At 60.7% G+C, this 56745-nt stretch carries 55 protein-coding genes and 2 tRNA genes (2 of these 57 only partly in view); 40 read left to right on the forward strand and 17 right to left on the reverse strand.

Features of this window, described 5'->3' with window-relative positions; genetic code table 11:
• The 7 genes from secY to rplQ form a co-directional block, all read left to right on the forward strand.
• On the forward strand, positions 1-31 hold the 3' portion of the coding sequence (gene secY, locus H2Z84_RS16525) for a preprotein translocase subunit SecY (protein WP_181836915.1). The gene continues 1289 nt to the left of window position 1, outside the view; the window shows 31 of its 1320 coding nt (coding positions 1290-1320); its start codon lies off the left edge, out of view; its stop codon occupies positions 29-31.
• A gap of 273 nt (positions 32-304) precedes the next feature.
• Entirely contained in the window at positions 305-418 is a 114-nt protein-coding gene (rpmJ, locus tag H2Z84_RS16530) for a 50S ribosomal protein L36 (RefSeq protein ID WP_011137711.1), read from the forward strand.
• Between the two features lie 70 nt (positions 419-488).
• Entirely contained in the window at positions 489-851 is a 363-nt protein-coding gene (gene rpsM / locus H2Z84_RS16535) for a 30S ribosomal protein S13 (protein WP_103522827.1), read from the forward strand.
• Positions 852-867: 16 nt separating this feature from the next.
• Positions 868-1263, forward strand: a complete 396-nt coding sequence (rpsK, locus tag H2Z84_RS16540) for a 30S ribosomal protein S11 (protein ID WP_008955659.1) — start codon at positions 868-870, stop codon at positions 1261-1263.
• An 18-nt stretch (positions 1264-1281) separates the two neighbouring features.
• Complete coding sequence (gene rpsD, locus H2Z84_RS16545) at positions 1282-1902, forward strand: 30S ribosomal protein S4 (protein WP_059284783.1); 621 nt, start codon at positions 1282-1284, stop codon at positions 1900-1902.
• A gap of 23 nt (positions 1903-1925) precedes the next feature.
• Positions 1926-2909: a DNA-directed RNA polymerase subunit alpha gene (locus H2Z84_RS16550; protein WP_059284782.1), complete on the forward strand. Its 984-nt coding sequence runs from the start codon at positions 1926-1928 to the stop codon at positions 2907-2909.
• Between the two features lie 24 nt (positions 2910-2933).
• The gene (gene rplQ, locus H2Z84_RS16555; RefSeq protein ID WP_103522826.1) at positions 2934-3329 is read left to right on the forward strand and encodes a 50S ribosomal protein L17; all 396 of its coding nucleotides are present in this window, start codon (positions 2934-2936) and stop codon (positions 3327-3329) included.
• A gap of 180 nt (positions 3330-3509) precedes the next feature.
• On the opposite strand, the gene H2Z84_RS16560 is transcribed toward rplQ, so the two are convergent.
• Entirely contained in the window at positions 3510-4307 is a 798-nt protein-coding gene (locus H2Z84_RS16560; protein WP_181836916.1) for an MOSC domain-containing protein, read from the reverse strand.
• Positions 4308-4343: 36 nt separating this feature from the next.
• Positions 4344-5762 carry an aminotransferase-like domain-containing protein gene (locus H2Z84_RS16565; RefSeq protein ID WP_181836917.1) on the reverse strand — a complete coding sequence of 473 codons (1419 nt, stop codon included), beginning with the start codon at positions 5760-5762 and terminating at the stop codon, positions 4344-4346.
• A 178-nt stretch (positions 5763-5940) separates the two neighbouring features.
• On the opposite strand from H2Z84_RS16565, the gene aptA reads away from it, so the two are divergent.
• From aptA to H2Z84_RS16580, 3 genes are all read left to right on the forward strand, one after another.
• Positions 5941-7257, forward strand: a complete 1317-nt coding sequence (gene aptA, locus H2Z84_RS16570; RefSeq protein ID WP_103522823.1) for an omega-aminotransferase AptA — start codon at positions 5941-5943, stop codon at positions 7255-7257.
• Positions 7258-7292: 35 nt separating this feature from the next.
• Complete coding sequence (locus tag H2Z84_RS16575) at positions 7293-8780, forward strand: CoA-acylating methylmalonate-semialdehyde dehydrogenase (RefSeq protein ID WP_103522822.1); 1488 nt, start codon at positions 7293-7295, stop codon at positions 8778-8780.
• Between the two features lie 273 nt (positions 8781-9053).
• Positions 9054-10694 carry a methyl-accepting chemotaxis protein gene (locus tag H2Z84_RS16580; RefSeq protein WP_181836918.1) on the forward strand — a complete coding sequence of 547 codons (1641 nt, stop codon included), beginning with the start codon at positions 9054-9056 and terminating at the stop codon, positions 10692-10694.
• Between the two features lie 46 nt (positions 10695-10740).
• Here the strand turns inward: H2Z84_RS16580 and lnt are convergent, their stop codons facing one another.
• From lnt to H2Z84_RS16620, 8 genes are read right to left on the reverse strand one after another with little or no spacing between them, the layout of a single operon-like run.
• Positions 10741-12255 (reverse strand): apolipoprotein N-acyltransferase, encoded by a 1515-nt coding sequence (gene lnt / locus H2Z84_RS16585; RefSeq protein WP_181836919.1) that lies wholly within the window; start codon positions 12253-12255, stop codon positions 10741-10743.
• A 1-nt stretch (position 12256) separates the two neighbouring features.
• A complete protein-coding gene (locus tag H2Z84_RS16590) occupies positions 12257-13111 on the reverse strand; it encodes a CorC family transporter (RefSeq protein ID WP_181836920.1) in 855 nt (284 codons plus the stop codon).
• Positions 13112-13115: 4 nt separating this feature from the next.
• Positions 13116-13622 (reverse strand): rRNA maturation RNase YbeY, encoded by a 507-nt coding sequence (gene ybeY, locus H2Z84_RS16595; protein ID WP_181836921.1) that lies wholly within the window; start codon positions 13620-13622, stop codon positions 13116-13118.
• On the reverse strand, positions 13600-14559 hold the full coding sequence (locus H2Z84_RS16600) for a PhoH family protein (protein WP_124644172.1): 960 nt from the start codon (positions 14557-14559) through the stop codon (positions 13600-13602). The genes ybeY and H2Z84_RS16600 overlap by 23 nt, the downstream gene beginning before the upstream one ends.
• A 19-nt stretch (positions 14560-14578) precedes the next feature.
• On the reverse strand, positions 14579-14929 hold the full coding sequence (locus tag H2Z84_RS16605) for a hypothetical protein (protein WP_181836922.1): 351 nt from the start codon (positions 14927-14929) through the stop codon (positions 14579-14581).
• Positions 14926-15231 (reverse strand): YciI family protein, encoded by a 306-nt coding sequence (locus tag H2Z84_RS16610; protein ID WP_181836923.1) that lies wholly within the window; start codon positions 15229-15231, stop codon positions 14926-14928. The genes H2Z84_RS16605 and H2Z84_RS16610 overlap by 4 nt, the downstream gene beginning before the upstream one ends.
• Positions 15232-15253: 22 nt before the next feature.
• Positions 15254-16588, reverse strand: coding sequence for a tRNA (N6-isopentenyl adenosine(37)-C2)-methylthiotransferase MiaB (gene miaB / locus H2Z84_RS16615; protein WP_181836924.1), 1335 nt, complete (start codon positions 16586-16588; stop codon positions 15254-15256).
• Between the two features lie 36 nt (positions 16589-16624).
• A complete protein-coding gene (locus H2Z84_RS16620; RefSeq protein ID WP_181836925.1) occupies positions 16625-16996 on the reverse strand; it encodes a hypothetical protein in 372 nt (123 codons plus the stop codon).
• Between the two features lie 447 nt (positions 16997-17443).
• Between H2Z84_RS16620 and rbsK the strand changes: the two genes are divergently transcribed.
• The 8 genes from rbsK (at position 17444) to H2Z84_RS16660 (ending at position 27186) form a co-directional block, all read left to right on the forward strand.
• Entirely contained in the window at positions 17444-18331 is an 888-nt protein-coding gene (gene rbsK, locus H2Z84_RS16625) for a ribokinase (RefSeq protein ID WP_181836976.1), read from the forward strand.
• The gene (gene rbsD / locus H2Z84_RS16630; protein WP_181836926.1) at positions 18328-18726 is read left to right on the forward strand and encodes a D-ribose pyranase; all 399 of its coding nucleotides are present in this window, start codon (positions 18328-18330) and stop codon (positions 18724-18726) included. The genes rbsK and rbsD overlap by 4 nt, the downstream gene beginning before the upstream one ends.
• A 10-nt stretch (positions 18727-18736) precedes the next feature.
• Positions 18737-20227 carry a sugar ABC transporter ATP-binding protein gene (locus tag H2Z84_RS16635; RefSeq protein WP_181836927.1) on the forward strand — a complete coding sequence of 497 codons (1491 nt, stop codon included), beginning with the start codon at positions 18737-18739 and terminating at the stop codon, positions 20225-20227.
• A gap of 21 nt (positions 20228-20248) precedes the next feature.
• On the forward strand, positions 20249-21187 hold the full coding sequence (locus H2Z84_RS16640) for an ABC transporter permease (protein ID WP_181836928.1): 939 nt from the start codon (positions 20249-20251) through the stop codon (positions 21185-21187).
• 79 nt (positions 21188-21266) lie between these two features.
• Positions 21267-22208 carry a ribose ABC transporter substrate-binding protein RbsB gene (gene rbsB / locus H2Z84_RS16645; protein ID WP_181836929.1) on the forward strand — a complete coding sequence of 314 codons (942 nt, stop codon included), beginning with the start codon at positions 21267-21269 and terminating at the stop codon, positions 22206-22208.
• A 137-nt stretch (positions 22209-22345) separates the two neighbouring features.
• Positions 22346-23350 carry a substrate-binding domain-containing protein gene (locus H2Z84_RS16650; protein ID WP_181836930.1) on the forward strand — a complete coding sequence of 335 codons (1005 nt, stop codon included), beginning with the start codon at positions 22346-22348 and terminating at the stop codon, positions 23348-23350.
• A gap of 134 nt (positions 23351-23484) precedes the next feature.
• On the forward strand, positions 23485-26421 hold the full coding sequence (locus H2Z84_RS16655; protein WP_181836931.1) for a bifunctional diguanylate cyclase/phosphodiesterase: 2937 nt from the start codon (positions 23485-23487) through the stop codon (positions 26419-26421).
• Positions 26422-26529: 108 nt separating this feature from the next.
• Complete coding sequence (locus H2Z84_RS16660) at positions 26530-27186, forward strand: HugZ family pyridoxamine 5'-phosphate oxidase (protein ID WP_220272870.1); 657 nt, start codon at positions 26530-26532, stop codon at positions 27184-27186.
• Between the two features lie 28 nt (positions 27187-27214).
• Here H2Z84_RS16660 and H2Z84_RS16665 read toward each other — a convergent pair whose 3' ends face one another.
• The 6 genes from H2Z84_RS16665 to H2Z84_RS16690 all read right to left on the reverse strand — a co-directional run bounded on the left by H2Z84_RS16665 (position 27215) and on the right by H2Z84_RS16690 (position 33113).
• Positions 27215-27916: a S4 domain-containing protein gene (locus H2Z84_RS16665; RefSeq protein WP_181836932.1), complete on the reverse strand. Its 702-nt coding sequence runs from the start codon at positions 27914-27916 to the stop codon at positions 27215-27217.
• Between the two features lie 228 nt (positions 27917-28144).
• The gene (locus H2Z84_RS16670) at positions 28145-29422 is read right to left on the reverse strand and encodes an HD-GYP domain-containing protein (RefSeq protein WP_181836933.1); all 1278 of its coding nucleotides are present in this window, start codon (positions 29420-29422) and stop codon (positions 28145-28147) included.
• A 239-nt stretch (positions 29423-29661) separates the two neighbouring features.
• Positions 29662-31272: a methyl-accepting chemotaxis protein gene (locus H2Z84_RS16675; protein WP_181836934.1), complete on the reverse strand. Its 1611-nt coding sequence runs from the start codon at positions 31270-31272 to the stop codon at positions 29662-29664.
• A gap of 406 nt (positions 31273-31678) precedes the next feature.
• Positions 31679-31755 (reverse strand) — tRNA-Met (locus H2Z84_RS16680).
• A gap of 32 nt (positions 31756-31787) precedes the next feature.
• A tRNA-Met gene (locus H2Z84_RS16685) sits at positions 31788-31864 on the reverse strand.
• Positions 31865-31961: 97 nt separating this feature from the next.
• Positions 31962-33113: a class I SAM-dependent methyltransferase gene (locus tag H2Z84_RS16690; protein ID WP_181836935.1), complete on the reverse strand. Its 1152-nt coding sequence runs from the start codon at positions 33111-33113 to the stop codon at positions 31962-31964.
• 140 nt (positions 33114-33253) lie between these two features.
• Here H2Z84_RS16690 and H2Z84_RS16695 point away from each other — a divergent pair, with 140 nt between their 5' ends.
• From H2Z84_RS16695 to H2Z84_RS16790, 20 genes are all read left to right on the forward strand, one after another.
• A complete protein-coding gene (locus H2Z84_RS16695; protein ID WP_181836936.1) occupies positions 33254-34027 on the forward strand; it encodes a pteridine reductase in 774 nt (257 codons plus the stop codon).
• Between the two features lie 100 nt (positions 34028-34127).
• A complete protein-coding gene (ttcA, locus tag H2Z84_RS16700; RefSeq protein ID WP_181836937.1) occupies positions 34128-35108 on the forward strand; it encodes a tRNA 2-thiocytidine(32) synthetase TtcA in 981 nt (326 codons plus the stop codon).
• A complete protein-coding gene (locus H2Z84_RS16705) occupies positions 35098-35898 on the forward strand; it encodes a polyamine aminopropyltransferase (RefSeq protein WP_309545491.1) in 801 nt (266 codons plus the stop codon). Before ttcA ends, H2Z84_RS16705 begins: the two co-directional genes overlap by 11 nt.
• A gap of 223 nt (positions 35899-36121) precedes the next feature.
• Entirely contained in the window at positions 36122-37426 is a 1305-nt protein-coding gene (locus tag H2Z84_RS16710) for a nucleotide sugar dehydrogenase (protein WP_181836978.1), read from the forward strand.
• A gap of 72 nt (positions 37427-37498) precedes the next feature.
• Entirely contained in the window at positions 37499-38563 is a 1065-nt protein-coding gene (locus H2Z84_RS16715) for a Gfo/Idh/MocA family protein (protein WP_181836939.1), read from the forward strand.
• A gap of 38 nt (positions 38564-38601) precedes the next feature.
• Complete coding sequence (locus H2Z84_RS16720; protein ID WP_181836940.1) at positions 38602-39270, forward strand: hypothetical protein; 669 nt, start codon at positions 38602-38604, stop codon at positions 39268-39270.
• Positions 39271-39367: 97 nt separating this feature from the next.
• Entirely contained in the window at positions 39368-39904 is a 537-nt protein-coding gene (locus tag H2Z84_RS16725) for a DUF4337 domain-containing protein (protein ID WP_181836941.1), read from the forward strand.
• A 21-nt stretch (positions 39905-39925) separates the two neighbouring features.
• Positions 39926-40495: an acyltransferase gene (locus tag H2Z84_RS16730; RefSeq protein WP_181836942.1), complete on the forward strand. Its 570-nt coding sequence runs from the start codon at positions 39926-39928 to the stop codon at positions 40493-40495.
• 84 nt (positions 40496-40579) lie between these two features.
• Positions 40580-41677, forward strand: a complete 1098-nt coding sequence (locus H2Z84_RS16735) for a DegT/DnrJ/EryC1/StrS family aminotransferase (RefSeq protein WP_220272871.1) — start codon at positions 40580-40582, stop codon at positions 41675-41677.
• Positions 41678-41679: 2 nt separating this feature from the next.
• Complete coding sequence (locus H2Z84_RS16740) at positions 41680-42975, forward strand: lipopolysaccharide biosynthesis protein (RefSeq protein WP_309545492.1); 1296 nt, start codon at positions 41680-41682, stop codon at positions 42973-42975.
• A complete protein-coding gene (locus H2Z84_RS16745; RefSeq protein ID WP_181836943.1) occupies positions 42962-44188 on the forward strand; it encodes a DegT/DnrJ/EryC1/StrS family aminotransferase in 1227 nt (408 codons plus the stop codon). Before H2Z84_RS16740 ends, H2Z84_RS16745 begins: the two co-directional genes overlap by 14 nt.
• Positions 44185-45273: a glycosyltransferase family 4 protein gene (locus H2Z84_RS16750; RefSeq protein WP_181836944.1), complete on the forward strand. Its 1089-nt coding sequence runs from the start codon at positions 44185-44187 to the stop codon at positions 45271-45273. The genes H2Z84_RS16745 and H2Z84_RS16750 overlap by 4 nt, the downstream gene beginning before the upstream one ends.
• On the forward strand, positions 45270-46367 hold the full coding sequence (locus H2Z84_RS16755; RefSeq protein ID WP_181836945.1) for a glycosyltransferase family 4 protein: 1098 nt from the start codon (positions 45270-45272) through the stop codon (positions 46365-46367). The genes H2Z84_RS16750 and H2Z84_RS16755 overlap by 4 nt, the downstream gene beginning before the upstream one ends.
• Positions 46368-46378: 11 nt before the next feature.
• Positions 46379-47071 (forward strand): DUF1345 domain-containing protein, encoded by a 693-nt coding sequence (locus H2Z84_RS16760; RefSeq protein WP_181836946.1) that lies wholly within the window; start codon positions 46379-46381, stop codon positions 47069-47071.
• 32 nt (positions 47072-47103) lie between these two features.
• Positions 47104-48339 (forward strand): glycosyltransferase family 4 protein, encoded by a 1236-nt coding sequence (locus H2Z84_RS16765; protein ID WP_181836947.1) that lies wholly within the window; start codon positions 47104-47106, stop codon positions 48337-48339.
• Positions 48340-48343: 4 nt separating this feature from the next.
• On the forward strand, positions 48344-48910 hold the full coding sequence (locus H2Z84_RS16770; protein ID WP_181836948.1) for a hypothetical protein: 567 nt from the start codon (positions 48344-48346) through the stop codon (positions 48908-48910).
• Positions 48911-48917: 7 nt separating this feature from the next.
• Positions 48918-50039: an acyltransferase family protein gene (locus H2Z84_RS16775; RefSeq protein WP_181836949.1), complete on the forward strand. Its 1122-nt coding sequence runs from the start codon at positions 48918-48920 to the stop codon at positions 50037-50039.
• Between the two features lie 164 nt (positions 50040-50203).
• Positions 50204-51367 (forward strand): DegT/DnrJ/EryC1/StrS family aminotransferase, encoded by a 1164-nt coding sequence (locus H2Z84_RS16780; protein WP_181836950.1) that lies wholly within the window; start codon positions 50204-50206, stop codon positions 51365-51367.
• Positions 51364-52041: a sugar transferase gene (locus H2Z84_RS16785; RefSeq protein ID WP_309545493.1), complete on the forward strand. Its 678-nt coding sequence runs from the start codon at positions 51364-51366 to the stop codon at positions 52039-52041. The genes H2Z84_RS16780 and H2Z84_RS16785 overlap by 4 nt, the downstream gene beginning before the upstream one ends.
• Before the next feature lie 22 nt (positions 52042-52063).
• Positions 52064-53956: a polysaccharide biosynthesis protein gene (locus H2Z84_RS16790; protein ID WP_181836951.1), complete on the forward strand. Its 1893-nt coding sequence runs from the start codon at positions 52064-52066 to the stop codon at positions 53954-53956.
• Here H2Z84_RS16790 and H2Z84_RS16795 read toward each other — a convergent pair.
• Positions 53946-55094, reverse strand: a complete 1149-nt coding sequence (locus H2Z84_RS16795) for a GGDEF domain-containing protein (RefSeq protein WP_181836952.1) — start codon at positions 55092-55094, stop codon at positions 53946-53948. The genes H2Z84_RS16790 and H2Z84_RS16795 overlap by 11 nt on opposite strands.
• Positions 55095-55248: 154 nt before the next feature.
• Here H2Z84_RS16795 and H2Z84_RS16800 point away from each other — a divergent pair, with 154 nt between their 5' ends.
• Positions 55249-56160 (forward strand): LysR family transcriptional regulator, encoded by a 912-nt coding sequence (locus H2Z84_RS16800; protein ID WP_181836953.1) that lies wholly within the window; start codon positions 55249-55251, stop codon positions 56158-56160.
• Positions 56161-56278: 118 nt separating this feature from the next.
• A protein-coding gene (locus H2Z84_RS16805; protein WP_181836954.1) for a histidine phosphatase family protein crosses the window boundary here: on the forward strand, positions 56279-56745 show its 5' portion. The gene runs 313 nt beyond the window's last position; only the first 467 of its 780 coding nucleotides appear in the window; the start codon lies at positions 56279-56281; the stop codon falls past the right edge of the window.

Here is a 56745-nt window from a genome sequence, read left to right on the forward strand (position 1 = left end):
TAACTTCAAAGGCAATGCCCTTACCCGCTGACACACGTGTTCTCGCTGGGTTATATGGCTAGGTAAGACACCATCCAGATGCAGGGTGAGATCAGGCAGTGGTACTTAGGTGCTACTGCAGGATCAAACTTGAGAATGGACACGTAGTAATTGGGCGTAAACAGTAATGACACAGATGTCCCATCTGTGTCCTGGCTGTTTACAAGGTTACGGTGGAGCTATTCCATCCGATTTGACCTCTGCCCGTATCGTGTTCCGTGCGAAATAACGCACTCGCTCTTTTAGAGTAACGAAAGGAACTGACATGCGAGTACAGCCTTCGGTAAAGAAGATTTGCCGTAACTGCAAAATCATCCGTCGCAATCGCGTAGTTCGCGTGATCTGCACGGACCCGCGTCACAAGCAAAAGCAAGGCTAACATTTGTTAGACCTGACTTTGCGTGTTACAATCGCAAACTTTTCAAGGTCTTAAGGCTTAAGGAAAGAGTATGGCCCGTATTGCAGGGGTAAATATCCCCAATCATGCGCATGCCGTTATCGGCCTGCAGGCAATTTTCGGCATCGGTCAGACTCGCGCCCAGCAGATTTGTGTTGCTGCCAGCGTGAATCCCTCCACCAAGGTGAAGGATCTGACAGAAGCTGAGATGGAAACTCTGCGTGAAGCAGTGGCGAAGTTCACCGTTGAAGGTGACCTGCGTCGCGAAATCACTATGAGCATCAAGCGTCTGATGGACATGGGCTGCTATCGCGGTCTGCGTCATCGTCGTGGCCTGCCGTGTCGCGGTCAGCGCACTCGCACTAACGCTCGTACCCGCAAGGGACCGCGTAAGGCGATCGCCGGCAAGAAGTAACTAAAGGAACACAGAAATGGCTAAAGCAAACACAGCTGTCCGTGTACGTAAAAAAGTGCGCAAGTCTGTTAGCGAAGGTATCGTGCACGTGCACGCTTCGTTCAACAACACCATCATCACTATCACCGACCGTCAAGGCAATGCACTGTCTTGGGCTACCTCTGGCGGCGCTGGTTTTAAGGGCTCGCGCAAAAGTACACCCTTTGCTGCTCAGGTAGCAGCAGAGCACGCTGGTAAAGTTGCCCAAGAATACGGTGTGAAGAACCTCGAAGTTCGTATCAAGGGCCCGGGTCCGGGTCGTGAATCCGCTGTTCGCGCACTCAACGCGCTGGGTTTCAAGATCACCAGCATCTCCGACGTGACGCCGGTACCGCACAACGGTTGCCGTCCGCCCAAAAAACGTCGTATTTAATTCGGAGAGTGTGAGAACATGGCACGTTATATCGGCCCGAAATGTAAGCTCGCTCGTCGTGAAGGCACCGACCTTTTCCTGAAGAGCGCGCGTCGTGCACTGGATTCCAAGTGCAAACTGGACACCCCTCCTGGCCAGCATGGCGCTCGTAAGAGCCGCCTGTCTGACTACGGTGTCCAGCTGCGTGAAAAGCAGAAAATCCGCCGTATCTATGGCGTACTCGAGCGTCAGTTCCGCAACTACTTTGCGGAAGCTGTGCGTCGTAAAGGCTCCACTGGTGAAAACCTGCTGAAGCTGCTCGAGGCCCGTCTGGATAACGTTGTATATCGCATGGGCTTTGGCTCCACTCGTGCAGAAGCACGTCAGCTGGTAAGCCACAAGGCTATCGTTGTGAACGGCCAGGTAGTTAACATTCCGTCTTTCCAGGTTAAAGCTGGTGACGTTGTGTCTGTCCGCGAAAAGGCCAAGAAACAGGCCCGTATCGTAGAAGGTCTGGCTCTGGCTGAGCAAGGTGGTTTCCCTACTTGGGTGTCGGTTGACTCCAAGAAGATGGAAGGCGTCTTCAAATCTGCTCCGGAACGTTCCGAACTGTCTAGCGATATCAACGAACAACTCGTTGTGGAATTCTACTCCAAGTAATCGCTAGCTCTTAGGGAATGACTATGCAAAACAGCGCTTCGGAATTTTTGAAACCTCGTCTGATTGACGTGCAGCCGGTCTCTGCGACCCATGCACGCGTATCGATGGAGCCGTTCGAGCGTGGGTACGCCCACACTCTGGGAAACTCGCTGCGCCGCATTCTGCTGTCGTCGATGCCGGGCTTTGCTCCTACCGAAGTGACTATCGCTGGCGTTTTGCATGAGTATTCCGCTCTTGATGGCGTGCGTGAGGATGTCGTAGACATCCTCCTCAACCTCAAGGGCGTAGTGCTTAAGCTGCATGGTCGTGACAGTGTTGTGCTGACCCTGAAAAAGGAAGGCGAAGGCGCTGTCTTGGCTGGCGATATCGAGTTGCCGCATGACGTGGAAGTGATCAATCCGGAACACGTGATTGCTCATCTCTCCGTTGGTGGCAAAATCGACATGGAGATCAAGGTCGAAAAAGGCCGTGGCTATCAGCCTGTGTCTGTTCGGTCCATGCATGAAGAAAACCGTTCCATCGGTACCATTCAACTGGATGCTTCCTTCTCGCCGGTTCGCCGTGTGAGTTTTGCAGTGGAAAGCGCCCGTGTTGAGCAACGTACCGACCTCGACCGCCTGGTTCTCGATATTGAGACCAACGGCGTCATCGAACCGGAACAGGCCGTGCGTAATGCGGCACGTATTCTGATGGATCAGCTGTCGATCTTTGCTGACCTCCAAGGCACAGCGGTTGAAGAAGTCGTTGAAAAGGCGCCGCCGATCGATCCGATCTTGCTGCGTCCGGTAGACGATCTTGAACTGACGGTTCGTTCGGCCAACTGCCTGAAGGCAGAGAACATTTACTACATCGGCGATCTGATCCAGCGTACTGAAACCGAGCTTCTGAAGACTCCGAACCTCGGTCGCAAGTCGCTGAACGAGATCAAAGAAGTTCTCGCTTCTAAGGGCCTGACTCTCGGCATGAAGCTCGAGAATTGGCCTCCGGCTGGTCTGGAAAAGCCGTAAGTTTGAGACTAAAGGACATTAACAATGCGTCATCGTTACAGTAATCGTAAACTGAACCGCACGACCAGCCATCGTCTGGCGATGCTGCGCAACATGGCGAATTCGCTGCTGAAGCACGAAGTTATCGTGACCACGCTGCCGAAAGCCAAGGAACTGCGTCGTGTGGCCGAGCCGCTGATTACGCTCGGCAAAAAGCCGTCTCTCGCCAACCGTCGTCTGGCGTTTGACCGCACTCGTGACCGCGATATCGTGGTTAAACTCTTCGACGAACTCGGCCCGCGCTTCTCCGCCCGCAATGGTGGTTATGTGCGTATTCTGAAGTACGGTTTCCGCAAGGGCGACAACGCCCCGATGGCTCTGGTAGAGCTGGTGGATCGTGCAGAAGATGCCGTCGCAGTCGTAGATGACTCCGCTGAGTAATATTCAGTGAAGTTGTGAAAAAAGCCAGCGTAAGCTGGCTTTTTTCATTTCTACATCTGTTTCAGCCCAGAATTGCTTCTTTGTGCTGATCAGCATGGAGTTTGACTGGTTCAATTGCGATGTTTGGCAGTTCTGGCGCAATGGCACCGCTTTAGCGGGCCATTATGCCGTGTTGTTGATTCAGAATGCGTAGCGTGATTCCACCACTTCCACTGCAGCGCCCAACTCCAGTATCCCTTCGCTGCGGGCGATCAGGTTGACCCCAAAACAGATGCCCTCGGGTAGTTGGCGGGTACGAATCAAGGTATGCATCGGCTCGTTGTTGCTGGAGAATTCGCCGGTTTGTGGATCAACCGTGGTTAGCTGGCAGCGGGTGCAGGGCTTGGCCACATCAAACAGCATGTCGCCAATGCGAATCACGCTCCAATCATCTTCCTCATAGGGCAAGGCATCCGTAATCACCAGATTCGGGCGGAAGTGACGCAGGCTGACTGGCTGTGCCAATTCCTGATTCAAGGTATCCAGCGAAGCCTGATTGACCAGCAGATAAGGGTAGCCGTCGGCAAACGACATGGGCGTGTTGCCATTTTGCAGGGTGCGGCGTGATTGCATGCCCAGCCACAGCAACTTGCACGGAATACCCATGTACTGGCTAAGCCAGTCATCCACCTTGCTATCACCGTGCAGGGCGCTGAATTCATCTTTCCAAACCGCAGTGACCACGGGCTGGGTATAAACCTGAGTCATGGCCATCACTGCCGACATACCGGGTGCTTTCAGCAGCATGCCGCCGGGAATCAGATCCATTTCAATCAATACCATGCGCGGAAATTCGCGGGCGGTCAGAAAACGACCTTCCGCTGTAACCAGCAGCCATTCACGATCGTGCAGCAAGCCCTGTTGGCTGGCATAGGCACGGCTATAGGCAATACCACGGGCAGATTTCATCGGATGCACGAACATTTGGCTCAGTTGCATAAATACTCCGCTAACAATGGTGGTTTGCTGCTCATGCTAGCACTGCTGGCCAGCTCTGGCACGGGTGTGATCCTGCAGGAAGCGCCATAAGCGCTCATCCTGGCTGTAGGCCACATTGAAGCGCAGCCAGTTGCTGGCTTCGCCGTAGGGGCGGAACAAGTGCCCTGGGGCCAGTAGGATATCCTGCTTCAAGGCCTGTTCTGCCAACTGCATGCTGTCGATGGTGTGTGGTGGCCTGGCGCACAGAAACAGCCCGTTGGCAGGACGGGTAAACAGCTCCCATCCCAGTGCGTGCAAACGCTCGGCTGCAAGAAACTGTGCTTCTGCCAGGCGAGACCTCAGCTTTTCCACCTGACGGCGGTAGCGACCTTCGTTCAGCATTTCCAGCACCACTCGCTCGTTCAGCTCCGGTGTGGTCAGGCCGGACATCATTTTGTAGCGCAGCAGCTTTTCCACACTATCGGCCGGACAGGCGATAAAACCCACGCGCAAGCCCGGCGACAGGGTCTTGGAAAAACTGTCGATGTAGATGACACGACGCAGGCCATCCAGTGCAGCCAGTGTGGGTTGGCGGCCATGGGTGAAGTCACCCGAGACATTGTCTTCTACCAGCAACAAATCGTATTGCTCGGCCAACTTGAGTACCTGATGCGCCGTTTGCACCGAATAACTGGCACCGGTGGGGTTTTGCAGCCAGGGGTTGGTGAAGAAGGCGCGTGGCCGATGCGTTTCAAGCAAGGTTTGCAAGGCAGGGATATCCGGTCCTTGCTCGGTCCACGGCACGCCCACCAGGTTGAAACCACGAAATGCCAGGCAGGACATCAGATTGCAATAGCCCGGATCGTCTACCAGGATGGTATCGCCGGGGCGCAGTAGCGCACAGGCCACCATATCGAGCGCCTTGCTGGCACCCTGCGTCAGCAGAATGTCGTCGCCCTGTACCGGTACACCTTTTTCTGCCAGCTGTTGTGCAAGTTGCCGGCGTAATACCGGATAACCTTTGGGGTCGCCATAACGCAGATTCATGTCACCATGCCGTGCCAGCGCACGCAGGGCTTTCTGCTGGGCCACGATGTCATACCAGGCGGGAGGCAGCCAGCCACAACCAGCCTGCAAGGCCTGTTCTGAATGCTCGTAGACATTGCGCAACAGCCAGTGTTCATCGATGGGCAGATCTTCCAGACGCGCCGCCTGGCGCAGGCTACTGGCACGCTGACGCGCTTCCACGTAAAAGCCCGAACCCGGCCGCGAACGCAGATAGCCCTGTGACAGCAAGCGGTCGTAGGCCTCGACTACGGTAAACGGGCTGACACCATTATCCGTAGCGAAGCGGCGTATCGAGGGTATGCGTGTGCCGGGCCGCCAGTGGCCGGCGTCGATGGCTTGGCTAATGGCACTGACAATGGCGTCGACCAAGGTCTGGCCGGCTTGTGGACTGATGCTCAGGCTGGTCATGGTTGTTTTCCACAGGAGGCAAGCAGGCAGCTAGCTGCTGTGCTTGCTGAACTGTACCGGTTAATTTACCGATACGGTCGTAGCAAATATCTGCATAACTGTACCTGTAATTGTATTGGTGTGATGACTAAATTGTCAGACATCAGGCAGAGACGACTGCCGTCAGGAGGAAGAACACATGACCGAACTCAATATGGACGCATTCTGGATGCCGTTTACGGCTAACCGCCATTTCAAGAGCGCACCGCGCATGCTGGTGAGCGCTGATGGCATGTACTACAAGGACGATGCTGGCCGCGACATCATGGATGGCTGTGCCGGCCTGTGGTGTGTGAATGCCGGTCACAATCGCAAGCCGATTGTCGAAGCCATCCAGAAGCAGATCGCCACCCTGGATTACGCGCCGCCCTTCCAGATTGGCCATCCCAAGGCTTTCGAGGCCGCGGAAAAGCTGGCAGCCATGGCGCCCAAGGGTTTGTCCAAGGTGTTCTATGTCAACTCCGGTTCCGAAGCCGCTGACACCGCACTGAAGATGGCGGTGGCCTATCACCGCGTGCGCGGTGATGCGGCCCGCGTCAAGCTGATCGGCCGTGAGCGTGGTTATCACGGTGTCAACTTCGGTGGTATTTCGGTCGGCGGCATTGCCGGCAACCGCAAGCTGTTCCCGGTGGCCCTGCCGACGGTAGATCACCTGCGCAGCACCCACGATCTGGGCCGCAATGCCTTTACCCGTGGTGAGCCGGAATTCGGTGCCGAATTCGCCGACGAGCTGGAAGCGCGCATTACCACCCTGCATGACCCGTCGACCATTGCCGCCGTGATTGTCGAGCCGATGGCCGGCTCCACCGGCGTGCTGATTCCGCCCAAGGGCTATCTCAAGCGCTTGCGTCAGATCTGCGACAAATACGGCATCTTGCTGATTTTTGATGAAGTGATCACCGGTTTTGGTCGTCTGGGTGCGGACTGGGCTGCCAACAAATTCGATGTACTGCCCGACATCATCACCTGCGCCAAGGGCCTGTCCAATGGCGTGGTGCCGATGGGCGCGCTGCTGGTCAAGCCGGAAATTCACGATGCCTTCATGGCAGCGGCGGCTGATCGTGCCATCGAATTCCCGCATGGTTATACCTATTCCGCACACCCGCTGGCCTGCGCGGCCTCCATTGCCACGCTGGACCTGTACCAGGAAGAGGGCTTGTTCCAGCGTGCCGCCGCCTTGTCCGGCCAGTTCGAAACCAAGGCGCACCAGCTCAAGAGCGTGAAAAACGTCAAGGACATCCGCAACCTGGGCCTGGTGGCCGGCATTGAACTCGACAGCCGTCCGGGTGCCCCGGGTGCGCGTGGCTTTGATGTCTTCCTCAAGTGCTGGGAAGCCGGTGTGCTGGTGCGCTTTACTGGCGACATCATCGCCGTATCGCCGCCGCTGATCATCAGCGAAGCTGAAATCGACCGCTTGTTCGCCGTAATTGGCGACGCTATCCAGGCCACGGCCTGAACGTATACCTCCAGCAAGAACGGACAGGATTCAAGATGAAAACCATTGCACATTTTATTGGCGGCGAACTGTATCAGGGCCAGAGCGGCCGCGTGGCCGATGTTTACAATCCGGCGCTGGGCGAAGTGGTGGCCCAGGTTGGTCTGGCCAGTGTGGATGAAGTGAACGCGGCGGTAGCCAATGCTCGCCGCGCTTTCCCGGCCTGGGCCGAGACCTCGCCGCTGAAGCGCTCGCGGGTGATGTTCAAGTTCAAGGAGCTGCTGGAAGCCAATCAGCGTCAGCTGGCTGAAATCATCTCCGCCGAACACGGCAAGGTGGTATCGGATGCGCTGGGCGAGGTGACCCGTGGTCTGGAAGTGGTGGAGTTCGCCTGTGGTATTCCGCAACTGCTCAAGGGTGAATTCACCGAGCAGGTGGGTACTGGCATCGACAGCCACTCCATGCGCCAGCCGCTGGGGGTGGTGGCCGGTATCACACCGTTCAACTTCCCGGCCATGGTGCCGCTGTGGATGTTGCCGGTAGCCATTGCCTGCGGTAACTGCTTCATTCTGAAACCGTCGGAGCGCGATCCGTCGGCCGCTCTGTTCCTGGCCGATCTGCTGCAGCAGGCCGGCCTGCCGGATGGCGTGTTCAATGTGGTGCATGGTGACAAGCTGGCAGTGGATACACTGTTGACCCACCCGGATGTGGCCGCCATCAGCTTTGTCGGTTCCACGCCGATTGCCCAGTACATCTATGAAACCGGGGCCCGCCACGGCAAGCGTGTACAGGCACTGGGTGGTGCGAAGAACCATATGGTGGTGATGCCGGATGCCGATCTGGATGGCACGGTGGAAGCGCTGATGGGCGCCGGTTACGGTTCGGCCGGCGAACGCTGCATGGCCATTTCGGTTGCGGTTGCCGTGGGTGATGTCGCGGACAAGCTGGTTGAGCGGCTGAAGGCCCGTGCGGCCACGCTGAAAATCGGCGTGGGTGCCGATGCCGCAGCCGAGATGGGCCCGCTGGTAACCCGTCAACATCGCGACAAGGTCAAAGGCTATGTCGACCAGGGTGTGGCCGAAGGCGCAACATTGTTGCTGGACGGGCGCGATTATCAGCACCCTGGCCATGAGAACGGTTTCTTCCTCGGCCCCTGCCTGTTTGATCACGTCACTCCGGAAATGACCATCTACAAGGAAGAGATTTTCGGGCCGGTATTGTCGGTGGTACGCGTACCGGACTTCGATAGCGCGGTGAATCTGATCAATGCCCATCCCTATGCCAATGGCACCGCCATCTTTACCCGCTCCGGTGGCGCGGCACGCGAGTTCTCGCACCGCATCCAGGTGGGCATGGTCGGCGTGAACGTGCCGATTCCGGTACCGATGGCCTTCCATAGCTTTGGTGGCTGGAAAGCCTCGCTGTTTGGCGACCATCACATGCATGGTCCGGAAGGGGTGCGTTTCTACACCCGCATGAAGACCATCACCAGCCGCTGGCCGGAAAAACTGACTGCCGAATTCGTGATGCCCACCATGAAATAAGGACGACCCAGAGGCGGAGCCTGCGGGCTACCCATCTCTTTTGACCCGGCCCAAGGCCGGGTTTTTTTATGTCTGTTGTGGTCGCGGTACCGCTAGGAATAGCCGGATTTGATGAAATTGAGGGTGTATTCTGAAAGATGCTCCTCTAATTTGAAATATATCCATGGGTAAACCCCTGTGGCTTGTTACCGGCATCGCGGTAGAATGACGATGTGCTGATATTTAGAGCAGTTGCTTGCTAGAAACACTGCCAACGGGACTAGAGAGAAAACCATGGGAAAAAATACCGGAATGAGCTTGCGCGCACGGCTGATCGCCTGGCTATTGCTGGTGGCCTTGCTGATCTGTGCCTTGAGTGGGCTGGCCTTGTTCAACCAGCGCAATGCCATGTTGCATGACCGACAGGACAAGACGCGCAATCTGACGGAAAGCGCGCTGGGTGTGATCAGCAGCTATGAAGCGCTGGAAGCCAGTGGCAAGCTGAGTGAGGCACAGGCCAAGCAGATGGCCGCCGCCGCCTTGATGGCCAGTCACTATGACAAGAAAGAATATTTCTTTGGCTACGACCAGAACTGGAACTACGTCATCCATGGGGCCAAGGCCGCCATGCTGGGTAAAAACGTACAGGGGATGAAAACCCCGACTGGTGTCGATCTGGGGCAGCTGTTCCAGGAGACGGTCAGCAAGGGAAATGGGCAGGGTTTCGCCGAATATGTGTGGGACAAGCCGGGCTTTGATCAGCCGCAGCCGAAGATTTCCTATTTGATGACCAGTGCGCGCTGGCACTGGGTGATTGGTACCGGCATTTACCTGGATGATGTCCACGCCGCTTTCATGCAGCAGCTGTGGCTCACCCTGCTGGAAGTGGCGGCCATCCTGCTGCTGCTGCTGATTGCCGGGGTGTTCCTGATGCGCAGCATTCTGGGGCAGTTGGGGGCCGACCCCGGCGATACCATGCGCGTGGTGCGCCGTATCGCCGATGGCCACCTGGATACCGTGGTGCCCTTGCAAGCCGGTGACAAGAGCAGCGTGATGGCTGCGGTGGCCGACATGCAGCAGCACCTGAAGCAGCTGGTGCGCGAGATTGCCGACGAGGCCGGCCGCTTGTCGCAGATGAGTTCCGACGTGGCGCGCCGCTCCGATGCCGTGGTTAGTGGGTCCGACCGGCAAAGTGAAGCGGCGGCTGCCATGGCGGCTTCGATCGAGCAGCTTACCGTCAGCATCAATCATATTTCCAGCCATGCCCAGGACGCACGCAACCTGTCGCAAGAATCAGGCCGCTTGTCACGGGAAGGGGGCGAGGTGATTTCCAGCGCGGTGAGCGAAATGCACCGTATTAATGAATCGGTGGATCAGGCGGCGGTGACCATTGCCGATCTGGCCAGCAAGACCCAGACCATCTCCAGCATCATGCAGGTGATCAAGGATATTGCCGACCAGACCAATCTGCTGGCACTTAACGCGGCGATCGAGGCAGCACGTGCCGGCGAGATGGGCCGTGGCTTTGCCGTGGTGGCCGACGAGGTGCGCAAGCTATCCGAGCGCACTGGGCAGGCTACCCAGGAAATTGCCGGCATGATCCAGGAAATCCAGACCAGTTCGGACCAGTCGCGTGCCTGTATGGAAGAGGCGGTAGGACGGGTGAAAACCGGTTTGCAACTGGCAGTGCAGGGCGGCGAGGCCATCTCGCATATTCGCGACAGTGCCACCGGGGTGGTGGACGTGGTGAACGAGATTTCTCATGCGCTGAAAGAGCAGGGCAGTGCCAGTAATGAAATCGCCCAGCATGTGGAACAGATTGCCCGCAGCGCCAGCAGCAATGCCGCAGAATCCGCCGGTACTTCGCAGGAAGTGCAGGCCATGCATAGCCTGGCCAGTGATTTGCGCCAGTTGGTGTCGCGCTTCCACGTTTGATCTGGCCCCGTGCCAAGGAAAAAGCCCTCGGATGAGGGCTTTTTTGTTATGCCGCAGCTTCCGGCGGGCGGCTGCTTTGCCGCCGCTGCCAGGCCCCCAGGCCGATGGCCAGCAGCAGCAGGGCGATGCAGCTGCTGATCACCGGCTGGTTGCCGTGCTGCATATAGGGAGTTAGGCCCTGATAATCCTGCACCATGCCCTCCAGCACTTGTTGGGTGAAGGGAGCGGCCACGCTGGCAATCTGGCCATCGGGGCGGATGATGGCGGTCATGCCGGTATTGGTGGCGCGCAGCATGAAGCGGCCGGTTTCCAGCGCCCGCGCCTGTGACAGCTGCAGATGCTGGCTCATGGCCACGCTTTTGCCAAACCAGGCCAGATTGCTGACATTGGCCAGTATGCCGGCCTGTGCCGCCGGGCCGATCAGCTCTTCGCCAAAGCTGTCTTCATAGCAGATATTGAAGGCGATCTTGTGGCCGGCCAGCAGCAGCGGAGCCTGGTTGGCACCGCCACGGCTGAAACCGGACAGCGGCATGTTCATGTACTGGTAAATCCAGCCGATCAGCGCCGGCAGCGGGATGAACTCGCCAAACGGTACCAGGTGATCCTTGGCGTAATAGGGCTGGGCGCTGTCGGTGAGGGTAACCACTGCGTTCAGGTAGCCACGGCCATCGTTGGTGCGGCGTGGAATGCCGGTGGCCAGGGCCATGTTCTTGCGGCGGGCATCGCCAGCAATCATGGTCAGATAGCCAGAGGGCAGATCGTCCAGGAATACCGGCAGCGCGGTTTCCGGCAGGATCATCACATCGGCCTGGGTGCTGGCCACCTGCTGGTAATAAATCTTCAGGGTTTCCTCGAAGGTAGCCGGGTCCCATTTGATGGCCTGGGCAATATCACCCTGTGCCAGCGCCACGCGGTAGGGCTTGCCTGCCGGGGTCGTCCAGTTGATGGATTGCAGCCAGAAACCACCACTCCACAGCAGGGTGATGCCGATCACCGCGGCCATGCGCTGCAGGCGGCTGCCAGTGGCGACCAAGACCAGCGCACCGGCGCTGAGAGCCACCAGCCAGCTGGCCAGATGGATGCCGCCGATGGGAATGAAACCGGACAGCGGGCTTTCCGTTACTTGCGAATAACCGATGGCGCCCCAGGGAAAGCCGGTCATCACCCAGCTGCGTAGCCATTCGCCCAGCTCCCACAGTGCGGGGAAGGCGAGCAGCCAGCGCACCCAGGGCCGCTGGTCGATGCGCGTGGTCAGCCAGCAGGCCAGCCCTGGCCAGATGGCCAGATAGGCTGGCAGCAGTAGCACCAGCGGAGCGGCCAGCAGGGCGGGCAGGCCGGCAACATCGTGCAGGCTGTGGTAGATCCAGTTGAAGTTGCTGGTGTAGGCGGCCACACCCCAGACATAGCCAGTGCGGAAGGCTAGTTGTGGGTTGCGTTGCACCAGTTGTGCCAGCGCCGCCAGCGACAGTGGCAGCAGACCATACAGCCGGTACGGCGCAAAGCCGTACAGGGTCAGGGCGCCGGCGATGGCGGCGGCAATCAGCACAAACAGGGTGCGCATGTCAGTCGTGGCTGCTCTCGAGGGTATTGGGGTGCAGACGTTCTACCAGCAGGGTTTGCAGGCGGCGGCTGTCAGCACGCAATACGGTGAAGCGTAGCGAACCGGATTCCACGGTTTCACCACGTTTGGGCAGATGGCCGATCAGCGAAATCACCAGGCCGCCCACGGTATCGACGTCGTCGTCATCGTAGCTGGTGGCGAAGTATTCGTTGAAGTCAGCCACTTCGGTGAGGGCGTTGACACGATAACGCTGGTCGCGTACCGGCACGATATTGTTGTCGTCTTCTTCGAAGTCGTATTCGTCTTCGATGTCGCCGACGATCTGTTCGATCACATCCTCGATGGTCACCAGACCGGACACGCCGCCGTATTCGTCCACCACGATGGCCATGTGGTTGCGGTTGGAGCGAAATTCGCGCAGCAGTACGTCGAGCGGCTTGGATTCCGGCACGAACACGCCAGCGCGCAGCGTGGCGCGCAGATCGAAGGTTTTGGGCGCATGGAAGTAATGCAGCAGATCCTTGGCCAGCAGAATGCCCAGCACGTCGTCCTTGTTATCGCCGATTACCGGAAAGCGCGAGTGGCCGGTGCGCAGCACATCCGGCAGCAGGCGCTCGATGGGGTCGTCGATACGGATGACGTCCATCTGGCTGCGCGGAATCATCACGTCGCGGGCGGTCAGGTCACTGACTTCCAGCACGCCTTCGATCATGGCCAGCGCTTCAGCGTCCAGCAGATTGCGTTCAAAGGCGGAGTGCAACAGGGTAATCAGCTCCTCGCGGTCTTCCGGTTCGCGCAGGAGCATGGCGGACAAGCGTTCCAACAGGCTGGGCTTGTGTTTACTGGGGTCTTCCATGGGGTTAGCGTTTTTCCTCTAGATAGGGATCGGGATATCCTAACTTCGCAAGAATGACAGTTTCAAGCGTTTCCATGATTTCCGCTTCTTCGTCATCCTCGTGATCATAACCTTGCAAGTGCAACATGCCGTGCACCAGCAGGTGGGCATAGTGGGCCATCAGGTCTATGCCTTGCTCGGCGGCTTCTTTTTCCACCACCTCGGTACACAGCACCAGATCGCCAAATAGCGGCAGATCGGCAATGTTCTCGCCTTCATTCAGCGCAAAAGACAGCACATTGGTGGCGTAGTCCTTGCCGCGGTAGGTGTGGTTGAGGCTGCGGCCTTCTTCACTGCCCACCAGCAGGATGCTGACCTGGGCCTGCTGCACATCGGCTTGCAGGGCAGCCTGACAGCAACGGCGGATCAGTTTGGCATCGGGCAGTTGCTGTGCCTGGCTGCGGTCTTCCAGCGTCAGTTGCAGACGGGCGGCTAGGCGCGTCAGCGGGTTATTTCGCTTGGCTTGTTTCATCGTTCTTCAATTGATAGTGGTCGTAGGCATCGACAATTTTCTGCACCAGTGGATGGCGCACCACGTCTTCGCTCTGGAAATGATGGAAATGGATGCCGCGTACCTGGCCCAGAATCTTTTCCACTTCCACCAGCCCGCTTTTCTGGTGGCGCTGCAAGTCGATCTGCGTCACGTCACCGGTAATGACTGCACGCGAGCCAAAGCCGATGCGGGTGAGGAACATCTTCATCTGCTCCGGCGTGGTGTTTTGCGCCTCGTCCAGAATGATGAAAGCATTGTTGAGCGTGCGGCCACGCATATAGGCCAGCGGGGCGATTTCGATCAGGTTCTTCTCGAATAGCCGGGTGACGCGGTCGAAGCCCATCAGGTCGTACAGCGCGTCGTACAGCGGGCGCAGGTAAGGGTCTACCTTCTGCGCCAGATCTCCGGGCAAAAAACCCAGCTTTTCGCCGGCTTCCACCGCCGGGCGTACCAGCACGATGCGCTTGATGGCATCGCGCTCCATGGCATCCACCGCGCAGGCCACCGCCAGGTAGGTTTTGCCGGTACCGGCCGGGCCAATGCCGAAGGTAATGTCATGCTGGCTGATGGCCTTGATATAGCCGCTCTGGCGCGGGGTGCGCCCGCGCAGGTCGCCACGGCGGGTCAGCAGCACCGGCACATCGGCATCCTGCTGCTCGTGCTGGCGTACTTCCACCAGTTCCAGCTGCACGTCGTCGATGGAGATATCACGCTTTTCCGCCAGTAGATACAGCCGGGTCAGGCTGTATACCGCCAGATCGGCGTGCTCGCCGCTGCACTTGAAGTGCTCGCCACGGCGCTGGATCTGTACATCCAGACCGGTTTCGATCTGCTTGAGGTTTTCATCCAGCGGGCCGCACAGGCGGGCCAGCCGTTCATTGTCGACCGGATTGAAACTGAGAGGAGTGGTATTCATCGTGTAGGCGAAAGGTGGTTCAGTGGCTGAACAGCAAGGCAAACCAGAAGCTGGCTTCCAGTACAAGCAGCACGCTGGCCAGCAGGGTCAGCAGCATGAACAGGCCATTGCGCAGGCCGGCCAGGCTGAGCTTGTCCAGCAGATACAGCAGCAGGGCATACAGCGCCAGCGTGCCGCCAATGGCCGCCGGGCCGATCAGCAGCAACAGCGAGCGGCTACCCCAGCCGCCATTCACGCCGGGCTGACCCAGCAACAGGCTGGGCACGAGTAACAGCGGCAGGATGATGAGGCAGGCCAAGGCTGCCCGGCGGGCGTGGCGGCTGAGCGGACGGGGCACCAGCAATAGCTGGCTAGCGGAGTTCTGGCTCACGGCGCTGGCTCCTCCGCCGGGACGGCCAGCACTTCCAGCCCGGGGGCGGTCATGCTGGGGTGAAATTCGGTGATGTCGTAACGCGCCAGCCCAGCCAGGGCGAACGGGTCCTGTGCCAGCCTTTGTTGAAGGGCATGGCGATCACCTCTGGCCAGAATAATGCCACCCGTGCGCGGTTCCTTGCGACCGGAGGCGAGAAACAGCCCGTCGGCGTAGCACTGTTTCAACCACAGCACATGCTGTGCCAGCTGGGCGTCGATCTCTTCCAGCGGGGCGATATAACTGAGTGCAACTATAAACATGACGGGCCTTTGCGCGGGGGGTTTACGCGGTTTCGTGGGTGAGGATTTCACCCATCAGCGAGTGCGGACGGGCATCGGTAATCACCACGTCTACCATCTGCTTGAGCAGGCGCGGCTGGCCAACAAAATTCACCACCCGGTTGTTGGCCGTGCGGGCTGCCAGCATGTTCGGGTCTTTCTTGGAGATATTCTCCACCAGCACGCGCTGCACGCTGCCGACCATGCTCTGGTTGATGGCATAACCGCGAGCCTCAATGACTTCGTTCAGCGCTTCTAGCCGGCGCACTTTTTCCGTGTGCGGGGTGTCGTCGACCAGATTGGCGGCCGGCGTGCCAGGGCGGGCGCTGTAGATGAAGACATAGCTGAAGTCGAATTCCAGGTCTTTGACCAGCTTCAGGGTTTGCTCGAAATCCGCTTCGGTTTCACCCGGGAAGCCGACAATGAAGTCGGATGACAGGCACAGGTCCGGGCGCAGCACGCGCAGCTTGCGGATGATGGACTTGTATTCCAGCCCGGTATAGCCGCGCTTCATGGCGGTCAGGATGCGGTCGGAACCGCTTTGTACCGGCAGGTGCAGGTGCGATACCAGCTTGGGCAGCTTGCCGTAGCAGTCGATGATGCGCTGGGTGAATTCACGCGGATGGCTGGTGGTAAAGCGCAGTCGCTCCACGCCCGGCATTTCGTGTACGTATTCCAGCAGCAAGGCGAAGTCGGCAATCTCGCCATCCGCCATCAGGCCGCGATAGGCGTTGACGTTCTGCCCCAGCAAGGTGATTTCCTTCACGCCCTGCTGGGTGAGACCGGCGATTTCGGTCAGCACATCTTCAAACGGGCGCGATACTTCCTCACCACGGGTATAAGGCACCACACAGAAGGAACAGTACTTGGAGCAGCCTTCCATGATGGAGACAAAGGCTGCAGCACCGTCGACCTTGGCCGGCGGGATGTGGTCGAATTTCTCGATCTCGGGGAAGGAAATATCCACCTGGGCCGCGCCGCTGTGCTGGCGGGCGCGGATCATCTCCGGCAGGCGGTGCAGGGTTTGCGGGCCGAATACCACATCCACATACGGCGCGCGTTTGACGATGGTATCGCCTTCCTGCGAGGCCACGCAGCCGCCGACGCCGATGATCAGGTCGGGGCGGGCTTCTTTCAGCGGGCGGATGCGGCCGAGGTCGGAGAATACTTTTTCCTGGGCTTTTTCCCGCACGCTGCAGGTGTTGAACAGGATGACGTCGGCTTCTTCGGGATTGTCTGTCTTGATCATGCCTTCGGCATCGCCCAGAACGTCGACCATTTTGTCAGAGTCGTATTCGTTCATCTGGCAGCCAAAGGTCTTGATGTATACCTTCTTCATTGCTACGCGGATTCCAGCTGGTTCATTGGGTGGGCCTTACTGCTGACGCTGCTGCAGCAGCTCGATTTCAGCATCGCTCAGCACCCAGATACGGTTGATATTGCCTTGCAGATCCAGCGTGATGCCGACCGTCTGCCCCACCAGGGTGGGCAACTGGCCGGTGAGCAGGAAGCGGTTGTCGCCGTCGTAGATGCGCAGGCCAGGTGCGGTGGCATAGCTCTGACCGGTGGGGATCAGTGTCGCCAGCAGCGCGCGCAGCAAGGAGCTTTCGCTCTTCACGAAAGTGACGGTGTTGTTGTCCACGCTGGAGATGGTGCCGGCCAGGATATTGGCGGGCAGCAGTCTGTTCACGGCTATGGCTGGCAGTGACAGCAGGCAGAGCAAGAGGGCGGTGATGAGTGTTTTCATAATCAAATGAATGTGTTGGCCGATTTTAGCACAGCCGGCCTGCTGGCGCAGGGGACTTGTCGGCAGCGCCAGCGCGGCTTTTTCCTGCTGCGGTGCGGCAAGGGCAAGTAGGAATCCTTATCGGGCAAGGGGGCGATGATTTGTGCGCTGCAACTACATATTCACCGTGATTGGCACCGTCGTGGTGCATGTCATGGGCTAAGGCCGGCACCTGGTGGATGGTCTTGCACCATGGTGTGGTTTTTTTTCGCTGCCATGTAGTTGAAAACTTACATTTATTGCGTGTTGTGCTTCCACCGACATGCCGGCTCTGCTATAAGTTCACCCAATTGCTGATTACGTTTTAGCCTTTAATGAACAGCGGCCTGCCACTGCCTGCGTCAGCCGTGTCACATGACACCGCCGCGCTTGCGCTTGTTGGTGGCGCTGCGCCTGGAAAGACAAGACATGAGCCGAGTTTTGCTGATCGGTAGCATCAACATGGACCTGGTGGTGGAGGCGGACAGCTTTCCACGCCAGGGTGAAACCCTGTTCGGCCACCGCTTTGCCACTTATCCCGGAGGCAAGGGTGCCAATCAGGCGGTGGCCGCTGCCCGGCTGGGCGCGGCAGTCAGCCTGATCGCCTGCCTGGGCAAGGATGCATTTGGCGACCAGTTGCTGGCCGGCCTTAAGGCCGAGGGCATCGATACCCGCTGGATCAGCCGCGTGGATCAAGCCACCGGCATGGCCAGCATTACGCTGGCCGGTGGTGACAATGCCATCATGGTGGTACCCGGTGCCAACCACGCGCTGCAGCCCGCCCAGCTGGATGCGGCCGAGCAGGCCTTCATCGACGCCGATGTGGTATTGGCCCAATTGGAGGTGCCACTGGCCACGGTAGAGCATGCCGCCATGCTGGCGGCGCGCCATGGCAAGCCCTTCATCCTGAATCCGGCCCCGGCCCAGTCCTTGCCGGAAAGCTTGCAGCAGCAGGTTTCCCTGCTGACTCCCAATGAATACGAACTGGCCATCGCCCTGGCCAGCCAGCAGCCCTGGCAGCAATTGCTGAGCAGCCGCCCGGCAGGCATCGTGATGACCCAGGGCAGCCAGGGTGCCAGTTATGCCGACGCGCAGGGCAGCCTGCAGCAGATTGCCGGTTTCCCGGTGCTGGCGGTGGACAGTACCGGTGCCGGCGATACCTTTAATGGTGCGCTGGCGGCATTCTGGCCGCTGGGTCTGGCCGAGGCGGTGCGTTGTGCCAATGCCGCCGCGGCGCTGTCGGTGACCAAGCAGGGCGCGCAGAGCGGCATGCCCACGCTGACCGAACTGCAATATTTTCTGGAACAACACGCATGAAAAAACTGGGACATCTGAACCGCGACATCGCCCGCGTGCTGGCGGGCATGGGCCATACCGATAGCCTGGTGATTGCCGACTGCGGCCTGCCAATTCCGCCTGGGGTGGAATGCATCGACCTGGCACTGGCGCTGGGCGAGCCGGGTTTTGCCCGTGTACTGGAAACCGTCCTCGCCGATTTCCAGTGTGAGCGCGCGGTGTTTGCCGACGAGTGTCGCGCACATAACCCGGTGGTGGTGGAAACGGCTGCGGCCTTGTCGCGGCAGGGCGTGGCGCTGGAGTGGGTGAGTCATGAAGAATTCAAGCAACGCTGTCAGGCTGCGCGGGTGGTGATCCGCACCGGCGAGTGCACTCCCTACGCCAATGTGATTCTGCATTCCGGCGTGATTTTCTGAGGACCAGACCATGAATGTCGTCATGCAGGGCATCAGCAAGGCTTTTGGCCCGGTCCGCGTGCTGGAAGAGGTCGACTTTGCCATTGCCGGCGGCGAAATCCACGCCCTGATGGGCGAAAACGGCGCCGGCAAATCCACGCTGATGAAGATTCTCAGCGGGGTATACCGTAGCGACGGTGGTTCCATCCGCATTGATGGCCAGCCGGTGGAGATTCGCTCCACCCGTCAGGCGGAAGCCTGCGGCATTGCCATCATCCACCAGGAACTGAACCTGATTCCGCAACTGTCGGTGATGGAAAACCTGTTTCTAGGCCGCGAGCCGTCGCGCTTTGGCGTGATCGACAGCGCCCGCATGCGGCGTGAAGCCGCAGCCCAGCTGGCCGCATTGGGTGCCAGTGCGATCGATCCCGAGGCGGAAGCCGGCAGCCTGTCCATCGGCCAGCAGCAGATGGTGGAAATTGCCAAGGCGCTGGCCATGGATGCCCGCCTGCTGATCATGGATGAGCCTACTGCTGCGCTGACCGAACGCGAGATCGATACCCTGTTCGGCCTGATGCAGGCGCTGAAGGCACGCGGTGTGGCCATTGTGTATGTGTCGCACCGCATGGAAGAGATATTCCGCATCTGCGACAAGATCAGCGTGTTGCGTGATGGCCGCTTTGTTGGTGAGCGGGTGATTGCCCGCACTGACTTTGATGAAGTGGTGCGCATGATGGTGGGGCGCGAGATTGGTGATCGATTCCCGCGCCGCACCGCCGCACCGGGTGCCGTACGCCTGCAGGTAACGGGGCTGGCCGATGCGCAGCATGTACGCGATATCAGTTTCGAGGTGCGCGCCGGCGAAGTGCTGGGCGTAGCCGGCCTGATGGGTGCCGGGCGCAGTGAAATCCTCAAGACCCTGTTCGGCCTGAACCGTCGCAGCGCAGGGACGGTGCTGCTGGACGGACAGCAAGTGGCGCTGGATAGCCCCGGTGCGGCGATTGCCGCCGGACTGGCGTTTGTAACGGAAGACCGCAAGAGCCAGGGCCTGGTGCTGGGCATGTCGGTACGCGAAAACGCCACCCTGGTGCATCTGCCGCAATACGCGCGGCTGGGTGTGGTGTCGGACGCGGCCGAGCAGCAGGCGGTGGCGGGGCTGATCGAGCAGTTGCGTATCCGCACCCGCGACGCCGAGCTGGAAGTGAAATCGCTGTCCGGTGGCAATCAGCAAAAAGTGGTGTTTGCCAAATGGCTGGCGCAGCCACCCAAGGTGCTGTTGCTGGACGAACCCACGCGCGGGGTGGATGTGGGCGGCAAGGCCGAGATTTATCACATCATCAACCAGCTGGCTGCTGCTGGCGTTGCCATCGTGATGGTGTCGTCGGAGCTGCCGGAAGTGATGGCCATGAGCAACCGCATCCTGGTGATTCATGAAGGTCGCCAGACCGGTCTGTTCGAGGCGGCCAGCGCCACCCAGGAAAGCATCATGGCGGCCGCCACCGGCACCGCGCATGCCGCCTGATTTCAGAGCAAGGAATACACAATGACTCCAAAACAAAAAGCCACCCTGCAGCGTCTGGGCCCCTTTATCGCCCTGGTGCTGGTGTCGGTGGGACTGGCTGTGCTCAGCCCGGATTTCCTCACCGTGGCCAATCTGCTGAACGTGATGCGCCAGGTGTCCATCAATGCGCTGATTGCCTTTGGCATGACGCTGGTGATCCTGCTGGGCGGCATTGATCTGTCGGTCGGTTCCATTCTCGCGCTGTCCTCGGTGGCCATCGCTACCCTGATCCAGGCGGGGGTCAACCCGCTGCTGGCTACCCTGCTGGGGGTACTGGGAGGCGGGCTGATGGGCCTCTTTAACGGGCTGGTGATCAGCAAGGGCAAGGTGGCACCGTTCATCGCCACCCTGGCCTCGATGACCATTCTGCGTGGCCTGGCACTGGTGGTGTCTGGCGGCAGCCCGATTACCGGTTTCAACAGCGATCTGTTCTCCATGCTGGGGGGTGGCTATGTAGCCGGGCTGGTGCCGATTCCGGTGGTGTGGATGCTGATCATGTTTGGCCTGTTTGCCTTCCTGCTGAAGAAAACCGTGTTCGGCCGCCATGTGTACGCCACCGGCGGCAACGAAGAAGCCGCCCGCCTGTCCGGCGTGAAGGTGGATCAAATCAAGCTGTGGGTCTACACCCTGTCCGGTGCCATGTCGGCCATGGCCGGCGTGGTGCTGACCTCGCGGCTGAATTCGGCACAGCCGACGGCCGGCAGCGGTTACGAGCTGGATGCCATCGCCGCCGTGGTACTGGGCGGCACCAGCCTCACCGGCGGGCGCGGCTGGATCTTCGGCACGCTGATGGGCGCGCTGCTGATCGGCGTGCTCAATAACGGCCTTAACCTGCTGGGGGTGTCGTCCTTCTATCAGCAGGTGATCAAGGGTGTAGTCATTTTGCTGGCGGTGCTGATCGACCGCAGCGGCAAGAAGTAAGTACTGGTTTTCGTATCAACAATGGCCCTGCGCCAGGGCCAGTCAACGCAAGCTAAATCATTAATCAGGGAGACTCACCATGAATCGCATTCTTCACCCGCTGCTGGCCAGTCTGCTGGTATTCGGCATTGCTGCCTGTTCCAAGCAAGGCCCGGACAGCGCTGCTCCGGCTGCAGCCAGTGCACCTGCCGCTGCTGCCGATGGTCAGGTAACCGTCGGCCTGGCGGTATCCACTCTTAACAACCCCTTCTTTGTTTCGCTGCGCAAGGGTGCCGAAGACGAAGCGCAGAAGGACGGTATCAAGCTGATTACCGTGGATGCACAGGACGACCCGGCCAAGCAGCAGGCCAGCGTGGAAGACCTGATCCAGAAGAAGGTCAGCGTTATCCTGATCAACCCGACCGACTCCGCCGCCGTAGCCAATGTGGTGAAAGAAGCCACCGGCAAGGGCATCAAGGTGGTGTCGCTGGACCGTAGCGTGAACGGTGCCGAAGTCAGCGCCCATATTGCCTCGGACAACGTGGCTGGCGGCAAGATGGCTGGCGAGTTCCTGCTGGAGAAACTGGGCGGCAAGGGCCGTATCGTCGAGCTGGAAGGCATCGCCGGCTCGTCTGCTGCACGTGAGCGCGGCGAAGGCTTCCACAAAGTGGTGGATGGCAAGGCCGATGTGAAACTGCTGGCCAAGCAGCCGGCTGATTTCGACCGTGCCAAGGGCTTGTCGGTGATGGAAAACATCATCCAGGGTAATAAGGACATCCAGGGTGTGTTTGCGCATAACGACGAAATGGCTCTGGGTGCGCTCAAGGCCATTCAGGCTGCGGGCCTGAAAAACGTGGTGGTAGTGGGCTTTGATGCCACCGCCGATGCCGTGGCCGCAGTGAAAGCCGGCACGCTGGCCGCCACCGTGCAGCAGCAGCCCGAGCTGATCGGTCAGTATGGTATCCAGACTGCCAAGAAGCTGGCTGCCGGCCAGAGCGTGGACAAGTTCATCCCGGTGCCGCTGAATCTGATCAAGCAGTAAGAAGCCATCTGCCGGAGGGGCTGCCTCACTCCGGCCGGCTTGTAATACAATTGCTACATCGCGCATAACCCCCGCTGCTGTCATGGTTGCCGGGGGTTGTTGCCATCTGTGATCAATTCCTGACAGGAAAGCCCGCCGTGACTGCCTACAAGCGTCTCACCATCGATGATATTGCCAGTCTCGCCGGCGTTTCGCGCACCACGGCCAGTATGGTGCTGAACGGCCATGCCGAACGCTACCGTATTGCACCGGCCACGGTGCTGCGGGTGGAAAAAGTGGCACGCGAGCATCACTTCAACCCGTCGCAGTCGGCACGCTCGCTGCGCAGCAAGCGCAGCAACAGCATCGGGCTGGTGATTCCCGATCTGACCAACTCGGCCCATGCCGCGCTGGCCCAGGCCATGGAAAACCTGTGCCGCGCCAGGGATTATCAACTGGTACTGGTGACCAGCGACGAGGACCCGGCACGCGAGGCCGAAGGCATGGCACATCTGGTGGCGCGGCAGGTGGATGGCATGGCGGTGGTGCCCTGCAGCAGCGATGCTACCCGCTATCAACCGTGGACTAGCCGGCTGCCGCTGGTGTTTGTCGACCGGCGCATTGACGGCAGTGGCATACCTTCCGTGGTGACCGATGCCACCGATACCGTGGCGCGGCTGATCGGCAGCAAACTGGAGGAGGGCGTGCGCGAGGTGGTGTATTTTGGTGGCCAGCCCACGCTGTCGCCCAGTCGCGACCGTCTGGCCGGCTACCGCCAGGCCTTGCAGTCACACGGGCTGGCCGAGCAGGCGCACTGGGTGCAGGAGCGCGATTTCCAGCGCGCTTCCGGTTTTGCCATGATGCAGCAGTGGCATGCGCGTGAAGGGCGCTATCCGCAGGCCTTGTTTACCGCCTCCATCACCTTGCTGGAAGGGGTGCTGTCCTTCATGAGCCAGACCCATCATTTGCGTGAAGCGCCATCCTGTCTGATGACTTTTGACGATCATCCGCTGCTGGATTGCCTGCCGATTCCGGTGGATGCCATCGTGCAGGATGGACAGTTGATGGCGGATCAATGCCTGCAACAGATCTTTTCCCTGTTGCAGGGCCAGCCACCGGCCAAGGCCGATGTGGCAATCTCTGCCAGAATCACCAGCCGTTAAGTCATGTCGGCCCGACCATTTCATGGTCTGCGGCGGATGTATGCCATTGACATCTATTTTTCAGAGTGGTGAGTGACGCTCTGCCCACAGCATGCTAATGTCGGGCGGCTGTCATTTATCTGCAAGGACGTTCCGTGTCTGCTCGATTTCCCGCCATGTTGCGGTTGGCTGTGGTCTATGCCCTGATCGGCGTTCCTTCTCTGTATAGTGCGATTCCGCCAGGCTATACCGCACCGGTGTTTCCGGCTGCCGGCATCGCCATGATGTCCTTGCTGCTGTGGGGGCGCGCGCTGTGGCCGGGCGTGCTGCTGGGTTCGCTGCTGGTGCAGTTGGTGGCCAGCTGGCAAGCCGGTGTGCAAGGCTGGGCCTATCTTGCCCTGCTGGTGGTGCCGCTGGCGGCGACCGTGCAGGCGCTCGGCTCATGCTGGCTGATCCGGCGCTGGATCGGCTGGCCTAATCCGCTGGATCGTGCAGACAGCGTGATCCGGCTGATGTTGTTCATCATTCCCCTATCCTGTCTGCTCAGTAGCGGCATCAGCGTGCCAGCGCTGGCGGCGCTGGGGGTGCTGCCGGCTAGCGATCTGCTGTTCAATGCCTGGAACTGGTGGCTGGGCGATACCTTTGGCTGCCTCATCATGCTGCCACTGATGCTGGCGTGGTTTGGCCGCCCGCGTAGTGAATGGCGCGCCCGCAGTCCTGCATTGCTGTGGCCGATGTTGCTGACTGCGCTGACCATGGTCGGGTTCAGTGCCCTCATTCATCACTGGGAAGCGCTACGGGTACAAAGCCAGTTCAACCGCGATGCCGGCCAGATTGAACTGGCGTTGAAAAAGCGGCTGGACATGCAGTTGGATGGCATGCTGGCCCTGCAACAACTGCAGACGTATTCCTCAGGTGGTTCTGCTGACCAGTGGCGCGAACTGACGGCGTCCTGGCTGGCGCGGCTGCCGGGTACGCAAAGCCTGGGCTGGTGCCCGCTGGTCAGCGATGCCGAGCGTGCCGCCTTCGAAGACAGTGCGCTGGCCGGTGCGACCATTCTGGCGCGCGATGCCGCTGGCCATGTCGCGCCATCGCCGCAGCGTCCTTCCTATTTGCCCGTCCGCTATATCGAACCATTCGCCAGCAACAAGCGTGCCTTGGGGCTGGACATCCTGTCCTCGCCCGAGCTGGCCAGCACTATCCGGCATAGCCTGCAGAGTGGCCTGCCGGTGGCCAGCCCCGCCATTCGCCTGGTGCAGGAAGCGCAACAGCAGAAGGGCGTGGCGCTGTATCAGGCGGTATATGCCCCGCTGGATGACAGCCAGCATCAGGTGCTGCGCGGGGTGGTGTCCAGCCTGTTCCGCATGGATGACATCGTGTCCAGTACCCTGCAGCATGGTGTGCGTCGCGATATCGAAGTCTGCTTGATTGATCGGGATGGCGCGCCCGGTTTCCACCGCCTGTCCGGCCCGGCCAATTGTGGCAAGGATGGCTGGTTCGGCCAGCGGCCGCATTTGCTCAGCCAGTTTTCCTTTGCCGGACGCAATTGGGCATTGCGCCTGCGTGCCAGCGAGGATTATCTGGCCGGACTGCGCAGCTGGCTGGAGTGGATCACCTTTGTGGTGGGGCTGGCCATGACCGGCCTGTTTGGTGGTTTTCTGCTGATTGTCACCGGCTATACCCGGCGCATCGAAGGTGAGGTGCAGCAGCGTACCGCCGAGCTGGCCGATACCAACCAGCAATTGCAAACCCAGCTGGATGCCACGCGCAAGGCCGAGGCCAATGTGACTTATCTGGCCTTGCACGACAGCCTGACCAGCCTGCCCAACCGGGCCTGCTGGCTGACCATGGCCCGCCATGCCATGGCCGAAAAGGACAAAACTCAGCTGGCGGTGCTGTTTCTGGACATGGATGAATTCAAGACGGTCAACGACAGCCTGGGCCATCCGGTGGGTGATCAGCTATTGGTTAGCATTTCGCGTCGCCTGCAACAGCCACTGCCGCCCGATGCCATGCTGGCCCGGCTGGGTGGCGACGAATTTGTCATCCTGCTGCCTTACCAGCAGCAGGCGCAGCTGGATGCGCTGGGCGAACAGTTACTGGCATTGTTTGACCCGGCGGTGGTGGTGGAGCAGCACGAACTGCGCTGCACGGTGAGTATCGGGGTGGCACTGTTTCCGCAAGACGGGCAAGACCCGGACACCCTGCTGCGCCATGCCGACATGGCCATGTATGCAGCCAAGGAAGCAGGGCGTGACACCTTGCGCTACTACACCCCGGACATGAATACCCAGGCCATGGAACGGCTGACGCTGGAGCGCGACCTGCGCCGGGCGCTACAGGACGACCCGACACAACTGGTGCTGTACTACCAGCCGCAGCTGGATGCCGATACTGGCCGCTGCATCGGTTGCGAGGCGCTGGTGCGCTGGCGTCATCCCCTGCGCGGGCTGATGTTGCCCGGCGAGTTCATCAGCCTGGCCGAGCGCAGCGGGCTGATTGTCGAGCTGGGGCGCTGGGTGCTGGCCGAGGCTTGTGCCGAACAGGCGCGTTGGGCCGCCGCCGGACTGCTGCTGCCGGTATCGGTCAATCTGTCGCCGGTGCAGCTGGAGCGCAGTGATCTCACGCCTTATGTGCGCGGGCTGGTACAACGCTACCAGATCGCTCCCGGCATGCTGGAGCTGGAGCTGACCGAAGGAGCGCTGATGAGCGAGGATGCGCGCCATCTGGAGGTGTTCAATGCGCTGATGCAACTGGGCTGCCGCTTTGCGCTGGATGATTTCGGCACCGGCTATTCCTCGCTGTCCCGGCTCAAACGTTTTCCCATCAGCCGCTTGAAGATAGACCAGGCTTTTGTCAGTACCTTGCCGGGTAGTGGCGATGACGAGGCCGTGGTGCGCGCCACCTTGTCGATGGCACGTGACATGGGCATGGATGTGGTGGCCGAGGGGGTGGAAACCGATGGTCAGCATCACTGCCTGCTGGCCATGGGCTGCACCCAGATGCAGGGCTACCGGTTTGCCCGGCCGATGCCGGCTGCCGAGCTCTATCACTTTGTCGCCCGGCTACCGCAGGCGCAGGGGGCGAGCTGATCTTGCTTGCGCCAGCGCAAGCCGCTGCCGGATAGCACTGACGCCAGCCTGGCGGCTGTGGCATAACAGGCCGGCTCACCATCCTGCTGTCGAAGGGAGAATCTTGCTGTGAAAATTCCATCTACTGTCGCCTTGCAGCTGATGCATGGCAGCCATTACGCTACGCTGGCCAGCCATTCCACACAGCTGCCCGGCTATCCCTATGCCACGGTATTGCCCTATGTGCTGGATCAGGCGCACCGGCCCTTGCTGCTGATCAGTGCCCTGGCCGAGCACACCCGCAACCTGCTGGGTGATGGCCGCTGCAGCTTGTCTGTTGTGGAGGACGGTGTGAGCGATGTGCAGGCTGGTGCCCGGTTGACCCTGCTGGCCGATGCGCAGCGTATCGAGCCTGAACCCGCGCTGCTGCAACGCTTTTGTCGCTATCAGACGGCAGCAGAGGACCTGCTGCAGCTTGATTTCATGTTCTTCCGCCTGCAGCCCTTGCGGCTGCGCTATATCGGCGGCGTCGGGCGTATGGGCTGGCTGGAAGCGCCGGAGCTGGATGGCCCGCCGCAACTGACCTTGGAAGAAGAAGCTGCACTGTTGCGCCAGGCGGTGGTGGCCGATGGCATTCAGCTGCTGGGACTGGACACCCTGGGGGCCGACTACCGGGTGGCCGACACGCCAGGACATCAGCGGCTGCAGTGGCCGGACGCCATGCCCTCGGGCGAGGGCTTTGCTGCTGCGGCCTTGCAGGCATTGGCCGCGCTGGCGCCGGGCTAGTGGTCACCGGCGCAGCCAGCAGGCTGGTCTAGAAGGACTCCATCGGCAGCAGATAGCGCCACTGTGCGGCAGGCAGGTCACCCATGCCCAGCTTGCCGATGCGGATGCAGCGCAGGGCCAGCGGTTGCAAACCCAGCCCCTGACAGATGGCAGCCAGTTGGCCGGGCTGTACTGCCGTCAGCACCAGTCGCAGTTGGCGGTCGCTCTGGCGGCTCACTTTCAGGCCGCGCGGGGCTTTGCCTGGCAGTTTCAATTGCTGCAGGCGCTGTTTGAGTTCTTCTGCAGCGGGTGCCGCCTCCAGCTGAATCAGGTATTCCTGCTCGGCATCGGCCAGCTTGCGTGCCAGTTTCTTGTCCAGTGTCAGTGCCACCAGGCCATGACAGCCCGGTTCCAGCGCACCGGCTTGTTGTAGCGGCTTCAGATGACGCGGATTGAAGACCACCTCGCTGCCATCCCGTGCGGCGCGGGTGTCTGGGGTAATCAGGGTTGATAGCGGCAGGGACTCGGCCGTGGCACGATGCAGCAGCAGGCTGATGCTGAGCTCACCCAGCGTCATGCGTGGCTTGTCCAGTTCGATGCGCTGTTCTGGCCGTACGCGGCTGCCCAGTTGCTGCACCAGTTGGCCATCCACCCTGACCCGTCCCTGTTCGATGAAAGCATCGGCTTCACGGCGCGAGCACAGCCCCAGTTCGACCATGCGTTTGGACAAACGCAGTTCCTGTTCACTCATTGCGGTACTCCAGTGGGATCGACGCAGGGTCGGGGTCGGCGATTATCCGCCTGCGCCCCGGTGCTGGCAATCGTGCCGCCGTGATTAAGAAGCTGTTCACGATCTAGGGAGTAAGGGGCAAGGCCAAGCGAAAGGACGTGAAAAAGCGCAATGGAGATGGTATCCATGAACGTTTTGAGTGGCTTTCAACGCAGGATCACCCGCGTATTGCCGGTCGTGAACAGCCTCTCAGGTGGGTTTCCCTGTCGGCAGCGCAGCCGACATGGCCCCATGCATGTCGCGTGCTGCCACCGCCAGAATGGCCGGATCAATGCGCTGTTGCGCCGCCAGTTGCTGCAGGGTGGCCAGCACCGCGTCGGCACTGAGTCCGGCACGATAGGGCCTGTCCTGGGCCAGTGCCTGGAAAATGTCGGCCACGCGCAGGATGCGTGCTTCGATGCACATGCTGGCTGCACTCAGATGGAAGGGATAGCCGCCGCCATCCGGCTCTTCGTGGTGATAGGCAGCCCAGCAGGCGATTTCTTCAAAGCCGCGGATATGTCGCAGGATCTGGTAGGTTTCAAAGCTATGGGCATTGATCAGGCTGCGTTCGCGGCTGGTGAGCCCGGCGGGCTTTTCCAGAATTTCATCCGGCACGCGCAGCTTGCCCAGATCATGCAGCAGGGCGGCGATTTCCAGCTGGTCGCAACGGCCAGGCGTCAGCCCTAGTCGCTCGGCCAGCCAGCGCGACAGCCCGGCCACGCCTTGCGAGTGGCGCGCGGTAAACGGGCTTTTGGCATCGACAATGCAGGAAAACAGCGTGGCCAATTGCTTGAGCTGTGCCGTGCTGGCAGTGCAGGGCAGGCTGAGCTCGCGCATATCCTGCAGCATGCCGGCAATACCGCGTGGCTCCAGCTGCAACCAAAAGGCTTCGGCCTGCGATGCTTGCAGAAAAGCCTCGACCAGCTGTGGGGCAAAGTGCTGGCCGCTGCGCTGGGCGATCTGCTCTCGAATAGCCGGCGTGTGGCTCAGCAGCTCGCCACCGCTGTAGAAGGCCGCGGCCATGGCGTCTACCCGGTCTACCAGATAGATCAGGTTGGCCTGCTCGGCTATTTCGCGACAGAGGCCAGGCATGGCCACCAGTTTTTCCCACGGGGTGTGGTGATAGCGTACCGGCTCGGCCATGGCTGCCAGCGGGGTAAAGCCGGCCAATAGCGCTGCACCGGTCAGGCAATGCTGTTGGGAGCCGGCCCAGTCGAACTCGCTGACCAGGTGGTGATGGGTGCGGGTGGAGGAGACGCCGACATCGTGCAGCAGGCCCAGATCGAACAGAAAGCTGGCCTGTGCCCGGCTCAGGCCCAGCGTCAGTGCGCAGTGATAAGCCATGATGCCGACCCGCTTGCCGTGGGCCACGTCATCGATGCCCACCAGATCAAGGGCATCAGACAGTGCGTGAATCACTTCGCGCAGGTCGACATGGATGCTGCAGTCGTCATGGACGCTGCGGCTGGCGGTGACATTGGACATGGCGGGCTTTCGCAGGCAAACAAATGACTGGCCTTGATGCCAGTCCCTCATTTCAATCTAATGCATGGCGGGGGTTGGCGAAAGCCGCAAATCCGGCTTGGAGTTTGTTTTCTATCTGCGCTACGCGGGTGATCCTGCATTGAAATCCGTTAAAAATGCGCAGAAACAGGCTATTCATTGCGTTTATTCACGCCCTTGCACCTTGGCTGTTCCTTCCTTTGCAGATGGTACCCAGGCTGTTATAGCCGATACGCCGCCACAATTTCCTGCATGCGCCGGGCCGATGCATCCAGCGCCTGCGCTGCCGTGGCGGCTGCCGAGGCATCGCTGTTGGTGCTTTGTGCCATCTGGGCGATCTGGTCTACCTGTACCGCGATATCGGTGCTGGCACTGGCCTGTTCACGGATGGATAGGGTGATGTTACCCACCAGCCCCACCAGGTCGCGGGTGGTGTCACCGATGCGGACAATGGCTTCTTGCGCCATATCGGCCCGCTGCATGCCGCTTTCCACTCTGGCCACGGTAGCGGCCATGGCCTTGCCGGTTTGCTCGTTGCTGCCGGCAATGGCGCTGATCACGCTGTTGATCTCGCTGGTCATGCTGCTGGTGCGTTCGGCCAGCTTGCGTACCTCGTCTGCCACCACGGCAAAGCCGCGTCCCTGCTCGCCGGCCCGTGCTGCTTCGATGGCGGCGTTCAGTGCCAGGAGATTGGTCTGGTCAGCCACCTCCTTGATGACCGAAACCGCCGAAACGATGGAGCGCGCCTGTTCGCCCAGCTGGCGCACGCTATGCGAGGCGGTGCCCACCGTGCCGGCAATGTCGCGAATGTCGCTGACGGTACTGCTGACCACCTGTCCGCCACTGCCTGCCAGCTCGCCGGCGTTCACCGCCTGCTCGTTGGTGGCGGCCGCCTGCATGCCGACATGATTGATGCTGACGGTCAGCTGCTGCACGGTGGCAGCCACGCTGGCCGAGATATCGCTCTGCCGGGCAGCCGTACCGGCCACTTCGTCTGATGCGCGTGCGACATCGGCAGAGGCCACGGTCAACTGACGGATATTGCCGGTCAATGCGCTCAGGCTGCCCTGCAATCTGCCAATCAGGCTGTTGAAAGCACTGGCGGTGGCACCCAGCTCGTCATCGCTGTCCTGTGGGGCGCGGCGGGTGAAGTCAAGCGAATCGGCAATGCCGCTAATGGCATTCTGCAAACCGTTGATCGCCCGGGACAGTGAACGTGCCAGCGACCAGCTCATGCTGCCTACCACCAGCAGGCAGAGCAGCACGGTGGCAAGGCTGAGCAGCTGCACGAACTGCAGCAGCCCGGTGGCTTGGCCGGCTTCCTGTTGTGTCAGCTGGTAGTTGTAATGCAGATGGCTTTCGCCGGCAGCCAGCACGGCGCGCGCCGTGGGCACCAGCTGACGCAGCGCCGATTTGGCTGCCACGATATCGCCGTTTTCGGTGGCTTCAAAATAGGGCTTGAGCACCCGGGCGTAGTCGTCCAGCCGGGCCTGGTCCTGTGCCAGCAGGCGCTGGTCTTCGCTGCTGAGGGCCAGTGCGTGATAGCTTTTCAGTGCGGCACGGGCATCCTGCTCTTCATCAGCAATGGCCTTGGGCAAGCGTTGCAATTCATTGGCATTGTCGCTGGCGCCTAGCAGCAGCGAATCGACAGTCATTTTCAGCGTATCGGTCTGAAAGCGCTGCAGGGTCTCTACGCTGGGCAGGTCGCCCTCCAGCAGGCGCTGGATGAATTGCCCCAGACTGAACTGGGTATAAGCCATGACGCTTCCCAGCATGCACAGCCCCGTCGTGGTAACGATGGCCAGCATGGTAAGCCTGGACTTGATCTGCATGGTGCACTCCCTGTTGTGCGCTTCTTCGCCAGCGGCTGCCGACAGGCAGCCGTTCCCGCTGCCTGTAGCGCAAGGCTGCAGGCATGATTTGATCTGAAACTGATCGGGTGAGGGGAGTCGTAGCAGACGAACTACTGCCGGCTTTTACCGTTTTTTATCGTTTTATCACTACTGCCAGCTATTTTTTGCCGCGTTGCCCTGCGTTGTGCTGGCCTGTTTCTTTATTGTGCTGGGCAAGCAAGGCAGTAGTTATGCAGAAATTTGATCAAACATGCAAGATATTTTGCCGGGTGTCGATGCGATTGGCCATGCAGGCTGCGGCGCGGGCGCAACGAATTGCTGCGCGGAGTTGGGTGGAGGAAAAGCAAAAAGGCCAACTCGTGGGAGCTGGCCTTTTTGGTAATGCTGGTGGCGAATCAGGGACTCGAACCCCGGACCTGCGGATTATGATTCCGTCGCTCTAACCGACTGAGCTAATTCGCCGTGAAGCCTGACAAGTCAAACTTCGCAAACTGTGGTGGCGAATCAGGGACTCGAACCCCGGACCTGCGGATTATGATTCCGTCGCTCTAACCGACTGAGCTAATTCGCCACGTTTCTCGATGCGCTTGCACCGAGACGCGAACTATACGCAGCGTTTTTTCGGCTGTCAACCAAAAATGCGTGCGGCCTGCGGCGGGCTTGTCGCCTTACAAGGTGTGGCAGCGGTCGCCCTGGCTAAAGCCCTGCCAGTCGATGCTGACGCCACGGCCAAAGCCGATCACCTTGAACAGCTCGCCCATCTCCTGCATCGACAGCAGTTTTTGCACCATGGCCACCACCGGCAGATAGCTGGCGCTGTCGTCGGCATCCAGTTCACCCAGTAGCTGGGTGATGCCGGCATTGATCAGGAATTGCGCCTGGGTGGTGTAGCCGATCAGGTCCAGCCCGGCGTCGATGCCGGACTGGGCAATGGCGGTGAAATCCACGTGGCAGGTCAGGTCCATCAGGCCGGGCAGGAAGAAGGGGTCATCCACCGTGTGGTGGCGGTAATGGCCAATCAGCGTGCCCATATGACGTTGCGGATGGTAGAACTCGCTCGCCGGGTAGCCGTAATCCACCAGCAAGATGGCCCCGCGCACCAGATGGCGCGCCAGGGTGTGGATAAAGGCGGTGTTGCTCAGGCTCAGTTCGCTGATATAGCCCTCTTGCCGGATATTCAGCGCTGCGGCCGGTTGTTGCAGGGCCGGGTCCTGGATGGGGCGGTCTTGCCAGATGAATTGCTCGCCCTCCAGCGCCACCCCGCGTTGCTGCGGTTCGGGTGTCCAGTGCAACAGCTCGCAGGGCATGGCATCCAGTACTTCGTTGCCGATTACCACGCCGTCCAGTTCCGCCGGCAGCACGCTCAGCCATTGCAGGCGGTCGGCCAGATGGGGCAGGGTGGCGCGGATGGCCGTTTGCTGGCGCTCGATCAGGTCGGCCGACAGGTCGATGATGATGTACTGTTCCGGCAGGCAGCCCAGCTTTTCCAGTTCGGTCAGGATGTCGATGGCCAGCTTGCCGGTGCCGGCACCGAATTCATATAGCTTGCCGGCGGTTTGCGGCAGCAGCTCGGCAATCTGCCGGGCCAGGGTGCGACCAAAATAGGCCGACATTTCCGGTGCGGTGGTAAAGTCACCGGCGCTGCCCAGCTTGTGGCTACCGGCCGAGTAATAGCCCAGGCCCGGCGCGTACAGCGCCAGCTCCATATAGCGGGAAAAGGGAATCCAGCCGCCAGCGTCGCTGATGGCCTGGCGGATATGGGTGCACAGTGCCTGGCTGGTGGCCAGTGCCGCCGTGCTGGGGGCGGGTAAGGTGGTCATGGAATGCATCCTGCTACAATGTGCGGCGATTGTGGGCGAAAGCAGGGCGCGGGAGAAGAGGCAGCGCGCATTTTGTTGCCGTCTACCGTTGGCTGGCGCGGGTCGCCGGCAGCGGGCAACCATTCGGAGATGAACAGCAGATGGTGCTACAGCAAGAAGCAGCCGAGCAGGTGCTCGAACAGCGCGTGGTGTTGATTACCGGTGCGGCGCGCCGGGTAGGCGCGGGCATTGCCCGCCTGTTGCATGCGCGTGGTGTGCGGCTGGTGTTGCATTATCGCGGCTCGCGCGGTGAGGCCGAGGTGCTGGCGGCCGAGCTCAATGGCCAGCGTCCGGGTTCGGTGCGGCTGGTGCAGGCCGATCTGCTGGATACGCAGGGCTTGCAGCAGCTGGCAGCGCAGGCGCTGGCGGCGTTTGGCCGGCTGGATGGCCTGGTCAACAATGCCTCCAGCTTTTTCCCCACCGAGCTGGGTGAGATCGATGAGCTGGCCTGGCACGACCTGATGGGCAGCAATCTCAAGGCACCGCTGTTCCTCAGCCAGGCGCTGGCACCCGCATTGCGGCGCAGTGGCGGGGCCATTGTCGGCATTTCCGATATTCATGTAGAGCGGCCGATGAAGCGCCACGTGGTGTACAACCTGGCCAAGGCCGGCCATGCCCAGCTGATCCGCAGTCTGGCGCTGGAGCTGGCGCCGGATGTGCGGGTGAACGGCGTGGCACCGGGGGTGAATCTGTGGCCGGAGGGCGAAGCCTCTTTCGATGCGGCCGAGCGCGCGGCCATCGAAGCCACCATTCCGCTGCAGCGCACCGGTCAGCCGGATGATATCGCCCGTGCAGTGGCCTTTTTGCTGCTGGATGCCAGCTATGTCACCGGCCAGATTCTGGCGGTGGACGGCGGGCGCAGCATCGTGCTGTAGGTCTGGCCACCACAGCTGCAGGCCATGCCGGGAAAGAGCGTGGATTTTGGCGGGGAAAAACAGTAAAATCGCCTGTTTTTCAATTTCTTAGCCGTACCCCATGTCCGAACAGAACGCCGTACTCGACGACAAGGCCAAAAAGGCCTCCTTCGAGGGTAATAAACTGGCCAAGCGCCTGCGTCACCATGTGGGTGATGCCATCAATGATTTCAACATGATCGAGCAGGGCGACCGGATCATGGTGTGTCTGTCCGGCGGCAAGGATAGCTACACCATGCTGGACATCCTGCTGGGTCTGCAAAAATCCGCCCCTATCGACTTCTCCATCGTGGCGGTGAATCTGGACCAGAAACAACCTGGCTTCCCGGAAGACGTGCTGCCTGGTTACCTGGCGTCCATCGGTGTGGAATATCGCATCATCGAGGAAGATACCTACTCCATCGTCAAAAAGCTGGTGCCAGAAGGCAAGACCACCTGCAGCCTGTGTTCGCGCCTGCGCCGTGGCATCCTGTACCGGGTAGCGGACGAACTGGGTGCCACCAAGATCGCGCTGGGTCACCATCGCGACGACATCCTGCACACGCTGTTCCTCAATATGTTCTACGGCGGCAAGCTCAAGTCCATGCCGCCCAAGCTGGTGTCGGACGACGGCAAGCACATGGTGATCCGCCCGCTGGCCTATTGCCGCGAAAAAGACATCATCCGCTACGCCGACTTGCGCCAGTTCCCCATCATTCCGTGCAATCTGTGCGGCTCGCAGCCCAATCTGCAGCGCCAGGTAGTCAAGGAAATGGTCAACGACTGGGACAAGCGCTTCCCCGGCCGGGTGGAAAGCATGTTCCGCGCCCTGCAAAACGTGGTGCCGTCGCATTTGTGCGATACCGGGCTGTTCGACTTTGTCGGCCTGCAAACCGGTGACAGCCCCTTCGAGAACGGCGACACCGCCTTCGACAAGGAAGAGTTCCGCGATCCGCCCATGCCGCTTGAAGATGGTGAAGAAGCAGCGCAGACGCCTGCACGTCGCACCATCAGTATTCTGGATTCCCGCAAGCCGGGCGAGGGGAGCGCTTGTGGCGCGTAGAGCTTTGCACCCTTTTCGCCGCCGCGTGCGTGCCGCGGTAGAAGACATGCCGGAAGTGGAGATTTCCGAAGCCGGCAATATCCGCTCGCTGCATCTGGGCTCGGAAACCATCCAGAGTTCGATGGACATGGACGAGCCGGCCGAGCTGGTGCTGTCCTACAGCCGCGCCATGATGGCCTTCCTGCTGTGGAACGACGACCCGCGCCATATCTTGCAGATCGGCCTGGGCGGCGGCTCCTTCGCCCGCTTCATCGACGAATACCTGCCGGACGCAGTCAGCGTGGCGGTGGATATCAATCCGCAGGTCATTGCCGTGGCGCGTGCCTTTTTCAAGCTGCCGGAAGAGGGGGATTTCTTCGAAATCATCGAGGCCGACGGTGCGGATTACGTAAAGATTTTCCGTGGCTCCACCGACGCCATTCTGGTGGATGGTTTTGATGGCTTGCAGATCGTGGACGAGCTGACCACCGAAGACTTCTTCGAAGACTGCAAGCGTGCACTCAGCCCGCATGGGGTGTTCGTCACCAACTGGTGGAGCGGCGACAAGCGCTATCACAGCTTTGTCGAGCGCCTGCTCACAGTATTCGAAGGCCGCGTGCTGGAATTGCCTTCGGCCAGCCATGGCAATGTGGCGGTGATGGCTTTCCGCCAGAGCCCCACACTGACCCAGTGGGAGGCGCTGAAAGAGCGGGCCGACCGCATGGAATGCCGCTTCGGGCTGGAGTTTGGCGATTTTGTCCAGCGGCTGAAACAGACCAACCAGAGCACGGCCGGGCATCTGCTGATCTGAGTGTGCTACCTGCTGCCTTGTCGGGCGATTTGTCACGTTTGGTAACCCCAGCGGCGTGACAAGCAGGCGTATAATGTGCCGCGCCAGTGTCAGGGCAGGGTGATGCGCCAGATCAACAAGCCTGGCGGCAAGCTTCGCTACACTGCCGGACTTTACCGAATTCAGTGCATGGTCGCCGTGGGCGGCCATGGCAGGTTTTTACTTTGTTGGGACTATCATTGTGATCAAGCAGCAACTGCTTAACCGTATCGCGGACAAATCCGCCGTCATCGGCATCGTGGGTCTGGGCTATGTCGGCCTGCCGCTGATGCTGCGTTTTGCCGAAGTGGGCTACAAGGTACTGGGCTTTGACATCGACCAGAGCAAGGTTGATGCCCTGACTGCCGGCAAGAGCTATATCGAGCATATCAGCGCCGACAGCATCGCCACCGCGCTGGAGCGTGGTTTTGAAGCCACCACCGATTTCTCCCGCGCGCCGGAAGCCGACACGCTGATTCTGTGTGTGCCGACCCCGCTGAACAAATACCGCGAGCCGGATCTGAGCTTCGTACTGGACACCATGGACAGCCTGGTGCCCTATCTGCGCGAAGGCCATCTGGTATCGCTGGAATCCACCACCTATCCGGGTACCACCGACGAAGAACTGCTGCCGCGCATGGAATCCCGTGGCTTCAAGGTGGGCGAGAATGCCTTCCTGGTGTTCTCGCCGGAGCGTGAAGATCCGGGCAATCCCAACTTCACCACCCGCACCATTCCCAAGGTCTGCGGCGGCTACAGCCCGGCCTGCCAGGAAATCGGCGTGGCGCTGTACAGCGCGGTGATCGACAAGGTGGTGCCGGTATCCTCCACCCGCGCTGCGGAAATGACCAAGTTGCTGGAAAACATCCACCGTGCGGTGAATATCGGCCTGGTCAACGAAATGAAGATCGTGGCCGACAAGATGGGCATCGACATTCACGAAGTGATCCGCGCTGCCGCCACCAAGCCTTTCGGCTTCGTACCCTACTATCCGGGTCCGGGCCTGGGCGGCCACTGCATCCCGATCGACCCGTTCTACCTCACTTGGAAAGCGCGTGAATACGGTGTGAACACCCGTTTCATCGAGCTGGCCGGTGAAGTGAACAGCGCCATGCCCGATTATGTGGTCGCGAAAGTGGCCGCTGCGCTGAATATCCGCAAGAAGGCCATCAATGGCAGCCGCGTGCTGGTGCTGGGCATTGCCTACAAGAAGAACGTGGATGACATGCGCGAAAGCCCGTCGGTATTCCTGATGGAAAAACTGCGTGATCTGGGCGCAGAAGTATCCTACAGCGACCCGCACGTGCCGGTATTCCCCAAGATGCGCGAGCACCACTTCGCGCTGTCCAGCGTGGCGCTGGATGCCGCCACCATCGCCAGCTACGACTGCGTGCTGCTGGCTACCGATCACGACAAGTTCGACTATGCAGCGCTGAAGGAGCATGCCCAGCTGATCGTCGACAGCCGTGGCAAGTATCTGGAACCCGCCGACCACATCGTCAAGGCCTGACCCTGACGGCATGACGCAAGCAGGCGACCCCACGGTCGCCTTTTGCCGTTTAAGCACAGAACGGAACCCACCATGAAAACCGTACACCACGCCCCGATTACCGACCGCAAGATCCGCTTCGCGCTGGTTGGCTGTGGCCGCATTGCCAACAACCATTTCGGCTCGCTGGAAAAGCATGCCGATCGCGCTGAACTGGTCGATGTCTGTGATGTTGATCCGGCTGCGCTGCAAGCTGCCGTAGAACGCACCGGCGCCCGTGGTCACAGCAATCTCACCGACATGCTGGCCGCTACCAATGCCGACATCATCGTACTGACCACCCCCTCCGGCCTGCACCCGAACCAGAGCATCGAATGTTCGGAGGCTGGCTTCCACGTGATGACGGAAAAGCCGATGGCCACCCGCTGGGAAGATGGCCTGGCCATGGTGAAAGCCGCCGACAAGGCCGGCAAGCGCATGTTCGTGGTGAAGCAGAACCGTCGTAACGACACCCTGCAACTGCTCAAGCGCGCCATGCAGGAAAAACGCTTTGGCCGCATCTACATGGTCAACGTCAATGTGTTCTGGACCCGTCCGCAAAGCTATTACGACCAGGGCGGCTGGCGTGGTACCTGGGAATTCGACGGCGGTGCCTTCATGAACCAGGCCAGCCACTATGTCGACCTGCTGGACTGGCTGATCGGCCCGGTGGAAAGCGTGCAGGCCTACACCGCCACACTGGCACGCAATATCGAGGTGGAAGACACCGGCACCGTCAGCGTGAAATGGCGCTCCGGCGCGCTGGGCAGCATGAACGTAACCATGCTGACCTACCCCAAGAACCTGGAAGGTTCCATCACCATCCTGGGTGAAAAGGGTTCGGTACGGGTGGGTGGTGTGGCGGTGAATGAAATCCAGCACTGGGAATTCTCCGAGCCGCACGCCATGGACGATGAAATCAAGAACGCCAGCTACGCCACCACCAGCGTTTACGGCTTTGGTCACCCGCTGTACTACGACAACGTGATCAACGTGATGCAGGGCAAGGCCGAACCGGAAACCGACGGCCGCGAAGGGCTGAAGTCGCTGGAACTGCTGATCGCCATGTATCTGTCGGCACGCGATGGCCGCCGTGTCAGCCTGCCGCTGGATTATTGATCTGATTCAAGTTAGGAATGTCCCGGAGGAGAGTAGCGATGAAGGCATTGATGGTGTCCCTGGCCTTGCTTGGCATGGCTGGTATCGCACAGGCTGCTGAAAGCGTGGTGGGTGTGTACAAGCAGGGTGGCTATGTAGCGACCAAGCTTGAATTAAAAGCCGATCATCGCTTTTCATTTGAAATACTGGGCTCCGGGATTAAAGGAGAGGCTTCCGGTCTGTGGGAGAAGGCCGATGGTGGTGTCACGCTGACGACTGATCCATTCCCTCCGACCTTTCGTTTATTGGAAGCCAAGGCGGATGGTGATCACTGGGTGGTTGAGTTTGTTCAGCCCGATGGCCAGCCATTGCCCGGCAAACCTTCTCCGCGTTCCTCTCTGGGGATGAGTGGCCTGGGGGCCGCGCTGATCCACAACAATGGCCAGGTGCTGACGATGGGCAATGGTGACATCGGGCCATGGCAAGTCAGTTGGCAGCGTGAAGGTGTGCTGAAACAAGTCGTGGTTGCCAATGCCTTGAATGTTTTCCAGGCTCCTACCTTTATTCCGGCACAGCCTGGGCTGAGTCGGTATCGCATTGCCGTGGATATCGCCTCGGCCTATAAGATTCCGTTCAATAAATCCTTGGTCAGCGTTTCACCGGGCAGCGTAGAGCTGGTCACCCCCGAGTCCGGCTATAAATTGAATTTGAGTAAAGAGACAGATTAATTCCGGGGATATCCGGATTATTGAGCCTTATCCCGGCCCGTAACATGCGGGCCGGCCTGTGATACCGATTGGCATAGAGCAATACTGAAACACACTCATGGCTGAAGAAAAGAAAGATCCCTGGCTGAATTATTTGGCGCTCACCACTGTCATCCTGGCCGTATGCGCCACGCTGTCCACCTTCAAGGGGGGCGGTTTTTCCACCCGCAGCGTCATCGCCCAGGCCCAGGCCTCGGACCAGTGGGCCTACTATCAGGCCAAAGGCATCAAGGGCAATTTGTATGATGTCGAGCGGGAACGGCTGCAGTTCGAGCTGGACAGCCTGCCAGCTTCCGCCAGCCCGGCACAGCGCGAGCACTATCAGGTCCAGTTGAAGAAAGTGGGTGACAAGGCTGCGCGTTATGCCGCCGAACGCAAGGACATCGAAAAAATGGCGCGCCAGCTGGAGGCCGAACGCGATGCGGCCCAGCGCCAGGGCAAGCCCTTTGGCGTGGCGGTGATTTTCCTGCAGGTGGCCATCCTGATTTCTTCCATCGCCGGTCTGTTCAAGCGCAAGCTGATCTGGCTGGCGGCACTGCCGGTGGGGCTGCTGGGCCTGGTGTATTTTGCCGACGGTTTTTTCCTGTTTTTCTGAATCTGAGCACGAGGCCTGGACATGACCCAATACACCGTACACCCCACTGCCATCGTTGATGATGGCGCGCGCATCGGCGCCGGCACCCGTATCTGGCACTGGGTGCACATTTGCAGTGGAGCCAGCATTGGCGAGCGCTGCTCCTTTGGCCAAAACGTGTTTGTTGGCAACGATGTCGAGATCGGCAACAACGTCAAGATCCAGAACAACGTCTCCATCTACGACGCGGTGACGCTGGAAGACGACGTGTTCTGCGGCCCGTCCATGGTGTTCACCAATGTCAACAATCCGCGCAGCCATGTCAGCCGCAAGGATGAATACCGCCGTACCGTGGTGAAGCGTGGCGCCTCCATCGGTGCCAATGCCACCATCGTCTGCGGCCACCATGTGGGCGAGTATGCCTTTGTCGGCGCGGGCGCGGTGGTGACCCGCGATGTACCGGCCTATGCGTTGATGGTGGGTACGCCGGCCAAGCGCATCGGCTGGATGTGCGCCTGCGGCGAGCGGCTGCCCAATGACATCGGCACCCATGCCTGCACGGCCTGCGACAGCTTTTACCAGATCGGTGGCAATCACTGCACACCGGCCTGAGACGCGGCAGTTTTCGCCACGCCTTTCTCTTTCATCATTGACGGCTGTCCGGGTGACAGCCCGGCCCCAGTAAGGAATCGAGCCATGAGCATCCAGTTCATCGACCTCAAAGCGCAGTACCAGCATCTGAAAGCCGACATCGACGCCCGCATCCACGCGGTGCTGGATCACGGCCAGTACATCATGGGGCCGGAAGTCAAAGAGGTGGAACAGCAACTGGCTGCCTACACCGGCGTCAAGCACGCCATTGGCGTGTGCGATGGCACCAAGGCGCTGCTGATCGCGCTGATGGCGCTGGGCGTGGGCCGTGGTGACGAAGTCATCACTACGCCGTTTACCTTTATTGCCACCGGCGAAATGATTGCCCTGCTGGGCGCTACCCCGGTGTTTGTCGACATCGACCCCATCAGCTACAACCTCGATCCGGCGCTGCTGGAAGCCGCCATCACCCCGCGTACCCGCGCCATCATGCCGGTCAGCCTGTACGGCCAGTGCGCGGACTTCACTGCCATCAACGCCATTGCCGAAAAGCATGGCATTGCGGTAATCGAAGACGGCGCGCAAAGCTTTGGCGCCAGCCAGCACGGCAAGAAATCCGGCAACCTGTCCACCATCGGCTGCACCAGCTTCTTCCCCAGCAAGCCCTTGGGCTGCTATGGCGACGGCGGGGCCTGCTTTACCAATGACGACGAACTGGCAAAGAAAATGCGTGAAATCCGCATTCACGGCCAGGACCGTCGCTACCACCACCCGGTGATCGGCCTCAATGGCCGGCTGGATACCATCCAGGCCGCGGTGCTGCTGGCCAAGCTGCCGAGCTTTGCCGACGAAGTGGCGGCACGTGAGCGCATCGGTGCCCGTTACAGCGCGCTGCTGCAAGATGTGGCGCGTGTGCCGGTGATCGGTGCTGGCAATACCCACGTCTACGCCCAGTACACCATCGAGGTGGACAATCGCGAAGCCGTGCAAAAAGCCCTGCAGGAACTGGGCGTGCCCACCGCCGTGCATTACCCGATTCCGCTGCATCTGCAACCGGCCTTTGCCCACCTGGGCCAGGGTGAGGGCAGCTTCCCGCTGGCCGAAGCCGCCGGCAAGCGCGTGATGAGCCTGCCGATGCACCCCTTCCTGGATGAAGCCACCCAGGATGCCATCGTCGCTGCGGTGAAAAAGGCACTGGGCTGAGCGTGCTAGCCAAACTCAAGGCCAGGCTGGGGCAGGGCGGCTTTGCCCGCAATGTCGCCACCCTGGCGGGCGGGGCTGCCGTGGCGCAGTTCCTGCCGGTGTTGTTTACCCCCTTGCTGACCCGGCTGTACAGCCCGGCTGACTTTGGTGTGCTGACGCAGTTTGTCGCCTGGCTGTCCAATCTGGTGGTGATTGCCACCTGGCGTTACGACATGGCGGTGGTGCTGCCGGAAGAAGACAGCGACGCCATGCGGCTGATGGTATTGGCGCTGCTGTTCAATACCCTGCTGCTGGCGGGGCTGAGCGTGCCGCTGCTGCTGGCCGGGCCGTGGATTGCCGCCCAGCTGCATGCCCCGGCCATGGCACCGTGGCTGCCCCTGCTGCCGCTGGGGATCTGGGTGGCCGCCAATAACCAGATCTGGACCAACTGGAATAACCGCCAGCGCCGCTATAGCGCCAATGCCCAGGGCCGTATGGGCCAGTCCGCTGCCATGGTGACGGTGCAACTGGCGGCAGGCTTTGGCAAGCTGGGCGCGCTGGGCCTGTTGCTGGCGCAGATCGCTGGCCAGACCGCCTCCTGGCTGGTGCAGGCACGGCAGGACTGGCGCGCACTGCCGCAGTGGCTGCGTACCGCCCGTAGTGGCGGTATGGGCCGCATCCTGCGTCGCTATCGCGAGTTTCCGCTGGTCAACACGCCGCATGCCTTCGTGGTGGCGCTGCAGGATTCCTTGATGGTGCAGCTGCTGGGCATACTGGCCACCGCCGAGCTGATGGGCCATTACGGCCTGGTGGTGCGGGTGCTGAAACTACCTGCTGCCCTGCTGGGACAAGCCGTTTCGCAAGTGCTGTACCGCGATCTGGCCGAAGCCCATGCCAAGGGCCAGAGTCTGCGCCCCTTGCTGAAAAAGGCGCTGCTGGTGCTATCGGCGCTGGCGATTGTGCCCTTCCTCATCATCATGGCCTGGGGCGGCCCGCTGTTTGCCTTTGCCTTTGGCGAGCAATGGCGTGATGCCGGCCAGATTGCCGCCACGCTGACGCCGTCCTTTTTCTGCATGTTCCTGGCTGCGCCCTGTTTCATGGTGCCGATGGTGCTGTCGCGTCAGCGCCAGTCGCTGCTGTTTGCCCTGTTAGGCGTGGTGGTGAACCTGGGTTCGCTGGGCGTGGTGTACTGGGCCGGCGAGGATGCGCATCAGGTATTCCGCCTGCTATCGGTGACGGTGTCCGTCTATTACATCATCTACATGGTCTGGGTATTCCGGCTGTGTCGCCAACTGGAGCAAGAGCATGCTCACGGCTAATTCACTGACCCTGTGCGATTACCTGTCGGCCTTGCCCGGCATGCTGCGCGGCCGCAGTTTCCAGCGTGCCGCCTTGCGGCGCGAGCTGGCAGGCTGCTTTGGCGTGGATGAGGCGCGCATCGGCCTGTACGACACCGGCCGCGCCGCGCTGCGCGTATTGCTGCAGCAACACGGCATCGGTGCCGGGGATGAGGTGCTTGTCCCGGCCTATACCTGCGTGGTGGTGCCCAACCAGATTCCGGCGTTGGCAGCCACGCTGCGCTTTGTCGATGTGTCAGCGGACAGTTTGAACTTTGACTGGGACGTGCTGGCCGCCACCATTGGCCCGGCCACCCGCGCGGTCATCGTGCCGCACAATTACGGCCTGCCCTGCCGGGTGCCGCAGGCGCTGCGTGCTGCCCATCCGCAAGTAAAGTTTATCGACGATGCCGCCCACGGCTTTGCCAGCCAGCTGGATGGCCAATGGCTGGGCAGCTATCACGATGGCGCTTTCTTCAGTTTTGAATATTCCAAGAACCTGAGCGGCGGCATTGGTGGCCTGGCCATCTTTCCGCCCGGCATGGCCGCGCCGCAGCAAGACTGGCCGGAGCTGTCCTGCGCGGATGAATGGCGCTTGCTGGCCACGCTCAAAGCCCATCTGCTGAGTGCACGCTGGCCCTTGCTGGGCCGCATCACCATGGCCATCAACCGCCGCTTGGGGCTGATTTATCGCTCGGCCGATGCCGAAGTGACCCAAGGCATGCCACATCCGGTGCGCGCCATGCCACTGCTGTCCAGCGTGCTGGTGCGGCGCCAGCTGGCCCATCTGCCGGCCACGCTGGCGCACAAGCAGGCGCTGGCACAGCGTTATCAACAGGCACTTGCCGCTCTGCCGTCTATCCGCCAATGGGAAGTGCCCGCTGGTGTGCAATGCCACTGGGTGCGCTACCCGTTTGCCTTGTCCCGTCCGGTAGCGAACAAGGCCGCGCTGGCGCGGCGCTTGAGTCAGGCTAGCGGGCTGAATATCGGCGTGTGGTTTGATGATGTGATTCACCCGGCCGGCTCCTTCCGCCATGGCTATGTGGCCGGCAGCGCACCGCAGGGCGAGCGGCTGGCCGCCACAGTGCTGAACCTGCCGATGAATATCGCCGTGGCCGACAATGCCGTGCTGGCGCACAAGCTGGACCGGTTGCTGGCGGAACTACGCGCCATCGAGAAAGAAAATATCCAATGAAGCTGTTGTTGATCGGTTCGGCCTCGGTACACACCTGGCGCTACCTCGCCGGTATCGCCCCGCATGTGGACGAAATCTGGCTGGCCTGCAATGGCGAGGTGCCGGCTGACAAGCGCCCGGCCAATCTCAAGGGCGAGCTGCGGCTGGATTTCAGCCTGAAGGCACTGGGCAGTGCCGGCACATTGCGCCGCTGGATGAGCCAGATAAAGCCAGACCTGGTGCATGTGCATCAGGCCAATAGCGTGGCCTGGCATGCGCGCCGTGCGCTGAGTGGCAGCCGCGTGCCCATGGTGCTGACCGCCTGGGGCTCGGACGTGCTGCTGCTGCCGGACAGTAATCGGCTGATGCGGCAGATGGTAAGCGGTAATCTGCGTGCGGCTACCGCCATTACCTCGGATTCGCTGTATATGGCGGCGAAAATCCGCCAGCTGGCTGGGGACGATTGCCGTATCGACGTGCTGAACTTCGGCATGGACGCGCTGCCGGCGCGGCCGGATATCGCAGCCAAGGCCAACAAGGTGCTGTCCTGCCGTCTGCACAAGCCGCTGTACCGTATCGATGCCATCCTGCATGCCTGGCAGCAGGTGGAAACCAGTGGCCGTTACCCGGACTGGAGCCTCACCGTGGCCGCCAGTGGCGAGTCCACCGACAGTCTGAAAGCCCTTGCTGCCAGCCTGCAGCTGCAAAGGGTGGAGTTCACCGGCTTTGTGTCCTCCGCCGTGCTGGGCGCGCTGTATCAGGAATCCCGCCTGTTTGTCAGCGTGCCGCGCTCGGACGCCACCAGCATCAGCCTGCTGGAAGCTATGGGGCACGGTTGCCTGCCGGTACTGTCCAATCTGCCGGCCAATGGTGAATGGGTGATTGACGGCCTCAACGGCCTGATTGCCGAAGACATTGCCCGTTTGAGCGACAGCCTGCTCGCCGGCATGGACTGGGCGGCAGACAATGCCCGCCTAGCACAGGCAGTGCAGCTCAACCGCCAGCTGGTGGCGCAAAAGGCGCTGCACCAAACCAATATGCAACACTTTGCCGATCTCTATGCCAGCCTGTTGTCCGGCCCGGCACACAAGGATTCTGCCGTATGAAAGTAGCCCATCTCACTTCTGCCCACCCGCGTCACGACATCCGCATTTTCGTGAAAGAGTGCGCCACGCTGGCCGCAGCCGGTCACGAGGTGAGCCTGATCGTGGCCGATGGCCTGGGCGAGGAAATCAACAAGGGCGTGCGCTTTCATGATGTCGGCCCCAAAACCGGCGGCCGCTTTGCCCGCATGACCGGCACCACCAGCCGGGTATATCAGGCGGCACTGGCGCTGCGCCCGGACATCGTGCATTTTCACGACCCGGAGCTGATTCCCGCCGCGCTGCGCCTGAAGCAGGCCGGTATCAAGGTGATTTACGACGTGCACGAAGACATGCCGCGGCAGATTCTGGCCAAGCACTGGATTCCCGGTGCCATCCGTCCCTTGGTGTCCGGCAGCTTTGAAACAGTGGAAGACTGGGCCGCCAAGCGCTTTGACGCGGTGGTGACCTCCACCCCGCATATCCGCAAGCGCTTTGCCAAGCTGGGAGGGCGGGTGCTGGATGTGTGCAACTTCCCCATTCTGGAAGAGCTGGTGCGCGATACGCCGTGGGACAGCCGCAAGAACGAGGTGTGCTATATCGGCGGCATCAGCCGCATTCGCGGTATCGAACCCATCGTGGCCGCGCTGCCGGATACCTCCACCCGGCTGAATCTGGCCGGCATCTGGAGCGAGAGCGATCTGCGCGCCAAGCTGGAAGCACAGGCAGGCTGGGCGCGGGTGAATGATCTGGGCGTACTGGACCGCAAGGGCGTGGCCCAGGTGCTGGCGCAAAGCAAGATCGGCCTGGTGACCTTGTTCCCCACCCCCAATTACGTGGATGCGCTGCCGATCAAGCTGTTCGAATACATGGCCGCCGGTATGCCGGTGATTGCCAGTGATTTCCCGGTATGGCGCGAAATCGTCGATGACGCCGGTTGCGGCGTGCTGGTGGACCCACAAGACCCGCAAGCCATTGCCGCCGCCATCAACAGCCTGATGGCCGATGAAGAGCGCATGCGTGCGCTGGGCGAAGCCGGCAAGCAGGCAGTGCTGCAGAAATACAGCTGGGCGGCAGAGGGCCGCAAGCTGGTGGACCTGTACGCGCAACTTTCCTGAGGGCAGCCATCATGGACAAACCGCAACGCCACCACCACGGCCCGCTGGCCCGGCTGATCCACATCCTGCGCACCCGGCCACGCTTGTTGTCTGCCATCGCGTTCGGTTTGTTCGTGGCGCAGGTGCTGACCATGCTCAGCCCCATGCGCACGCTCACCGCCTATGTGATGGGCTGGAATGCCGGTGCCGGCCTGTATCTGCTGCTGGCACTGCATATGATGCATGGTGCCGATGCCGAGCAGATCCGCCACCGCGCCGCACGGCAAGACGAAGGTGAAATGGCCATCCTGATGCTGGTGGTGCTGGCTGCCGTGGTGTGTCTGCTGTCCATTGTGGCGGAGCTGTCGGTCGCGAAAGACCTGCACGGCAGCAGCCGGGGCCTGCATATTGGCTTGTCGGTGCTCACCATCTTTAGCAGTTGGCTGTTTACCCAGGTGATGTTCGCCCTGCATTACGCCCACCAGTACTACGTGGCGCTGTTCCGCTGCGGTAAGCCAGGGCTGGAGTTCCCCGGTGACGAAGAGCCCAATTACAGCGATTTCTTTTATTTTGCCGCCGTCATCGGTACCTCGGGCCAGACGGCCGACATCAGTTTCAGCTCACGGGCCATGCGTCGCATCGGCTCCGTGCATTGCATCCTGTCCTTCCTGTTCAACACCACCGTGCTGGCGATGATGATCAATATCGCCGCCGGCCTGTTCTGACACAGCGGACCCTTATTCGGAAAAGCAGCAGCGTGCGCATCCTCTATATCAATCACTATGCCGGCAGCCCGCGCCACGGCATGGAATTCCGCCCCTATTATCTGGCGCGCGAATGGGTCATGGCTGGCCACGAAGTCAATATGCTGGCAGCCGATACCTCGCATCTGCGCCAGACCAATCCGCACTTGATGGCCAAGTACCAGGACGAAAACATCGACGGTATTCGTTATACCTGGTGTAAGACTCCGGCCTATCCGGGCAACGGCCTGAAGCGGGTGATCAATATCTTCAGCTTTCTGGGTAAGGTGATGGGCCTGTCCGGGCGCTACCTGAAAGAGTGGACGCCGGATGTGGTGATTGCCTCGTCCACTTATCCGCTGGACACGATTCCGGCGGCCTTCATCGCCGGCAAGACCGGGGCACGGCTGGTGTACGAAGTGCACGACCTGTGGCCGCTGACACCGGTGGAAGTGGGGGGCATGTCGAAGAAGCACCCCTTCATCCGCCTGATGCAGTGGGCCGAGGACTTTGGCTACCGCAAGGCCGATACCGTGATCTCCATGCTGCCCTGTGCCCGTGACTACATGATGGAGCACGGCATGGCGGCGGAAAAATACCATGTCGTACCTAACGGTGTGGATGTGGCCGAGTGGCAGGGGGCGAATACCCAGCTGTCGATCGAACATCTGGCAGTGCTGGCGCAACTGAAGGCCGACGGACGTTTCCTGATCGGCTATGCCGGCGGCCATGGTCTGGCCAATGCGCTGGATTTCCTGCTGGAAGCCGCCGCCCAGTTGCAGGACACGCAGGTCAGCTTCGTGCTGGTGGGCGATGGCCCGGACAAGGTGGCGCTGGTGGAAAAGGCTGCAGCGATGGGTCTGTCCAATGTCCTGTTCCTGTCCAGCATCCCCAAGCGGGCGGTGCCGGCCTTCCTGGCGCAGATGGACAGCCTGTTCATCGGCTGGCGCAAGCTGCCCATTTACCGCTTCGGTATTAATCCCAACAAGCTGTTCGACTACCTGATGGCCGGCAAGCCGGTGATTCATTCGGTGGAGGCGGGCAATGACATGGTCAAGGAAGCCGGGGCGGGGATCAGCGTGGGCGCGGAAGACCCGGCCGCCATCGCCGAAGCGGTGCGCCGCATGGCTGCGTTGACGCCGAACGAGCGTGGCCGCATGGGCGCCGCGGGGCGGCAGTATGTATTGGCACATCACGACTACCGCGTGCTGGCACAGCGTTTCCTGCAAGCGGTATTGCGCAAGGGTTGATGCCATGTTGCGCCTGCTGGGAAAACTGCTGCGTCTTGGCCTGAAGCTGGCTCTCGGGGTGGCCGTGTTCTTTTGCAGCATGGTGCTGCTGGCCATGTTGCTGGATGCCGGCCCGCTGTGGGCTCTGGCGCTGTTGGTACTGCACCTGAGCTGTTACGCGCTGGCCAGTTGGCGGCAATGGCCAGTACTGCAGAAATATTTGCTGGCTGCCTGGTTCGGCCTGTTTTGTGGTGCCATGTTTTTCTGGGATAAACATGGCGGCGGTCAGCCTGCGCCAGAGTGGCTGAAGCTACTGGCGCACTGGCATGGCCTGGGCTGGATCGTGCTGGTGTTGTTGTTTTTGCCGCTTACCTTGCTGGAAATGCTGCTCAAGCAGTTGCGCCGTCGCCGTGACAGTGCACAGGTGCCACTGGCTGATCCCTTCACCGCCAATCTGGCGCAGTTTGATTTGCAGCAGTCATTTGCGTGTGCAGAAGATAGACAAAAAACCGTGCAAACCTGTACTAACGGCGAGGATAATAGCGCTTTTAACCTTCATGACCGGCGTAATGTGACGCCGGAAGACAGGTGAGTGCGGGATGAGTAGCAGCAAGCAGCATATCCGTTTTGATTTTGCCGATGGCCTGCGTGGCGTGGCCATCCTGTGTGTGATCTTGTTTCATTTCACCCAGACCTTCTGGCAGCACCGCGAGCGCATCAGCGACATTCTCAATATGGAGCCGCTGGAAGGCTATGCCAATGCCTCCTTCGTGCTGCCTTTCAATCTGGGCGCGGTGGGCGTGGGCTTGTTCCTGCTGATTTCCGGCCTGCTGATTCCGCTATCGCTTACCCGCATGGGCGGGCTGCGCTTCGCCGTGTCGCGGGTATTCCGTATTTATCCCACCTACTGGGCCGGGCTGGCGGTGACGCTCGTGGCGCTGTGGATTGCCGCATGGCTGGCGGATAACGACTTCGACATCACCCGGCTCGATGTCATCGGCCATGTCAGCATTGCCTTTCAGGACATGCTGGGCGGCCGCAATATCGACCCGGTGATGTGGACGCTGAAAGTGGAACTGTGGTTTTACGCCTTGCTGGGTACGGCTTTTGCGCTGACCGGGCGGCGTATCAAATGGGCGATTTGGCTGCTGCTGCCTTTGGTGGCCATGCTGTGCCGTGGCCCGAGCGCACAAGGCTTGCATGGCCAACTGGCGCATTTCTGGGCTTATGACCAGTATTTCCTGGCCTCGGTGGTGTGCTACTTCCCGCTGATGTTTGCCGGTTGCTGGTGTTATTTCTATCTCACCGGCCAGGCAGGCAAGCTGGAAACCGTGCTGCATTTTGTTGGACTGCTGGCCATGTTTGTGTGGGTGACCAACTGGCCATCGCTGGAGTTGTACGGCAGCTACCTGATCGGTATCAGCCTGTTCGTGCTGGGCGTGCTGCGCCCCGCCTTGTGGAGCAGCCGCTGGCTGGCGCGTATCGCCGCCGTCAGCTACGCCTGGTATGTGTGTCATTCCAATGCCGGCTACGTGCTGATGGAAGTGCTGGCTATGTACAATCTGCCGTGGTGGCTGCTGGTGGCCGCCGCCACCGTGATGACCTGGACTCTGGCGCTGGCCATCAACCGCTGGGTGGAGCTGCCCACACAGAAGCTGGGCAAGCGGGTGGCCGACGCACTGAAAGACAAGCCGGCTAGCGATAATCTGGCGCGCCAGTAAGCGCAGCTAACAAAAAACCTGCTGCTGCGTTGCGCCGCCTTGCCCCAGGGCCGCTACGCTATTTTGTTAGCCGCTCCAAGCGCAGCTGACAAGACCGAATACGCGACTGGCAACCATCCGTCGGTTGCCAGCCATGAACAATGACGCTATTGAAGATGACGAAGATGAGCGAACAGAAATTCCTGCCCTTTGCCTTGCCGGATATCGGCGAAGAAGAAATCAATGAAGTAGTGGATGCCCTGCGTTCCGGCTGGGTGACCACCGGCCCCAAAACCAAACAATTCGAAGCCGACTTTGCTGCCTTCATCGGCGAGGGCGTGGAAGCCATCGCCGTGAACTCCGCCACCGCCGGCCTGCATCTGGCGCTGGAAGCCATCGGCATTCAGCCGGGTGACGAGGTGATTGTCCCCAGCTATACCTTTACCGCCACCGCCGAAGTGGTGCGTTATCTGGGTGCTGATCCGGTATGTGTCGATGTGGACCCGGCCAGCTTCAATATCAGCCCGGCTGCCATCCGTGCCGCCATCACCCCGAAAACCCGTGCCATCATGCCGGTACACTTTGCCGGCCTCGCCTGCGAGATGGATGAGATTCTGGCCATCGCCCGCGAGCACGGCCTGAAGGTGGTGGAAGACGCTGCCCACGCGTTGCCCACCCGTTACAAGGGCAAGCTGATCGGCACGCTGGATTCGGATGTCACGGTGTTCAGCTTCTACGCCAACAAAACCATGACTACTGGCGAAGGCGGCATGGTGGTGTCCAAGAACAAGGACATCATCGCTCGCTGCAAGATCATGCGTTTGCACGGCATCAGCCGCGATGCCTTCGACCGCTACGTGTCGAAGACCCCGGCCTGGTTCTACGAAGTGGTTGCCCCCGGCTTCAAATACAATATGCCGGACACTGCCGCTGCCATGGGTATTCATCAGCTGAAGAAAATTGCCGGTTTCCAGCAAAAGCGTGAGCTGATGGCCGCCCGTTTCGACCGCGAACTGGCCGACCTGCCGCTGATCCTGCCGGCACGCCCGGCCGATGCCGCTGGCCAGCATGCCTGGCATCTGTATCCGGTGCGTATCAAGCCGGAAGCCGGTATCAGCCGCGACGACTTCATCCTGCGCATGGCCGAGAGGGGCATTGGCTGCTCGGTGCACTTCATTCCGCTACACCGCCAGCCGGTATGGCGTGATGGCTACCAATTGCAGCGCAGTGCCTTCCCGGTGGCCGATGCCGCCTTCGAGGCCGAGGTTACCCTGCCGCTGTATACCCGCATGAGCGATGATGACCAGACCCGCGTGATCGCTGCGGTTCGCGAGATTCTGGGCGCATGAGCCAGCAGCGTGATTCCGGGCTGGGCGAGTCCCCGGCCTTGCTGCCGCCGTGCTGCCGCCCGCCCGGTGCTGGTTCGCCGCTGCTCAAGCGGCTGTTCGACCTGATTGCCGCCAGTGCCGGCCTGCTGCTGCTGGCCGGACCGTTGCTGCTGGTGGCCTTGTGGATCAAGCTGGATTCCCCCGGCCCGGTGTTTTTCCGCCAGGTACGGGTAGGGCGCGGCGGCATGCTGTTCCGCATCCACAAATTCCGCACCATGCAGGTGAATACCGAGGTGCAGGGCCAGCTGACCGTGGGCGCGGACAGCCGCGTCACCGGTGCCGGGCGCTTCCTGCGCAAGAGCAAGCTGGATGAACTGCCGCAACTGCTGGACGTGCTGTTTGGCGACATGAGCCTGGTGGGCCCGCGCCCGGAAGTGCCCAAGTATGTGGCGCACTACCCGGATGAGGTGCGTGATATCGTGCTGTCGGTACGCCCCGGCATCACCGACTGGGCATCCATCCGCATGATCGACGAAAACGAAATCCTCGGTCGTGCCGCCGATCCGGAGCGCGCCTATATCGAACAGGTGCTGCCGGAAAAGCTGGGCTACTACGTGCGCTATGCGCAAACCCACAGCCTGCTGGAAGATATCCGCATCATCTTCGCCACCTTGCTGAAAATCGTGCTGCGCTGATGGCCGTGAAAGTCGATTCGACATGCTAGACAAACTGCTGACCTTTTCCCGCCACAACAAGATGGCGCTGCTGGCGCTGATGGATGCGCTGCTGCTGCCACTGGCCCTGTGGAGTGCCGTGGTGCTGCGCCTGGGCGGCTACTGGGACCCCAAGCTGGACCCGTATCTGTGGATATTCATCGTGCCGCCGCTATGGGTGATCCCCATCTTCGTCAAGCTGGGGCTGTATCGCGCGGTGCTGAAGTATCTGGACGACAAGATCGTCTACACCGTGTTTACCGGGGTGAGCCTGGCGGTGCTGGTGCTGACCGCAGTCATCGTCATGGCGCGCATTGCGCCGTTTCCGCGTTCGTCCATCATCATCTTCTGGATGTTCGCCATGGCCTATATCGGCGGCAGCCGCTTTGTGCTACGCGGCCTGGTGCGGCGGATAGATTCAGTGGATGCGCCGCGTGAACACGTCATCATCTACGGTGCCGGTCAGGCCGGGGTGCAATTGATGCTGGCCTTGCAGGCGGGCAAGGAATACCGGCCGATGGCCTTTGTCGATGACAATCCGGACAGCTGGAAGCGTACCTATCGCGGCCTGAGCGTGCATGCACCGGACGACCTGCCCTTGCTGATCGAGGAAACGGCAGCCAGCTGCATCCTGCTGGCCATGCCTTCGGTCAGCCGTGGCCGCCAGCGCGAGATACTGGAATCGCTGGAGCATTTGCGCATTCCCATCAAGCGCCTGCCGGGCATGGCTGACCTGGTATCGGGCGAAGCGCGGGTGGAAGAACTGAAGGAAGTGGAAATCGAGGATCTGCTGGGCCGCGACCCGGTGCCGCCCAGCCCCGAGCTGCTGGCGCGCAATATCCAGGGCCGGGTGGTGATGGTGACCGGGGCGGGCGGCTCCATCGGCTCCGAGCTGGTACGGCAGATTGCCCGCAATAATCCGGCCCGTATCGTGTTGTTTGAACTGACCGAGTTTGCCCTCTACGCCATCGACCACGAGCTGTCGCAGCTGGCCCCGGCCATTCCGCGTACGCCGGTACTGGGGTCGGTCACCGACCATGCCCGGCTGTGCCAGATCATGCGCGCCTTCAAGGTGGAAACGGTGTATCACGCGGCGGCGTACAAGCATGTGCCGATGGTGGAACACAATCCGGTGGCCGGCATCCTCAACAATGCCTTCGGCACCGATACCACGGCACAGGCGGCAGAAGATTGCGGGGTGGATACCTTTGTACTGATCTCCACCGACAAGGCGGTACGCCCCACCAATGTGATGGGAGCGACCAAGCGGCTGGCCGAGCTCACCTTGCAGGGCCGTCACGCCCGTGGCAGCACTACCCGCTTTGTCATGGTGCGTTTTGGCAATGTGCTGGGCAGCTCCGGCTCGGTGGTGCCCTTGTTCAAGAAGCAGATCAAGGCCGGTGGTCCGGTTACCGTTACCCACCCGGACATCACCCGTTACTTCATGACGATTCCGGAAGCCGCCCAGCTGGTAATCCAGGCCGGGGCAATGGGGGAGGGCGGCGATGTATTCGTGCTGGATATGGGTGAACCGGTAAAAATCGCCGATCTGGCGCGGCGCATGGTCCATCTGTCCGGGCTGGAGGTGCGCGACGACAAGCACCCGAACGGCGACATCGAAATCCGCTTCTCCGGTCTGCGACCAGGCGAGAAGCTGTACGAAGAGCTGCTGATTGGCGACAACGTGTTGCCTACTGATCATCCGCGCATCCTGCGGGCGCAGGAATACCATCTGTCCGCAGCGGAACTGGCGCACTTTATGCAGCAGCTGGCACAGGCCTGCCAGCAACTGGATGCGGCCAGTGCCTTTGTGCTGATGCAGCAGGTGGTACATGAATTCCGTGCCAGCCCGACCAGCCAGGACTGGGTAGTGTTACAGCAGGATCTCAGTCGCTAACCACCCGGTCACGCCCCAGCTGTTTGGCTTGATACATGCGGGCGTCGGCCAGCTCCACCAACTGGCGCCGGACATTGCACTTGTCGGCCAGCCGCTCGGCCAGGCCGATGCTGGCGGTCAGCGGTGTGCCATCCGGCCGCTGGCCCAGCCCCTGCTGGCGCAGCCGGTCCAGTGCCAGCCGGGCCTGGATCATGTCGGTATTGGGCATCAATAACAGAAACTCTTCCCCGCCCCAGCGCACCAGCACATCGCCACGCCGCATACAGGACAGGGTCTTTTGCACCAGCTGTTTCAATGTCTTGTCGCCAGCTGAATGACCAAACTGGTCGTTGATGCTCTTGAAGTGGTCCAAGTCGATAAAGGCGATGGCCAGCGGCATCTGGTTGCGCTCGGCATTGACCAGTTGCAGTTCCAGCATTTCGATACCGCTACGGCGCGAGAAAGCCGTGGTCAGGGGATCGCGTATGGTCTGGCCGACCAGGGCGATGATGAAGGCCAGCTGGCTGATGCTGGCCAGTGAGGACACACTCGCCAGCAGCGATAGCAGCCAGAATTCACCACCAAAGGAAGGCCAGCTGGCTACCGACCAGTCCAGCGACCAGGCGATGGCGTAAGCCAGCAAGACTGGCGTGGCGAAGGCGAGGTTTTCGACCAGAGTAAGCGGGAAAATGGAAAAAGCCGCCAGTAAAACAAAGGGCAGAAAGGCATAGCCCGTGCCAATGGCTGCTGATACGCCTTCCAGATGATATTGCGTCATCAGCTGGTGCGAGCCGATATAAAACAGCGTGGGAATGGCAAACAACACCGCCATGCCGCGATAGGCCCCGGATAGCTGGCCATCCTGCGGACACCACAAGACCAGCGCCACAAAGGCCAGGGTCGCCAGCACGCGCATGGTGGCCAGCATCTGCCACAGCCCGGACGGCAGGGTCATCACGTCCACCACGATCCACAGTGGGGTGAGCAACGCAAACAGCAAGGCGAACAGGCGCACGCGATTGACCAACATCAGGGCACGGCGCTGCTGCAACAAGGGCATGTGCTGGTGCGGGCTTAACAGCCAGCTGGTTTCATTACTGGCGATCTCGCCGGGCAGCAGGCCAAGAATCCGCCGCCAGATGGTGTGTGTGATTCTCATTGTCAGACAGGTTTTGAGTTTGCTGCATTGTAGGGGCAATGTGCCCCCCAACCTTGTAAAATATCAAATTATGCGGAAATTAGCCGTGAACAGTCTGAATAGCTGGCTGATTTTAAATAATATTTAATGCCACCAGGCGAAGGAGGGCAGCCATTTGGAAACCCGCTGGCTGGAAGATTTTCTGGTATTGGCCGATACCGGCAGTTTTACCCGCTCGGCCGAGGTTCGCCATCTTACTCAGCCGGCATTTTCCCGCCGCATCAAGTCGCTGGAAAGCTGGTTTGGTGCTGATCTGATCGACCGCACCACCTATCCCACCCGACTCACCGCCGCTGGTGAATTACTGCGCGAACAGGCGGTGCTGATGCTGGGGCAGATCAACAGCACCCGTGCCCAGCTGCGCGGCCTGCAGCCGCTGCCGGCCGGAACACTCAGCCTGGCGGTGCCGCATACGCTGTCTTTCTCGTTTTTCCCCAAGTGGCTAAGCGGGGTGGAGCAGGGTTTTGGTCCGCTGTCCTGCCGCCTGCAAGCCAGCAATGTGCACGATGCGCTGCTGGCCTTCGTTGAGGGCGGCTGTGACCTGTTGATGTGCTACCACCACCCGAAGCAGCCGGTAGACCTGGCTGACCCACGCTATAGCGGCTTGCGCTTGGGGGTAGAATCGCTGCGTCCCTATGTGCGCAGCAATCCCGACCGCAGCCCGCGCCATGCCTTGCCTGGCCGCGCCGCCCAGCCACTGCCTTTTCTGGGCTATGCCAGTAATGCCTATTTCCGCCTGATGACCGACCTGATTCTGGAAGCGGCCCCGGAGCCCACCTTTCTGTCGCTGCGCTATGAAACCGATATGGCTGAGGGGCTGAAAAACATGGTGCTGGAGGGCCATGGCGTGGCGTTCTTGCCCACCAGTTCGGTCCAGCGCGAATTGCGTTCGCGCCAGTTGGTGCTGGCGGCAGACCAGGGCTGGAGCGTGGACATGGAAGTGAGGCTGTACCGCGACAAGAAGCGCAGCCGGCCCGAGCTGGACGCCTTCTGGGATTATCTGGCCGCCAGTGCCGACCCGGTCTGAACCGGTCCCATTGATCGGGATGAAACCCACCCGCTTTTAGGCGCTTGCCTGCTGCCACTGGCTGAATATTTTCCTAGCATGGCCAACCCTGATGTTGCTCAACACTGGAGAGGCCAAGATGAAATGCAGGAAAGCTTTGCAATGGATACTGTGCTGCCTGGCAGTACTGTCGGGGTCGGCCGCGCAGGCTGCCCCCAGCGCTGATAGCGAAGCGGTGGTGGATGTCTATTTATTACGCCACGGCAAGACGCTGTTCAATACCACCAGCCAGGTGCAGGGCTGGTCGGACACACCGCTGACCGCAGCTGGGGTCAAGGGTGCCGAGGCGGCCGCCAGAGGGCTGGCCAGCACGCCGTTCATTGCGGCTTACAGCAGTGATCTGGGGCGGGCACGCTCCACGGCCAAAATCGTGCTGGCACAAGGCCAGCGTAATGGCTTGCCCTTGCAGGAAGACGAGCGCTTCCGCGAATGGAACTACGGCAGCTTTGAAGGCCGGCCGGATGCCGAAATGTGGACACCGCTGTTCCGCCAGCAGGGCATGGTATTTGATCCTGGCTGGGGCAACTGGACTGCCTTTACTCAAAA

This window comes from Aquitalea aquatica, assembly GCF_013911085.1.
In the GTDB taxonomy this organism is placed as follows: Bacteria; Pseudomonadota; Gammaproteobacteria; order Burkholderiales; family Chromobacteriaceae; genus Aquitalea; species Aquitalea aquatica.

What these genes read in the sequence shown, in the direction of transcription:
- rpmJ (WP_011137711.1), top strand. Translation starts at nt 305, where the DNA reads ATGCGAGTACAGCCTTCGGTAAAGAAGATTTGCCGTAACTGCAAAATC.
- rpsM (WP_103522827.1), top strand. Translation starts at nt 489, where the DNA reads ATGGCCCGTATTGCAGGGGTAAATATCCCCAATCATGCGCATGCCGTT.
- rpsK (WP_008955659.1), top strand. Translation starts at nt 868, where the DNA reads ATGGCTAAAGCAAACACAGCTGTCCGTGTACGTAAAAAAGTGCGCAAG.
- rpsD (WP_059284783.1), top strand. Translation starts at nt 1,282, where the DNA reads ATGGCACGTTATATCGGCCCGAAATGTAAGCTCGCTCGTCGTGAAGGC.
- H2Z84_RS16550 (WP_059284782.1), top strand. Translation starts at nt 1,926, where the DNA reads ATGCAAAACAGCGCTTCGGAATTTTTGAAACCTCGTCTGATTGACGTG.
- rplQ (WP_103522826.1), top strand. Translation starts at nt 2,934, where the DNA reads ATGCGTCATCGTTACAGTAATCGTAAACTGAACCGCACGACCAGCCAT.
- H2Z84_RS16560 (WP_181836916.1), bottom strand. Translation starts at nt 4,307, where the DNA reads ATGCAACTGAGCCAAATGTTCGTGCATCCGATGAAATCTGCCCGTGGT.
- H2Z84_RS16565 (WP_181836917.1), bottom strand. Translation starts at nt 5,762, where the DNA reads ATGACCAGCCTGAGCATCAGTCCACAAGCCGGCCAGACCTTGGTCGAC.
- aptA (WP_103522823.1), top strand. Translation starts at nt 5,941, where the DNA reads ATGACCGAACTCAATATGGACGCATTCTGGATGCCGTTTACGGCTAAC.
- H2Z84_RS16575 (WP_103522822.1), top strand. Translation starts at nt 7,293, where the DNA reads ATGAAAACCATTGCACATTTTATTGGCGGCGAACTGTATCAGGGCCAG.
- H2Z84_RS16580 (WP_181836918.1), top strand. Translation starts at nt 9,054, where the DNA reads ATGGGAAAAAATACCGGAATGAGCTTGCGCGCACGGCTGATCGCCTGG.
- lnt (WP_181836919.1), bottom strand. Translation starts at nt 12,255, where the DNA reads ATGCGCACCCTGTTTGTGCTGATTGCCGCCGCCATCGCCGGCGCCCTG.
- H2Z84_RS16590 (WP_181836920.1), bottom strand. Translation starts at nt 13,111, where the DNA reads ATGGAAGACCCCAGTAAACACAAGCCCAGCCTGTTGGAACGCTTGTCC.
- ybeY (WP_181836921.1), bottom strand. Translation starts at nt 13,622, where the DNA reads ATGAAACAAGCCAAGCGAAATAACCCGCTGACGCGCCTAGCCGCCCGT.
- H2Z84_RS16600 (WP_124644172.1), bottom strand. Translation starts at nt 14,559, where the DNA reads ATGAATACCACTCCTCTCAGTTTCAATCCGGTCGACAATGAACGGCTG.
- H2Z84_RS16610 (WP_181836923.1), bottom strand. Translation starts at nt 15,231, where the DNA reads ATGTTTATAGTTGCACTCAGTTATATCGCCCCGCTGGAAGAGATCGAC.
- miaB (WP_181836924.1), bottom strand. Translation starts at nt 16,588, where the DNA reads ATGAAGAAGGTATACATCAAGACCTTTGGCTGCCAGATGAACGAATAC.
- H2Z84_RS16620 (WP_181836925.1), bottom strand. Translation starts at nt 16,996, where the DNA reads ATGAAAACACTCATCACCGCCCTCTTGCTCTGCCTGCTGTCACTGCCA.
- rbsK (WP_181836976.1), top strand. Translation starts at nt 17,444, where the DNA reads ATGAGCCGAGTTTTGCTGATCGGTAGCATCAACATGGACCTGGTGGTG.
- rbsD (WP_181836926.1), top strand. Translation starts at nt 18,328, where the DNA reads ATGAAAAAACTGGGACATCTGAACCGCGACATCGCCCGCGTGCTGGCG.
- H2Z84_RS16635 (WP_181836927.1), top strand. Translation starts at nt 18,737, where the DNA reads ATGAATGTCGTCATGCAGGGCATCAGCAAGGCTTTTGGCCCGGTCCGC.
- H2Z84_RS16640 (WP_181836928.1), top strand. Translation starts at nt 20,249, where the DNA reads ATGACTCCAAAACAAAAAGCCACCCTGCAGCGTCTGGGCCCCTTTATC.
- rbsB (WP_181836929.1), top strand. Translation starts at nt 21,267, where the DNA reads ATGAATCGCATTCTTCACCCGCTGCTGGCCAGTCTGCTGGTATTCGGC.
- H2Z84_RS16665 (WP_181836932.1), bottom strand. Translation starts at nt 27,916, where the DNA reads ATGAGTGAACAGGAACTGCGTTTGTCCAAACGCATGGTCGAACTGGGG.
- H2Z84_RS16670 (WP_181836933.1), bottom strand. Translation starts at nt 29,422, where the DNA reads ATGTCCAATGTCACCGCCAGCCGCAGCGTCCATGACGACTGCAGCATC.
- H2Z84_RS16675 (WP_181836934.1), bottom strand. Translation starts at nt 31,272, where the DNA reads ATGCAGATCAAGTCCAGGCTTACCATGCTGGCCATCGTTACCACGACG.
- H2Z84_RS16690 (WP_181836935.1), bottom strand. Translation starts at nt 33,113, where the DNA reads ATGACCACCTTACCCGCCCCCAGCACGGCGGCACTGGCCACCAGCCAG.
- H2Z84_RS16695 (WP_181836936.1), top strand. Translation starts at nt 33,254, where the DNA reads ATGGTGCTACAGCAAGAAGCAGCCGAGCAGGTGCTCGAACAGCGCGTG.
- ttcA (WP_181836937.1), top strand. Translation starts at nt 34,128, where the DNA reads ATGTCCGAACAGAACGCCGTACTCGACGACAAGGCCAAAAAGGCCTCC.
- H2Z84_RS16715 (WP_181836939.1), top strand. Translation starts at nt 37,499, where the DNA reads ATGAAAACCGTACACCACGCCCCGATTACCGACCGCAAGATCCGCTTC.
- H2Z84_RS16720 (WP_181836940.1), top strand. Translation starts at nt 38,602, where the DNA reads ATGAAGGCATTGATGGTGTCCCTGGCCTTGCTTGGCATGGCTGGTATC.
- H2Z84_RS16725 (WP_181836941.1), top strand. Translation starts at nt 39,368, where the DNA reads ATGGCTGAAGAAAAGAAAGATCCCTGGCTGAATTATTTGGCGCTCACC.
- H2Z84_RS16730 (WP_181836942.1), top strand. Translation starts at nt 39,926, where the DNA reads ATGACCCAATACACCGTACACCCCACTGCCATCGTTGATGATGGCGCG.
- H2Z84_RS16735 (WP_220272871.1), top strand. Translation starts at nt 40,580, where the DNA reads ATGAGCATCCAGTTCATCGACCTCAAAGCGCAGTACCAGCATCTGAAA.
- H2Z84_RS16745 (WP_181836943.1), top strand. Translation starts at nt 42,962, where the DNA reads ATGCTCACGGCTAATTCACTGACCCTGTGCGATTACCTGTCGGCCTTG.
- H2Z84_RS16750 (WP_181836944.1), top strand. Translation starts at nt 44,185, where the DNA reads ATGAAGCTGTTGTTGATCGGTTCGGCCTCGGTACACACCTGGCGCTAC.
- H2Z84_RS16755 (WP_181836945.1), top strand. Translation starts at nt 45,270, where the DNA reads ATGAAAGTAGCCCATCTCACTTCTGCCCACCCGCGTCACGACATCCGC.
- H2Z84_RS16760 (WP_181836946.1), top strand. Translation starts at nt 46,379, where the DNA reads ATGGACAAACCGCAACGCCACCACCACGGCCCGCTGGCCCGGCTGATC.
- H2Z84_RS16770 (WP_181836948.1), top strand. Translation starts at nt 48,344, where the DNA reads ATGTTGCGCCTGCTGGGAAAACTGCTGCGTCTTGGCCTGAAGCTGGCT.
- H2Z84_RS16775 (WP_181836949.1), top strand. Translation starts at nt 48,918, where the DNA reads ATGAGTAGCAGCAAGCAGCATATCCGTTTTGATTTTGCCGATGGCCTG.
- H2Z84_RS16780 (WP_181836950.1), top strand. Translation starts at nt 50,204, where the DNA reads ATGAGCGAACAGAAATTCCTGCCCTTTGCCTTGCCGGATATCGGCGAA.
- H2Z84_RS16785 (WP_309545493.1), top strand. Translation starts at nt 51,364, where the DNA reads ATGAGCCAGCAGCGTGATTCCGGGCTGGGCGAGTCCCCGGCCTTGCTG.
- H2Z84_RS16790 (WP_181836951.1), top strand. Translation starts at nt 52,064, where the DNA reads ATGCTAGACAAACTGCTGACCTTTTCCCGCCACAACAAGATGGCGCTG.
- H2Z84_RS16795 (WP_181836952.1), bottom strand. Translation starts at nt 55,094, where the DNA reads ATGAGAATCACACACACCATCTGGCGGCGGATTCTTGGCCTGCTGCCC.